This is a genomic window from Deltaproteobacteria bacterium (assembly GCA_019912665.1).
GTDB lineage: Bacteria > Desulfobacterota > GWC2-55-46 > GWC2-55-46 > GWC2-55-46 > UBA5799.
This window is the reverse complement of the sequence record JAIOIE010000022.1, coordinates 57,672-115,012: the sequence shown is the minus strand read 5'-3', so window position 1 is coordinate 115,012 and position 57,341 is coordinate 57,672. Positions and strand designations below refer to the sequence as shown.

Here is a 57,341-nt window from a genome sequence, read left to right as displayed (position 1 = left end):
TTAAGGGCCACGGAAGCACCTCGGTTATAGCCCGGAGCTGACCGGCAAGAAAAAAACTCGTAAGTCTTAATTTATTTCATAATCAGGCATTTGTCAAGGATACAGACGGGCTGAAAACCGCTCTCAGGTGCGCCAGGCAGCCCTCCGTTCCACTGGCTCGGCTCCGGTTGCGCTGCCGTCCTTTTTAAGGACGAGCCTGTTGTCCCGGTAGTCTATTAGGACCCTGTCGCCCTCGCCGAACTCGCCTTCGAGGAACTTAAGGGCAAGCGCGTCCTGGACCTCCTTCTGGAGGAGCCTCTTAAGGGAACGGGCCCCGTAGACCGGGTCGTAGCCCTTGTCCGCAAAATACTCCCTGGCCGCCGGGGTAAGCTCAAGCTCTATGTTCTTGTCCCGGAGTATCCTCTGAAGGCCCAGTATCTGTATCTCCACAATGGACTTCATGTGCTCCCTGGTAAGGGGGTGGAATATGATGATGTCGTCAATCCTGTTCAGGAACTCGGGCTTGAAGGTCACCCGGAGCACCTCCATGACCCTCTTCCTTATCTCCTCGTACTCGGATTCCCCGAGCTCGGTTATGTACTGGCTCCCGATGTTCGAGGTCATTATTATGACCGTGTTCTTGAAGTCCACGGTCCTGCCGTGGCCGTCAGTAAGCCTGCCGTCGTCGAGTATCTGGAGGAGGAGGTTGAAGACCTCGGGGTGCGCCTTCTCTATCTCGTCGAAGAGTATGACCGAATAAGGCCTTCTCCTTACGGCCTCGGTAAGGTATCCGCCTTCCTCGTAGCCGACGTATCCCGGGGGCGCGCCTATGAGACGTGCTATGGAGTGCTTTTCCATGAACTCGCTCATGTCAATCCGTATCATGGCCCGCTCGTCATCAAAGAGGAACTCAGCCAGGGCCCTTGCCGTCTCGGTCTTGCCGACGCCCGTGGGCCCGAGGAATATGAACGAGCCGATCGGCCTCATTACGTCCTGGAGGCCCGCCCTGGCCCTCCTTACCGCGTCGGATACGGACTTCAAGGCCGCGTCCTGGCCGACGACCCTCCTTCTAAGCCCCTCCTCCATCTTGAGGAGCTTCTCCTTTTCGGCCTCCATCATCCGGGCGACCGGTATCCCCGTCCACCTGGAGACGACCTCGGCTATGTCCTCGGCGCCGACCTCCTCCTTAAGCATCTTCTGGCCGTCCTGGAGTTTCGAGAGCTCGGCCTGGTCGGCCTCGAGCTGCTTCTGGAGCTCGGAGAGCCTGCCGTATTTAAGCTCCGCCGCCTTCCCGAGCTCGCCTGTTCTCTCGGCCTGGGCTGCCTGGATCTTCACTTCCTCTACCTTCTTCCTCGTCTCGCGGATCCGGCCTATGATTTCCTTCTCTCGCTGCCAGTGTGCCTTGAGGAAAATACTCTCCTCCTTGAGCCCCGAAAGCTCCTTCTCTATCTTCTCAAGCCTTTCAAGGGAAGCCCTGTCGGTCTCCTTGGAAAGGGCCTGCTTCTCTATCTCGAGCTGGATGATCTTTCTCTGGATGGCGTCTATCTCCGTGGGCATGGAGTCTATCTCTATCCGGAGGCGCGAGGCGGCCTCGTCCACGAGGTCAATGGCCTTGTCCGGCAGGAACCTGTCAGTTATGTACCTGTTCGAGAGGACGGCGGCGGCTATTATGGCGGGGTCGGCTATCCTTACGCCGTGATGTATCTCATAGCGCTCCTTTAGCCCCCTCAAGATGGCTATGGTGTCCTCGACGCTTGGCTCCTTTACCTGCACGGGCTGGAACCGCCTCTCTAAAGCCGCGTCCTTCTCTATGTACTTCCTGTACTCGTCAAGGGTGGTCGCGCCCACGCACCGTAGCTCGCCCCTGGCAAGCGCCGGCTTCAGCATGTTGGATGCGTCCATCGCCCCCTCTGCCGCGCCCGCGCCGACGAGCGTGTGGAGCTCGTCGATAAAGAGTATTATCTCGCCCTGCGACTCGGTTATCTCGCGAAGAAGCGCCTTCAATCTATCCTCGAACTCGCCCCTGTACTTTGTCCCGGCTATAAGGGAGCCGAGGTCAAGGGCGAGTAGCCTCTTGTTCTTCAAGGTCTCTGGCACATCCCCTGCGACTATCCTCTGGGCGAGCCCTTCGACTATCGCGGTCTTCCCTACCCCGGCCTCTCCTATAAGGACCGGGTTGTTCTTGGTCCTTCTCGAGAGGACCTGGATGACGCGCCGTATCTCCTCGTCCCTGCCTATCACGGGGTCGAGCTTATTGGAGCGCGCAAGCTCGACAAGGTCCCGGGTGTATTTGGAGACGGCCTGGTACTTCTCCTCGGGCATCTGGTCGGTTACGCGCTGGGTCCCCCTTATGGAGCTGAGGGCCTTTGTTATGGAGTCCCTTGTCGCCCCGTGGGAGGCGAGTATCCGGGAAGCCTCGCCCGTCCTCTCTCCGGCTATGGCCAGAAATATATGCTCGACGGAGACGAACTCGTCCTTCATCTCCCTCGCCTCTTTCATGGCGCCGTCGAGGACGGCCTTGAGCCTCTGCGAAAGATAGACCTCGCCGCCTGCGCCGTAGACCTTAGGGAAGCGCTTCATGGCGTCCTCGAGCTGGCCCTTCAAAAGCCTCGTGTTTACGCCTATCCTCTGGAGGAGAGGAGGCACTATTCCGCCCTCCTGCGAAAGGAGCGAGAGGAGAAGGTGCTCGGGGGCCACCTCCTGCTGCTCCATAGATTCAGCAACGCGCTGCGCATCCTGCAGGGCTTCCTGCGATTTTATCGTGAACCTGTCGAGCCTCATGGCCTCCGCTCCTTTTTACCTCCCCATCGGGGAAAGGTATTCTACTCCGGGCCTCTCCGGTCAATTCCATTATAATGTAGGCACGCCCCTCTGATTTGTCAAGAAAGAGGCGGGTTTACAGGACGACCGCCTCCGGGAGGGCTATTGCCTTTTTAACCGCGATGTCTTATCATCCCATCTCATGATAGGCGAAATACTCAGCAAGACTGAATCAGAGGCCTCTCTTACGCTCGCCTCTCTCGGCTATGCCGACGGCAGCGGCGCGCTCAGGAACCTTAAGATCCTTTCAGGAAGCCCGCTCTCGGCCCGCCTGGATGCGGTCGTTAAACTATCCCTTGAGGCGCCCTCGCCTGACGCGGCCCTCAATAACCTCGAAGGCGTAGTCTCGGGCTCCGGAGAAAGCGTAAGCTCGCTCTCGGATAAGGAGATTGGGGAGCTCCTCTTCATCTGCGGCTCGTCTTCCTTCCTCTCGGGCATCCTGGCCCGGAACCCCGATTATGCCGGATGGCTCTTCAGGGAAGCCCTCGGGCTTCCTCGCGATGCGGAATCGCTCAGGATGGAAATAGAAAAGAGGACCCGCGGGCTTGAATCCGTCGAGGAGGCCTCAAGGGAGATACGCCTTTTTAAGCAGAAGGAATATCTCCGGATAGGCTCAAGGGACCTTTTAAGGGTAGCGGATTTGAAGGAGACGACAAGGGAGCTTTCCGACCTCGCTTCCGCGTGCCTCGAAGCGGCCGTGGCCTTCTCCATTAAGCTCCACAAAAGGACTTACGGCGCCCCGTTATACGAGGACGCTGAGGGCGTAAAGAAGGAGGCCGGGTTCGTTGTCATAGGCATGGGGAAGCTCGGGGGCCGGGAGCTCAACTTCTCATCTGATATAGACATACTCTACATATACTCATCCGACAAGGGCGAGACCGCCGGGGTCGAGGGCAAGCCCGGCTCCGTCATAAGCCTCCATGCCTTCTTCGTCAAGGTCTCGATGCTCGTCACCAAGCTCATATCCAATGTGACCGACGAGGGGTTCGCCTTCAGGGTTGACCTCGACCTCCGGCCCGAGGGCCGTAGCGGCGATATCGCGAATTCCCTAAGGAGCGCCGAGGTCTACTACGAGTCCTGGGGCCAGCCCTGGGAGCGCGCGGCCATGATAAAAGCAAGGCCGGTAGCGGGCTTTATCGAGCTCGGGGAGGAGTTCCTCTCCATGATAAGGCCGTTTGTCTACAGGAAGTACCTGGACTTCACGGCCATCGATGAAATCAAGACCATGAAGGAGAAGATAGACTTAAGCCTCCTTCGGCGGAACCCTGACGCGGTTGACGTGAAGCTCGGAGCGGGCGGAATACGCGAGATAGAGTTCTTCTGCCAGGCACTTCAGCTCATACACGCCGGAAAGGACCCGCTCATAAGGGAGAGGAATACGCTAAACGCGCTTCTGAAGCTCAAGGAGCATAATTACGTCCGGGGCGATGAGGCGGAGCGCCTCTCGGCCGGGTACTCGTTTCTTCGGGACCTCGAGCACAGGATCCAGATAATCGAGGGGAGGCAGAGCCAGGCCATACCGGCAAGTGAGGCCGCCCTCGAAAGGCTCGCCCGGATGATGGGTTTCCGCGGCTCGCAAAATGAAAAGGCCGCAAGCCACTTCTGGGACGAATACAGGAGAGTGACCTCGGGCGTGCACGAGGTCTTCAGGTCTCTATTCTACAGGTCCGGCGAGGCCCCGGAGGTCCCGGAGGAGGTGAAGATCCTCTTTACTGCCGACCTCCCGGAGGAAGAAGCGCAATCAAGGCTACGCGCCCTCGGTTTCTGCGACCCTGCGGCCGCTTACGCGAATCTGAAGCTTCTCCGGGACGGCCCGCCCTTTGCCCGCCTGTCTTCCAGGGCGCGCCTCATGCTGCAGAGGCTCGCCCCCATGTTCCTCCAGAGGGCAGCCGGCTCGCCCGACCCGGACAAGAGCCTCGCCCACCTTGAAAGGTTCATATCGTCCGTGGGCGCCCGGACCACTTTCTATTCGCTCCTCTACGAAAACCCCCGCGTGCTCGAGGAGCTCATGAGACTTTTCGGCACGAGCGTCTTCCTTTCGCGGGACCTTATAGAGCACCCTGAAAGCCTCGACATACTCCTCTCAAACGAGCTCTCCATACCCTACAAGAGGCGCGAGGAGATAGCGGGCGCTTTCCTCTCCGAGGCGGCGTCTGGCAAGGAGTACGAGGATGTGCTCGACGGACTCCGGAGGCTGAAGAGCCAGGAGCTTTTCAGGATAGGCCTTAACGACGTCGGCGGAGCTCTAACGCCCAGGCAGGTCTCCAGCCAGATATCGTTCATAGCCGAGGCGGCGCTCGATGCGGCGCTAAAGATAGCGGCGGGAAGCTTAAGGGAGCGCTACGGGGACCCCCCCGAGTCCGGCAGGTTCGCGGTCATCGGCATGGGGAAGCTCGGCGGCCGGGAGCTCATCTACGGCTCCGACCTGGATATCGTCTTCGTCTACTCGGGAAATTCCCAGGACAGGACCAGCGGGCCGAAGGATATATCCCTTCATGAATACTACGTTAAGCTTGGGCAGAGGATGATAAGCGCTTTGACGCTTCGCACGCGGGAGGGCTTCGTCTTCAACGTGGACGCCAGGCTCAGGCCCTCCGGGAGCGCGGGTCCCCTGGTAGTATCAGAAGAGGCGCTCTACAAATACCACTCCGGCCCGACGCTCGTATGGGAGAGGCAGGCGCTTACCAGGGCCCGCGCCGTTGCCGGGGACCTCGAATTCGGCCGCGGCATCGTCTCCGGCCTCTGGGAGGTCCTCTATTCCAAGCCTCTCACCGGGGCCGATATCGAAGAGATGCTCCGGATAAGGAAAAGGATGGAGGTTGAAATTGCCAAGGAGGACGCGGGACGGTATAATCTCAAGACCGGGGCAGGCGGCATAGTGGACGTAGAATTCCTGGTGCAGGCGCTTCAGTTGAGATACGGCTCTGAAAAAAACGCCCTCAGGACCCCTTATACTCAAAAGGCGCTCCTCAGGCTTAAACGGGGAGGATTCATCCCGGAAGACGACTTCCGTTTCCTCTCGGGCGCCTGGTCTTTCATGCGGCTCATAGAGACAAGGCAGCGGATAGTCCACGACAGGCCCGAGGGCTACCTCGTTAGGGGCTCGGAGGAGCTTACGACGCTTGCAAGAAGGACTGGCTATTCCGGCTCGGATGCCGCGGAAAGGCTCCTAAAGGATTACGCCCGCATTGCCGAAAGGGTAAGGGATTCCTATTCAAAGAGCCTTGAAGGGCTTAAGACGGCCCCTCCCCCTCGACGGGACGGGAAGGACGGTTGACGGATGAAAAGCGAACTGGGCAGTATCGGGCTTCCACGGCTCCTGCACCTCATATATCTTAAACAGGACGAGACCGCGGTCCTAGACATCATGAAAGAGCCCGTAAAGAAGCGCTTCTTCTTCAGGCGGGGCCTTCCTGTGGCGGCGAGCTCGAACGTGCTTGGAGAGGTTCTGGGAAGGCTCCTCATGCATGAGGGGATAATATCCGAGAAGGAGTACGAGGGGTCGCTCGAAGCTGTCCTCCGGGAGCGGAAGCGCCACGGCGAGGTGCTTATCTCCATGGGGCTCCTTACGAAGGAAAAGCTTGAAGAGTTCCTGCGTCTTCAGCTCAAGAGGAGGCTCCTTAAGGTATTCGACTGGGAGGAGGGCTCCTACAGGTATGTGAAGGCGCCTATCCCGGAAGGGCTTCCCGATAATCCGCTCCATCCTGCGGAACTCATACTGGAGGGCATAAGCCTCGGCTTCTACCCGGTATCGAACATAAAAAAAGAGCTCGGGTCTTACATGGACAAGCGGCTCTCCCTCCATGAGGGCGAGGGCCCGTACAAGCTTGAAGACTTCCGTTTCAACCTGCAGGAGATGCGGTTCATAGAGACGCTCTACGGGGGCGGCACGCTCGAGGAAGCGCTCGGCTCATCTGACCTCCTTCGCCACCGCGCCCTGTCCATCGCCCTCGCGCTTGTAATGACCGGGCTCCTCAAAGAGAGCGGCGGGTCAACTGACGGGACTTACGAGCTCAAGGAATCGGCCCCGGAGGCCCGAGCGCCCGAGGCGCAGGTAGATTCCCAGCTCAATGCCGAGCTCCTTTTCATGCGCGCCAAGGCCGCCCTCCAGAAAAAGGACTTCCGCTCCGCCATCAACATGCTGAAGGACATAACCACCATCTCGCCAGGCGAGGGCGAATACTGGGCCGCGCTCGGCTGGGCCATTTATAACGACGACCCCGGAAGGATTGCCGAGGCCGAGAGGCTTCTCAAGGACTCCATAGACCTCAATAACGACCTGGACGGCGCATGGCTCTACCTCGGAAAGGTCTTTCTCGCCCAGGGGCGTACCGAAGAGGCCGGAAAGGCGTTCTCAACCGCCATCTCAAAGAACCCCTGGAACACCGAGGCGCTCTCCGGGCTTAAAAGGCTAACGCTAAACAGCCGGGCGCCCCAGGGGGCCGGGCCATTCGCGGGCTTCCCGCCAGAGCCGCCCCTTTCAGGGGCAGAGGCCAGTTCACTCGAATCCCTCGTCAAGGCCGTAAGAAAGCACTCGGGCCCCGTGCTCCTTACCGGAGAGCCGGGAGCCGGGAAGACCACCGTGCTCCTTGAACTCCTTAAAAGGGTTTCACAGGACAAGGTCCTTGCCGCGCTCGTACTGAGGCCGTCGGCAAAGGAGCTCGATTTTGTTAAGGAGCTTAACTCCGAGCTGGGCTCGAATAGCGATGCCCGGACCGTAAAGGACCAGCTCCTCAATCTCGGGATGCGGGTTTCCCAGAATAAGATCCAGGGCGGGCAGAGCCTCGTTATAATAGACGGCGCGGACTCTCTTTCACCCGGCTGCCTTAAGCTCGTCCAGTATCTTACAAGGCTCAAGACCCTGCAGATTATCCTTTCTGCCGGGCCTGGCCTGGCAGAAAGGCTCAAGGACCCCGCCTTCAAGGAGCTCGACGAGAGGCTCTCTACCCGGATCATGACAGGCGGGATGACCTCCGAGGAGACCGCCCTCCTTATAGAATCGCGGGCGAAATCAGCAAAGGGCGAGGCAGCTGTCCGCGTCGCCCTCTCAGCACCTGACCCGGGCGAGATATTCGAGAAGACCGGCGGCATTCCCGGAGCCGCACTGAGAGAGGCGGCGGCCGTTTTCGAGAGGACTGTCCCCAGGGCCGCTGGACAGACCGGGACCGCGCTCCGCGAGGCCGTTCCAGTTGAACCGGGCCCCGAGGCAACCGCGGGGGTATTGCCGGAAGCTGTTGAGAGGGGGCCTCAGAAGCCTGAGCTAATAGAGCTCATGGAATACGAGCACGTCCTTGAGCCGGCGGCCCCGGAACCCTTTAATGAGGCCTCGTCTAAAGCCGCTCCTCCTGAAAAGGCAGCGGAGGTCCCGGCGCCCACCGTATCCTCCTCGCCGGGGAATAAGTCCGCTCAACTATCGGCTCCAGAGAAACCCCTTCCCAGGGAAGAGGCAACGGGCCAAAAGGAGACCACTGTAAAGAGCGTGCCCTCCAAAAAAGGCGCATCGAGCGCTATACTCTGGATAATACTCCTCCTCGTTGCCGCAATTGCCGCCGGCTATTTCATATGGACCCTCTGGTCAAAAGACGCGGTGGAAAAAGAGGAGCCGATTGCCTTACCGGCCCCGATCGAGAAAAAGTTCCCTGGGCCGCAGGGCGGGCCTGTTCAGGCCGGTTTTGAAAAAGACCTTCACGGGGATGCCACCCAGACAAGTCCCATTCATGCGGAAACCCCGGACCAGTCCCTTGACACGGCGCCTCAGGATGGTGAATAGTTGAATAGGTGCGCGTTTCGCCTTTTTTGCCGCATTTAAAATCAATCGGTTTCGCGGATATAGGGGTAATATGGCTGAAAAAGGCGTTTTCGAGGAGGTGCTTCTGGCCCTTGAGAAGGCGAACAGGCATCTCAATCTCCCCAGGTCTATATACGAAAGGCTCCGGAATCCGAAGCGTTCCCTTATCGTCTCGGTCCCTGTAGAGATGGACGACGGCTCGGTAGCGAACTTCACGGGCTACAGGGTGCAGTACGATTTCGCGAGGGGGCCCGCAAAGGGCGGGGTCCGCTACCACCCGAAGGTCAATCTTGACGAGATTACCGCGCTCGCGGCGCTCATGACCTGGAAATGCGCGCTGGTTGACATCCCCTTTGGCGGCGCAAAAGGCGGAGTTGCCTGCGACCCGACGGGCATGAGCAGGCGCGAGCTCGAAAGGCTCACGAGGAGATACACCTATGAGATCGGCCTCCTCATAGGCCCGGAATCCGACATACCCGCGCCGGACGTCTATACGGACGAGCAGGTCATGGCGTGGATGATGGACACCTATTCCATGATGAAGGGGTACTCGGTCCCCGGGGTCGTGACAGGTAAGCCCGTTAGCCTCGGCGGCTCGCTCGGAAGGAGCAAGGCTACGTCCTCCGGTCTCGTGACCACGGTCTTCGAGGCCCTTAAGCACCTGGGCATGCAGACCGAGGGCCTGACCGCGATCGTGCTCGGCTTCGGGAAGGTCGGCTTTAACGCTGCCGCCATACTCGAGGAGGCCGGCGCGAGGATAATCGGGGTAGCCGACTCAAAGGGGGCGGTCTACAACCCGCAGGGGCTCGATATAAAGGAGCTCGTCCGGCATAAACGCGCTTCCGACACGGTGCAGGGCTTCAGGGGCTCTGAGGACCTTGCTGTCGACGAGCTTATATCGTTAGAGACGGACCTCCTCGTACCCGCCGCGCTTGAAGGCCAGATAAACGCCTCTAACGCGCACCTCGTCAAAACGAAGATACTCGCCGAGGGCGCGAATACCCCCCTTACGGCAGAAGCTGACGAGCTCCTCAATTCAAAGGGAGTATTCATCATCCCCGACATCCTCGCTAACGCAGGAGGCGTGGTGGTCTCTTATTTCGAATGGGTACAGGGCCTGCAGAGGTTCTTCTGGGACGAAGCAGAGGTTGATTCGCGCCTTTCCGCCGTAATGAAAAAGGCATTCCACGAGGTGCTTTCCCTTTCAAGGGACAAGGGGATGGACATGAGGACCGCCGCCATGGTCCTGGGGGTCAAAAGGGTGGCGGACGCGGTCCAGATAAGGGGTCTATTTCCCTGACCATAGGGGCTTCAGAAGGCCTTTATTGGGCGGATCCGATGGCTGGACACCCTCTTTCCACACTTAACTACCTGATAAATTTTTGTTTTTTGAGGTATATAAATTTCTTTTCACCTGCCCTTCAAAACCCTTGAAATCACCCTTCCACTCTGATAAATTGGCTCCCTACGAAAAGGCCCCAGTTATCAACATCTGTGAATAACCCTGTGAATATCTTCCGGCGGTAGAGCAATCGTTCTGGCCTCGTTTGCCCCTCTTTCTTACAGAGCTGCCGGAACCCGTGGTGCAAATGGATTCCGAAGCTATCTGGAAAAACTGCCTCAAATCGATTGAGACCCATGTAAGCCCTCAGCACATTGCCACATGGTTCAAGCCCATAAGGGTGCTGGGCGGAAGCTCTTCCCACATCGAGCTCGAGGTGCCGAACCGTTTCTTTCTCGAGTGGATAAAGGAGCACTATCTCGTCCTCCTGGAAGATGTACTCCGGAAGGTGTCGAAGAAAGGCCTTGAGCTTGCCTGGTCTGTAAGTGACGAGCCCCAGGCCGTTGCCACCAGGAAAAAGGAAAAGGAAAGCGGCAAGGCCCCCAGGCAGACAGGTTCGACCCTCAACGGCAAGTACACCTTCGAGAACTTCGTAGTGGGCAAGGCCAACGAGTTCGCGCACGCGGCCTGCTCTGCCGCCGCCGGGAACCTCGGGAGCAAGTACAATCCCCTTTTCATTTACGGCTGCGTGGGTCTCGGAAAGACCCACCTCCTCCAGGCAATAGGCCACAAGGTCCTCGCCCTGAACCCCAGCGCAAAAGTCTGCTATTACACCTCCGAGCGCTTCGTAAACGACTTCATAAACTATGTAAGCCGCCAAAAGATGAGCGAGTTCAGGAGCAGGTTCAGGAACGTCGACGTCCTCCTTATCGACGACATCCAGTTCTGGGCCGGTAAGGAAGGCACGCAGGAGGAGTTCTTCCACACATTCAACACCCTTTACGAAAACCACAAGCAGATAGTCGTGACGAGCGACAAGTTCCCGAAGGACCTGAACGGCCTCGAGGAGCGGCTCCGGTCGCGTTTCGAGTGGGGGCTTGTCGCGGATATCCAGCCGCCTGATACGGAAACCAAGATCGCGATACTCAGGAAAAAGGCGAAGGCCGAGGGCGTGCGCCTCCCGGACGACGTGGCAGGATGGCTCTCCGAGGTATGCGGCTCAAACGTAAGGGAGCTCGAGGGTTTCCTTAACAGGATAATCGCGGTATCGAGCCTTACGAACCGTGATATAGACCTCTCTATGGCCAGGGAGGCTCTTAAGAACCTCATAAAGGAGATGGAGGAGAAGGTCTTCACCATAGACGAAATCCAGAAGGCCGTCGCTTCGTTTTATGATATAAAGCCCTCGGAGCTTAAGAGCAAGAGAAGGCACCAGAATATCGCGCTACCGAGGCAGATAGCCATGTTCCTCGCGAGGGAGTACGGCGGCTTCTCTTACCCTGAAATAGGATCTTCTTTCGGAGGGAAGGACCACTCGACGGCCATACACGCTTGTAAGAAGATTGAAAAGGCGATAAAAGAGAACGGCGAGGTAAAGCAGGCCTTGCGTTCTTTAAAGCAGAACCTCGGCATAAGGTAGCTCGTTCAAGCTCTTGGGCGTTGTCCCAACAGCTTTATCAACACCCCGGGGGTTTTTTGTTGGTATGCCACCGCGTGGTGTTGGTAAGTAGGGGCCTTCTGTTGATGCATTTGCCGGGGCGGCAGAAGGTTAGCGGTGGCGTCTCTTTTACGAACAGTTGAGCGCCAGAGCTTAGTCTTTCCTTTCAAGGGCTTGGGCGTTTATCAACACATTAACAGGGCCTACTACTATCTACTACTCTCTAAGAGATTATAAAGAGATAGAATACAAATCCAAATACAGGAGAACAGGATGAAGTTCACTATCGGTAAGCCAGACTTCATAAAGGTGCTCCAGAGGATACAGGGCATCGTGGAAAAAAGGAACACCATGCCCATACTCGCGAACGTGCTCCTGGACGCCTCAAAGGGCAAGGTGACCATCATGGCTACCGACCTGGAGGTCTTCATCAGGGACGCGGCCCAGGCAGGCGTCTCAGAGGAAGGCTCCGTAACGGTGAACGCGAGGAAGGTCTTCGAGATAGCCAAGGAGCTCCCTGGCGACCAGATAGACGTATCGACCGGCAAGGACGACAAGCTTACGCTTAAGGCCGGAAAGGCAAGGTTCAACATCATGGGTCTTCCGGCAAAGGAGTTCCCCTCGTTCCCGGACCCGGAAGAGGGGTCGCTACAGCCGATAGACGGCGAGACCATGAGGAACATGATAGACAAGACCTCATTCGCGGTATCGACCGATGAGACGAGGTACAATATAAACGGCTTCCTTCTCGAAAGGGAGGACGGCAGGATAAAGATGGTCGCAACAGACGGGCACAGGCTTGCCCTCATTGTAAGCGAAGGCGACAATATAGCAAAAGGCCAGAAGGAAGGGGTGCTCCTTCCGCGAAAAGGCGTAATGGAGATGAAGAAGGTCCTCGATGAGAGGGAAGGGGACTTCTTCCTAGGCATAACCCAGAAGAACGCGGTCATGAAGAGGGACAATACCGTAATCACGGTACGCCTTCTTGAAGGCGAGTTCCCGGACTACAGGAGGGTCATCCCCAAGGACAATGACAAGGTGGTGAGAGCGAAAAGGGAAGACCTTCTTTCATCCCTCAAGAGGGTCTCCATACTCTCGACCGACAAGATAAAAGGGGTCAAGTTCAACTTCTCGAACTCGAAGCTGGTATTGTCGTCCTCAAGCCCAGAGATAGGGGAAGCCACCGAAGAGGTCGACATAAACTATTCGGAAGGCGATATAGATATAGCCTTCAACGCCCGCTATTTCATAGACGTGCTCGAGGCGCTTAAGGAAGAAGAGGTAAGGATAAACCTGAAGGACTCTCTTTCGCCGGGAATCATAAGGCCGGCCGGGGGCGAGGACTATACCTACATAATCATGCCCATGAGGCTCTGATGCGTACGTCCGCCCGGGAAGGAAGGCTTTTTTCCCGGAACGCCATACCGCAGACGACCAGGTTTTCCGGCTAGCTCCTTAACCGAAACCGCTTGACATTCAAGGACTCCCTGTGTCTAAATAGAGGTTTGACCAGGGCCATGCCCCGCTATTTACAGCACACAGCAGAACTAAAAAGAAAAGGGACACGCCATGCCGAAAAGGACATTTCAGCCGAGCAATAAAAGGAGACTCAGGACCCACGGGTTCCTTACGAGGATGGCCACAAAGGCCGGAAGGGCCGTAATAAAGAGGAGAAGGGCAAAGGGAAGGAAGCGCCTTTCAGTGACCGTAAGCTCCAGTAAGTAAGCCCGGCGTTCCATACTTAAGTTTGGGGTATCCGGATAACCGAGATAAAAAGGCGACCCGCCGCCGCTCGCTAAAAAAAACCGGCAGGTGAAGGGCGGTCGTTCATTCCTGGATTGAAAGCCATTGGTTTTCCGACCGGAATTAAAAAAGGGAGCCGGCCGGATGAAAGGAAAAGAAGGGTTTTCCTTTTCGAAGGAAGAACGGCTGCTCAGGCCCGAAGATTTTAAAAGGGTCCGGAAGAGCGGAAAAAGGCTCTCCACCAGGAGCTTTACCGTGTACCTTCTCCCGAACGGGCTCGGCACAAGAAGGCTCGGGATCGCGGTCAGCACCAAAACCGGAGGCGCTGTCAAAAGGAACAGGATAAAGAGGCTCCTCCGTGAGTTCTTCAGGCAGAACAAGGCGCTTTTCCCCGCCTCTACCGACATATTTATCTCGGTAAAAACCCTCGAGCACGCGGGCCGGCTCAAAGGCGTGGAGGAGGAACTTAAAAAGGCGCTCGGCCAGCCTGGGCCGGCTTCCGGATAGAAATGCTCAAGCAACCCCTCATATTCATTATTTCCCTTTACAAGACCCTTATTTCGCCGGTCCTTCCGCCCTCCTGCAGGTTCTACCCGAGCTGCTCGGAATACGCCAGAGCCTCAATAGAGGCCCACGGAGCCCTGAAGGGGTCGTACCTCGGCGCCAGAAGGCTTTTAAAGTGCCACCCATGGCACGAGGGCGGATATGACCCGGTGCCGCCCGCAAGGGAAAAACAACTGAACAGGACGCCACAGCATGGATAAGAAAGTCTGGATCGCCTTGATACTCTCGATGGCGGTGCTATTCTTCTACCCTTATTTCATACAGCAGTTCTACCCTGCCCAGGACGCTCAAAAGACAGCGGAGGAGGCAGCGGCTCCAACGGAGCAGCAGGCCCGGGAAGCGGCCCCGGCCCTGCCAGCGCCCCCGCCGGTTAAAGAGGTGCGGACGACAGTCGAGACCCCGCTCTTCAGTTCCGTCCTTTCAAGCAACGGCGGCAGCATAATTAGTTTCGAGCTCAAGAAATACAGCGAGGGGCTTCAAGACGGCCGCACCGTAAACGCCTCTGAGAAGGTCGGAAAGCGGAACTCGTTCGCTACGCGCCTTGAGATAAACGGGACTGTCGAGAATATAAGCTTCTTCCCCTCAACGGAGGCGGTCACAATAAATGAATCCCAGCAAGCTGAGCTCGTCTATAAAGGGACCTCCTCCACGGGCCTTATTATAGAGAAGAGTTATCTCTTCTCAAGCGACGCTTACCTCATAGATACCGGGCTCAAGGTCACGAACCCGACCGGCAGTACGATTTCCGTGAGGGCCGAGACGGTCCTCTTCGCGGACGTCTCGGGCAAGGACGACACGGGCTACCACCAGGGCCCCATAATAAGGACCGCGGACAAGCTCACAAGGCAGGACGAGGGCGACCCTGCCTCAACCGGGACCGGGCAGCTAAAGTGGCTAGGCCTGGAGGACAAGTATTTTCTCTCCGCGTTCATACCTCAGGCCGAGAAGCAGGTCTCGTGGTCTGCTGAGGCGCCCGCGCCCGGCCAGTCCAGGGCAGCGCTTCAGCTCCCCCTGACTCTCGCCCCGGGCGAGACGGCTTCATTCAGTTACGGCTCCTTCATCGGCCCCAAGGAGTACGACAGGCTCGTAAAGCAGGGCCTCGGCCTCGAGGAGTCGATAGAGTTCGGCTGGTTCGACTGGCTTGCGAAGCCTTCCCTGGTGATATTGAACTTCTTCAACAGGTTCCTCGGCAACTACGGGATCGCGATAATAGCGCTCACGTTCATAATAAAGATACTATTCTACCCGCTTACGAAAAAGAGCCTCAACTCCATGCGCGAGATGCAGAAGATGCAGCCCCAGCTCGCGGCGCTGAAGGAAAAGTACAAGAACGACAAGGAGAAGATGAACAAGGAGCTCATGGAGCTCTACAAGCGGAACAAGATAAACCCGCTCGGCGGCTGCCTGCCGATGATGCTCCAGATACCCGTGTTCATCGCGCTCTACGAGGTGCTCTATGTGGCGATAGAGCTCCGCCATGCCCCGTTCTTTTTCTGGATACAGGACCTTTCTGCCAAGGACCCGTATTACATAACCCCCATACTCATGGGCGCGACCATGTTCGTGCAGCAGAAGATGACGCCCACGGCAATGGACCCGGCGCAGCAGAAGATTATGATGTTCCTGCCGCTCATATTCACGTTCATGTTCCTGACTTTCCCGTCGGGGCTCGTGCTCTACTGGCTCGTAAACAACGTCCTTACCATAGGGCAGCAGTATTTCATATACAAGACCCCGGTCAAGGCCAGGGCCTGAGGGAAAGAGGAATAAGGAGTTCCGGGGAGGTCCGGACAAAGCCGAAGAGAAACCCCGGCCCCCAAGGGCCGGGGTTTTTTATTGAGCACGAAACCGATTCGATTCACCGCGGCGTTCCCCCCTGGAATCAAAGTGTTTGCATTTTTTCGGAAAAGGCCATGAAAGAAGGCATATCTGACACCATAGCAGCTGTAGCGACAGCCCCGGGGCCGGGCGGCATAGGGATTATAAGGATAAGCGGGCCGGATGCCCTTGCCGTGAGCCTTAAGCTTTTTAAGCCCGGAATTGACGGCTTGAAAGAGAGATATCTTCATTTCGGCCTCATAACCTCAGCCGAGGGCGAGCTCCTGGACAGGGGCTTCCTGGTCTTTATGAAGGGGCCCAGGTCCTATACCGGCGAAGACGTTGTGGAGCTACACTGCCACGGCGGGCCGATTCTTTTAAGGCAGGTACTATCTGCCGCGCTTTCAGCCGGCGCGCGGGCCGCGCTCCCCGGCGAGTTCACGAAGAGGGCTTTTCTCAACGGGAAGATGGACCTTGCCGAGGCAGAGGCGGTCTCAGACATAATAATGGCCGAAACAGGGCTGTCGCTTGCGGCCGCGCGCGGCAGGCTCGAGGGCGGGCTTTCAAGGAAGGTCGCGTCGATAAAAGGGCCGCTTGTTTCTCTTCTTGCGCGGCTGGAGGCTGAGCTGGATTTCCCGGGCGAGGAGGTGGATATCCTTTCTGATGGAGGGATGAGCGCTTCAATTTCAGCCGCAATGGAGGCGCTTCTGAAGATGCTCAAGACCTTTGACGAGGGCGCGGCGCTCCGCGAGGGCGTGAAGGCGATCATCCTCGGCAGGCCCAATGCTGGGAAATCGAGCCTCCTGAACGTGCTCCTTCAGGAGGACCGGGCCATAGTGACCGAGCTGCCCGGCACGACAAGGGACGTAATAGAAGTGGTCCTCAACATAAGGGGCATCCCCGTGATGCTCATGGACACGGCCGGACTCAGGGAGTCATGCGACCGCGCAGAGGAGATCGGCATAAGGCTCGCAAGGGAGAAGACCGCAGAGGCAGGGCTCGTCATTTATGTAGCCGACATGTCCGGCGCATTTGATGAAGACCTCGCCATACTCGAAGGGCTCTCCGGTAAAAAGGTCATTATCGCCGCGAACAAGAAAGACCTCCCGGCCGTAAAGGCAGAGGATGCGGAGAGGGCCTTTGCAGGAAGGCCCCTTGCCTTCATATCCGCGCTCAAGGAGGAAGGGATCGAGGAGCTTAGGGAACTCATCTTCAGGGAGGTGGCCGGGCACCCTGCGGGCGCACATTCCTCCCCGCCGGGCGAGCTGGTTGCCTCTGTCCGGCACAGGGACTGCCTTGAAAGGTCTTCCCGTGCGCTCAGGAGAGCCCGGGAGGCCGTTGGTTCGGGGCTCCCTAGGGAGTTCGTCGCGGCCGACATACGGGAGGCTATCGATTCGCTCGGGGCCATAACCGGCGAGACCACGCCGGATGACGTGCTCGAGATGATATTCAGCTCCTTCTGCATAGGAAAGTGAATTTTAAATACAAATAGAGACTCTGTCCTGCCGCAAGAGACTTGAATTGGCTTCCATCAGGGCTTTCACCGCAGCTGAAAGGAAATATGTCCATAGAATACATCTTAATAGGAGTAACTCTCCTTCTCATACTTTGTATATTCGCGAGCAAGGCTTCGAGCCTCCTCGGAGTGCCGTCGCTTCTGATATTCCTTTTGGTAGGGATGCTCGTAGGCTCGGACGGCCTTGGCATCCACTTCGACGACCCCGTGCTCACGCAGGCCATCGGGGTCGTGGCGCTCTCGTTCATACTTTTCTCGGGCGGTCTTGACACGAACTGGGAGAGCATTCGTCCGGTCCTCTGGAAAGGCATCGCCCTTTCAAGCGCCGGGGTGCTCGGAACCGCGCTCCTTGTGGGCTGGTTCGTCTCCGTGATCACGGATTTCAGTTTCCTTGAGGGACTCCTCCTTGGCGCGATCGTCTCCTCTACCGACGCCGCCGCGGTCTTCTCCATACTACGCTCAAGGAACGTGAGCCTTAGAAAACCCCTTAAGCCGCTCCTTGAGCTCGAGTCAGGCTCCAACGACCCCATGGCGGTATTCCTCACGATCGGAGTCATCGGGCTCATAATGACCCCCGGATTCAGGCTCGTGGACATGGTCCCGCTTTTTCTCCTGCAGGCGTCCATCGGCGCTGCCACCGGATACTTGATGGGCAGGGCCATGACCTATACCGTGAACAGGCTGCAGCTCGAATATGACGGGCTCTATCCGGTCCTCACCCTCTCCTTCGTGCTCCTCATCTACGGGGCATCGGCCGCCCTCGGAGGAAACGGCTTCCTTTCGGTCTACATAGCCGGTCTCGTAATGGGAAAGAGCGACTTCCTTAAGAGAAGGAGCATTTTGAGCTTCCACGACGGCCTTGCGTGGCTTATGCAGATAGGCATGTTCCTTACGCTCGGGCTCCTGGTCTTCCCATCGCGGCTCGTCCCCATAATCGGGGTGGGGCTCCTCATATCTGCCTTCCTCATAATCGTTGCCAGGCCCGTGAGCGTCTTTCTCACCCTCTATTTCTTCAGGGTGCCGTTCAGGGACAAGGCCCTGGTTTCATGGGTGGGGTTACGGGGCGCTGTGCCGATCATACTCGCGACCTTCCCATTCGTGGCCGGGATGGAAGGGGCGGACCTTATATTCAATATCGTCTTCTTCATAGTCCTTACCTCGGCGCTCGTTCAGGGCACGACCATACCGATTATCGCGAAGCTTCTCAAGGTGACCGAGCCCTTCGCGCCCGAGACCTTCCAGAAGATGGCGGAGCAGCTTAAGAGCGAGCTTACGCCAGTCGAGGTGCCGGAGAGCTCGGCTGTGATCGGAAAGAAGGTCGTTGACGCGGGCTTCCCCAAGGGCGTGCTCATAGTCTTCATATGGAGGGACGACAAGTTCATCGTGCCCGACGGAAGGACCGTGCTGGAGAAGAAAGACAAGCTTTTCGTGCTGACCGACAGGAGCTCTTTCGACAGGATAAAGGCAGTGCTTTCGGAGAAGAGGTAAGGCCGGAAAGAGGGCCCTTGTTATTTCAAGGCTGGACCGGCGAGACGAAACCGTCGGGCTTTATCGCCAGGACAGACGAGGTTATCTTTCCGAGTATCCTTTCGGCGGTATTGCCGATGAGGAGGCCCGGGAGGCCCGCCCTTCCTACCGTCCCCATCACGACGAGCCCGGCCTTTTTCTCCTTCTGCATCGCCGGGATGATGTCCCAGGGACTTCCCTTTACGAGATGCGTCTCATGCCGTAAGCCGCTCAAGGCCGCCTTTTCTACTATCTCCTTTAGCCATCTCGCGTGCAGGGCATGGGTCTCATTGAGGTATGCCTCGAGGTCCTGGCTCGAGAGGAGGCTCCTTACCCTGTAGAGGCTTTCGGAAAGGAGCTCCCAGGCGTGCACGACGTGTATAACGCCGCCCCAGGCCTTTGCAATTGTCGCGGCCGCTTCCAGTATTTTTACGTTGAGCGCGTTCCTTTCCGGATGGTACGGGTCAGGGTCCACTGCCGCCAGTATCCTCTCGAAATGGCAGCCCTTCGACGGCTTTGTAATGAGCACCGGGCAGGGGCATTTACGGAGGAGGTGCATGTCATTGCTGCCCAGGAAGGCGCCCCTCAAGCGCCCGGTCCTCTCAGAGCCCTTGACGACCAGGTCGTGCCCGCCCCTTAATACCTCGCGTATTATCTCGATGAAGGGGGTCCCGATAAGGAGCCTCGCCTCGGCGCTTACCCCTTTCGACGAGAGCGAATCGAGGGAGGACTCAAGCTCGTCGCCTTCCTCCCTTGCGACCCTGTTCCAGAGGTCCATGAAGGAATTATCGCCTTTGAGGTTTGCCGGCAGGTCCTCGAGCGCGTCGGCGAGCACAAGAGAGGCCTTCGCGTGCCTTGCGAGCCTGGCGGCGCATTCGAGGGCGGCCTCCTGCCTCTCCCCTCCCCCTATTGCCAGTATGCTTTCGAGTTTCATGATGATGAAGTATATCATCGCCCTCGAAAAGAGGCAACAGGGACCGGAAAAGCGGATTTCCAAAAACAAGGCTGAAATGATATTATCGGGTCGGATTATAGGCAGAGGAGAATAGCGTTGTTTACGAGGATTTTAGCCGTAGTCATTATAGCCGCTTCGCTAATAGCGGCCGCCGTTTACTTCAATTCGCATGCTGGAAAAACGGCAGGCCACGAAAAGACTGCGCTTCGGCAGGTCGAGCGCTCAAAGGTCTGCATGGTGCAGGACCGGGTCTCATTCATGGGGAACATCCCTGTAGAGATAGACGGGAATACATATTACGGCTGCTGCCCGAACTGCGTGGGAAGGCTCTTGTCTACCGGCGCGCTCCGCTACGCGATCGACCCGGTCACGGGGAACGTGGTGGACAAGGCCGAAGCCATTATCGTTTCAAGGGAGGACGGCACTGTAATCTATTTTGAATCGGAAAAGACGGCATGCGATTATCATAAGGCCGGGGAAAGCATCTGATATGACCACCCGGATTGAATTCCGGTATACGGAGAGCTGAGATTCAAAGGCGATATATCCTCTCCGCTCGCCGAAATGAAAAACTCAAGCACCTGCGCCTTGCTCAAGGCCCGTGCGCCGGCTCAGGCAATGTGTGCCTTCCAGAACGACTCAGCCTCTTCAACGTCCGCCCTGCTCCCGATTATAAGGGGCGTCCTCTGGTGTAGCTCCCCAGGCTTTATCTCCATAATCCTTTCGATGCCGTTCGATGAGCGGCCACCTGCCTGCTCGACTATGAACGAAAGCGGGTTGGCCTCGTAGAGGAGGCGGAGCTTGCCGTTACGGGACTTCCTGTCCGCCGGATAAAGGAAGATGCCGCCCTTCAAGAGGTTACGGTGGAAGTCCGATACGAGGGAGCCCACGTACCTGGCGCTATAGTCCTTCCCGTCCGACTTGAGCTTCTCTATATAAGCCCCTGTCCCCGGGAGCCAGTGTTTGCTGTTCCCCTCGTTAATGCTGAATATCTTCCCTTTCTCTGGAATTTTGATATCCGGGTGCGAAAGGAGGAACTCGCCGACGCTAGGGTCGAGCGTGAAGCCGTGTACGCCGTGGCCTGTCGTGTATACCATCATGGTGCTCGAACCGTAGAGGATGTAGCCTGCCGAGACCTGCTCGACCCCGGGCTTGAGGAAGTCTTCAGCCGTGACCTTGCCGTCCCGGCACCTGAGTATTGAGAAGATCGTGCCCACGCTTACGTTCACGTCTATGTTGGATGAGCCGTCGAGAGGGTCGAAAAGAAGGAGGTAGCACCCTTTTGGGTACTTGCCGTCCACGTGAATGATGTCGTCCATCTCCTCCGAGGCCATTGCGGAGAGGTGTCCCCCGTGTTCCATGGCCCTGATGATGGTCTCGTTTGCGAGCTCGTCGAGCTTCTGGACCTCCTCGCCGTGAATGTTGCTGTTGCCTGATGCCCCGAGTATGTCTATGAGGCCCGCGCGCCGCACTTCCCTTGATATGACCTTTGCGGCGGTTACGAGGTCCGAGAAAAGCGCCGTGAAATTTCCGGTCGAGCCCGGGTGCCGCCTCTGCTCTTCAAGAAGGAACTTGGTAAGGGTCATCCCGATGGACATGAAGGGCCCTCCTCTGGAGAATTTTCTAACAGGCTGCAGAAAACACAATCTGCTGCGTCGTCTTCAAAATTGGACACTCCGGCGTACAATAAAAGTACGCTCATTCCTCATTTTTCGACTCCTTGCATCTTGAGTTTTTTGAGCAGCCTGTAAGCTGCGACCCTTGATTATATACTGAAATCAGGGGATGTGAAGCCCTTTTTCGTCCTTTTTAAAGCGCGCGGAGGGATGCGGTTTTTCAGTACGCGCCTGCCCTGAGATCGGGGAAACGGAAGCCCTCTAACCTGGTAAGCTCGAAGAGGCCGGGGTACTTCTCGTCCTCAAGGAGGATCTTCCTTACGTTACCCTGCCAGAGGCTGTAGAAGAGTTCCTTCTCCTCTTTCGTCGCCATGCCTCTCATGACCCTGGGCATGAGGTCGTTCATCCTCGGGTCTCCTGAGAGGGCCTGGGGATTGTAGGATATTTGAACGGCCTTTCCGTTATCCTCCCTCTGGAAGACGAAGGTATTGAACTGGGGGTCCTCGGCGTCGAAGAAAAGCTTATTGTTCCTGCCGAACCTCCCGCCTAGCCCCTTGAAACCGGTTGCGCCGGCAGCTCCGGTTATGAGTGAAATTACATGGGCCTGGGGACCATAGGCCAGGTCGCCGGGACCGCCTTTTACTAGAATCTTTATCTCTCCCCTTACCGGGACCTCTTCGCCGTAAAGGGCCTTGAGTGCTTTCTGCGTAAGCCTGTATGCGCCTGAAACGGCCGGGCATGAATGACCGGCCACCAGCACGGCATCCGTGTAGTTGATGACGAAAAGCTCGTTCTCGTCCTGGGCGCCCAGGAGGTGCGCAAGCGGCTCCTTAAGCCGTATGGGCTCGACCTCGTTAAAGAAATCCTGGCGCCATTTCGTGGTTTTCTTCATGAAGACTCCTCTCTTCAGGGCGAATGCCCCGGATAAAAATTTTAGCAAAAAAGGGCCTTAATTTCAAGTTTAGGGGAGCGCCCCCGGCCCACATGCGCATTTTTACACATGAACCACACTAACGCACTGATATTTGTCTTAAAAATTCATGCTGCTTTTTTAAATGGGATGATTGATCCCTTTTTGCTCTCCAAAAGCTTCGAGAGGCCTACAAAGCGATTTTTAAAAACGTTTTCAAACCGCAATTTCTCTTGACAAGTTTGAGTTTGATTTATAAAATAAGTTTAATTTTATATCGCAGATTATTTTTGAACTTAATTATGTTCCCTTCATTCAAATACAGGAGCAATTATAGGGGTGGGCATAAGAACTCCGGAACTTCTTTCAAAAATCGATATTCCCAGGCAAAAGCTCTATTACCTTGAGCAGAAGGGGTTTATAAAACCCCGGAAGATCCTCATCGGGGATAAGGAGTTCAGGGAATATTCTGAAGAGGACGCAAAGAAGGTCGAATTCATCTGGAAATACCTTAAAAAGGGTTTCAAATACAAGATAGCCTACGAAAAGGCTATGGAAGAGCTCCAGAATCCGCAGTTGAACCTGGTCAAAACCGAAAAACCCGCTTAGACGGTAGGAGGAGCCGAATGGAAGGGCTTTCAATAAGCTCTGAACCGCCCAGTAGCAAAGCGGCTAAAGTCGCGGTAAGGTCCGATTTAGCCGAGTATATCGAGTGCCCCGCTTCAAGGCCTGAGAGCTGGAACGACTGGAAATGGCAGCTCAAAAACCGCATTACCTCCCTTGAGGCGTTGAAAGACCTCATTCCCCTTACCCGGCGGGAAGAGGAAGGAATCAAGCGCGCCACCGGCCGCCTGGCCATGGCCATCACCCCTTATTTTCTCACGCTCATCGACAGACAGGACCCCAAATGCCCCATAAGGAAGCAGGCAATACCGAGGCTCGAGGAATTCAGCGTTTCTTCCTGCGAGATGGTAGACCCGTGCGGAGAGGACTCCCATACCCCTGTTCCGGGGCTCGTCCACAGGTATCCTGACAGGGCCCTCCTTATAGTGACCGATTCCTGCGCCATGTATTGCAGGTATTGCACGAGGAAACGGATGGTCGGGGAAGAGCACCCGCCCATGCCCGTAGAGCGCTTCGATGACGCGATAAAATACATCAAGTCGAAAAAATCCATAAGGGATATCCTCATCTCGGGCGGCGACCCGCTCATGATGAAGACCGAGGTCCTCGAGGACTATATAAAAAGGCTCAGGGCCATACCGCACCTTGAAGTGATAAGGATAGGAACCAGAGTCCCTGTGACGCTGCCCATGAGGGTGACCGGGGAGCTCGTCGCGATGCTCAGGAAATACCACCCGCTCTATATAAGCATCCACTTCTCGCACCCGAAGGAGATTTCTCCCGAGGTCGAGAAGGCCTGCTCCATGCTCGCTGACGCGGGGATCCCGCTAGGCAGCCAGACCGTACTCCTGAAGGGCGTAAACGACAGGCCCGCTGTGATGAAAAAGCTCATGCAGGAGCTCCTCAAGATACGGGTCAGGCCATATTACATCTATCAGTGCGACATGGCAGTGGGCACGGGCCACTTCAGGACGCCTGTCTCGGTGGGCATCAATATAATGGAGGAGCTCCGGGGGCATACTACAGGCTATGCGGTGCCGACCTTTGTGGTCGACGCGCCGGGGGGAGGGGGGAAGATCCCGGTTGCGCCCACTTACCTCATATCCCAGGCCAAGGGCAAACTGACGCTCAGGAATTACGAGAACAAGATTTATACATATTCGGAGCCGGAGTAGTAATGAAGAGCGACGACCTCCTGGACGGACTGGAAGGCGGCGGAGCGGCTGTTCAGCCCGGTCTTGCTGAAAAGGAGCCGGCCGGGATCGAGGACCGGGAGAACTATTTTCTCAACTGGCTTACGGCCACGCCCGCCCAGATGAGGACGCTCAAGAGCCTCGAGCTCGATCCTGAAAGGAGGCACGAGACCGTTCTTGCGGCCCTCCTCAAGGACCGGAGCCGGAACGTGATCCCTTTCAAGTCAGCCTTGAAAAAGACCCGCGTGGACAAGGACTGAACTCCTCTCCCGCCTCAAACCTTGATTCCTTTGATCTCTCTGGGTTGAATTCCCGCCGCTTGCGGCGGGATAGTTCATTCCCCTGCGTCCCCCGCCTTGATTTCCGGCCCTGTTAATACTATATTATACGGGAAGCACATAACTGTAAAGGAGCAGGGCATGGAAGACTTTTCGCACCAGATAATGGATGAGGACTATAAGAAGGAACTCCTCGACATCCTCTATAACAAGTCCTTCAAATATGACGAGGCCGGGTTCACGCTTTCAAGCGGCAAGAAAAGCAACGTCTACATAGATGTAAAAAAGACGGCCCTCTCTTCGGTCGCGATGGAGCTTATCGGCTACGCGTACTTCCAGAAATTGAAGCTCGCGCCCATCGACGCGGTGGGCGGCATGACCTTCGGGGCAGACCCAATAGCCTACGCGGCGGCCCTCACATGTACTGTCAGGGGCAAGTACCTTGACGTATTCGTCGTGAGGAAGGAACCAAAGGGGCACGGCACACAGGCCTGGGTAGAGGGCGACGTGAAGCCCGGCGCCAACGTGGTGGTCGTCGAGGACGTGGTCACGACCGGGGCCTCCACCATCAAAGCCGTGCAGAAGGCCAAGGAGGCGGGCTATAATGTGCTCCGCGTAATACCTCTTCTGGACAGGGAAGAGGGCGGCGCCGAGAACATCCAGAAGGAGACCGGCGTTAAGGTCGACCCCATCTTCACGTTGTCGGACCTCATGGAGGTCCACAATAAGAAGATGGAGGAAGAGGAGAAGGAAAGGAAGAAGAAGGAGAGGGAAAAAGAGAGGCCGGTATTCTGAGGGACTCCTTTGCGAACGGCCTTTTTTAGTAAAAACAAGAAGAGGCTTGGCCCTTTCGGGCCCGGCCTCTTCTTGTTTCAGTCCGATCTAACCCAAGAGGTAGCAAAATGAGCCTTTCTCCGAAGGACAGGATAATATTCGCGCTTGATGTGCCTGACCTCGAAGGCGCGCGGAAGTATATAGGCCTCCTCAAAGACCATGTGGGCGTATTCAAGATAGGGCTTGAGCTCTTCGTATCCTCTGGCCCGGAGGTGGTGAGGACGGTCCGGGAAATCGGGGGGAGGGGCGTATTCCTGGACCTCAAATTCCACGACATACCCGAGACCGTAAAGGGGGCCATGAGGTCGGCCGTTGCTCTTGGCGCGGACTTCATTACCGTCCACACATCGGACGGCAGTTCCATGCTCAAGGCCGCGGCAGAGGCAGCCGGGAATACAAAGGTGCTCGGAGTCACGGTCCTTACCAGCCTTTCGAGGGAGTCGTTTCCCGATGCGGGGATTGACGCGAACTTCACGCCCGAATCCCTTGTCCTCCACCGTGCCGGGGTCGCGAAAGCCGCCGGGTGCGCCGGGGTAGTCTGCTCCGGCCTCGAAGCAAAGGCCGTTCGAGAAGCGCTCGGCCCGGATTTCCTCATCGTCACGCCGGGCGTGCGCACGGCCGAAGACGCCAAGGGCGACCAGAAGCGGATAGTTACGCCGTTTGAGGCGATATCGAACGGAGCAGACTACATCGTCGCGGGCCGCCCCATAAGGGATGCGAAAGACCCGGCCGGCGCGGCGGAAAGGATCGCTTCCGAAATAGAAAATGCGATACAGGACAGAATTTGATCAAATAGAGGGACGTCCGTTAAATTAAGAAAGTCCAATTTGTTTTTACTTTTTCTTTTTGGAAATCGTTTACAAAAGGAAGGACCTTATGGCAGATTCAATTTCGGGAACAACGAGCAAAGATAAAGAGTCGTCGAAGCAGTCACTTGACGATAAGCAATTTCGAAATGAAGGAGATACGGAGCGTCTTCTAAAAAACAAGATCGGACACAGAAGTCCTCGCTCCAAGCAAGACATTATGCAAATCGATTATCTAACCGAAGTAGTAGAAAATGAAAAAAATGATAAAAAAGATTGGAACAGTTCAGATTCTAGTGAAATAGATGCCTTATTAAAGGAGTACGAAAGTTTAAGAACAGAAAGTTTGAATACTATTACCATTCGTGCACAATCAATAATTTTCGGCTTAACTGTAATTGGAGCGATTTACGCTGGAGCAATGCAGATCGATAACCCGGAAAAAAATTGGAAATTAATAACTCTATTATTCAGTGGAGTCATTCCTATGATTACATTAATTCTTCTTATATTATGGGTAGGTGAAGCTATGAGAATGAGAAGGGCTAGTGATTTTATAGCCGGAGATATTGAGGCAAAAATAAACAAAAAATTCGGAAAACTTGTGCTAACATATGAACAATGTCTTAAGACAGAAATCCTTCCGCGAGATAAATTTTTTGGTCCTTCTGCAATTATTATGTTTTTACTCATAATGAATTCAATCGTTTCACCTATTATAGGAGTATTACTTTCCGGGAGAGATTTTATTGTGTTTAGCGCATCTCCAATATGGATACCATTGATACCATGGTTTTTTATTTTGCTAATTATTCTTTTCTTTTTGGTTCAGCGTAAAAGAATAATCGCTGACAAGGTCGCCTTTACGGCGATTAATTTTGATAAATAATACGTCAATTTTTTGGGCTGGGAATCTGGAAAATTGAGGAATGACAAAAATCTCGCCTTGCAATCTTGAGATAGGAGCCCTCTATTAAGAGGGCTCCTATCTCTCATAATTTTATCCTATTACCGATTCGTCCTCGAACCGCGTGTCTTCAACGCTCGCCACATCGAACTCAAAGCCCTGGGTATAGGGGTGCTCCTCCCCCTCCATGAGGCCCTGTATTATCTCTGCGTACTGCTCCCTGGCCTCCTCGACCGTTATCTTTTCATTAACTATGTCGTTGGCCAGGTTCAGGGCCAGGAAGTTCGCCTCCTCGCGGTCGCACATGGCAGAGGCGGTCCCCAGCGTGCGCTCCACTATGACGCTCCCGTCAAACTCCGCGAGCTCGTCGAACTTGTCAGGAGGCACCTGGAAGGGAATAGTCTGGCGAAGGGTGTCGTCATGCTCCTTGGGGAAGTTGTGGTTCACGACATCCTTATGCAGGACGGTCTCCATCCAGGGCCCGTTATCGCGCCAGATGAGCCTTGTCGGCGTAATCTCGTCGGGCTCGCCGTATTTGTCCACCATCTGGTTCGCGGCGTTCCGCGCGGCCTCAGGCCAGTCAGTGACGAATTCCTTTGCCGACCTGCCTTCTATCGCGGTAACGGCGCTCGCGAGGCTCGAGAGCGCGACAAAAAAGATCAATAAGATTGGCAGATGCAGTTTCCTGTGCATGCGGCACCTCCTTTTTTCGTGCATTGAACATATTCAGAGTATGAAGGAAAAGGTTTGCTGCCTCAAGTTGCCGGATGAAAAATGGATTAGGGGAGGGAAAGGTTCAGTTCCTGAACGACCGGTTCATCGCAAGGAATCTTTCATTAAAGGTGAGGGGGAGGGCTTTTTCCGGCTCGTCCTTAAGTGTTGCGCTTATGTGGAGGTGAGGCTCGAATGAGTTGCCCGAATTGCCCACCCGGGCTATTACCTGGTTTTCTTTCACCGATTGCTTCTCTTTCACGGTGATGCTCCCTTGCAGGAGGTGCGCCATGAGCACCAGGGCATCCCCGCACTCGATGACTATATGGTTTCCGGCCGGGTTTTCCGTGTCTGGCGAGCGCGGCGGGTTGTCGGGCAGGCCGTCCTTCACCTTGGCCACACTGCCTGAACAGGGGCTGTAGACGACCTCCCCGTATATCTTATGAAGGTAAAGCTCCGAAGGGAAAAAGCCCGATGCCCTGTTCCCGAGCATGTTGAGCTTGACTATGTCGAGGGCGTAGCGGTCCGCGGCCGAGGAATGGAAGGGGTTCGCAATACGGCCTGCCCCGCCCTGCAGGACGTAATACCTCCCTTCCTTGAGCGGAAAAGAAAGATCGAGCGGCTCGTCCTTGATGAACCTGCCTTTGATGGCAAGGAAATCAAGGGTAAGAAAGATTACGAGCAGTATGATTCTCGGCCTGTAGCTTGCGCGCCCCCTGCTGTCCCTCCTTCCGAATATGGTCCGGTCCTCGAGCCTGGGAAACGTCTTCACTACAGCGATTGCGAAGAGGAGCGCTATCGCGTATTTGAGCCACACGCTCGCGAAAGCCCATGTCCCGGCTACCAGGAAGAAGACCACGACAGCGGCGGAAAGGAGCGCACGGGTAGCCCAGTCGGTTCTGCTCGTGAACTTGCCTTTCCAGAGCCATGCTGAGCAGAGGAGCGGGAACGCGATCGAGATTAGCGTGATTACGGAGATTACGACCGGGAGCATCAGCTACTTTACCTATCTCTTCCTGGCATAGCCGAGATAATTTACCGAGGTGTCCCTGGAAATCCTGAACTCGAAACGGAGCGGGTCATAGCTCATGCCTACAAGCTCCGAAAGCTCGACGCCGTTCTCCTCGAGAATCTCTTTAAGTAAAGAGGGGCGTATAAACCGGGCATAGTCGTGCGTGCCCCTGGGGACCATGCCCAAGAGGTCCTCGGCCACGAAAAGGGCGAGGAAGCGCGCCCGGACGGTTTTATTGATTGTGCCGAAAAAGAAAAGGCCGCCGGGCTTGAGCATGGAGAGAGAGTCTTTTAGAAAGGCCCGGAGGTCGTCCACGTGCTCGAGGACCTCGGCGCAGACGACGATATCGAACGAGGGGCCTTCCTTTGCGAGCGCGGCGGGCGAGGCGACCCTGTAGTCTATATCGAGGCCCGATTTAGAGGCGTGCTCTTTCGCGGCTTCGATTGCGACGGGCGATAGGTCAATGCCCGTTACCACAGCGCCCTTTTTCGCGAACTCTTCCGAAAGGAGCCCGCCGCCGCAGCCTATATCGAGGACGGACTTTCCTTTAAGCCCGCCCGCGCGCGACTCGAAGTAGCCGAAGCGGAGCGGGTTTATCCTGTGTAGCGAAAAGAGCCTGCCAGCAGGGTTCCACCAGTCAGCGCCGAATTTTTCGAATTTCCGGGATTCGGAGGTCATAATTAAAACCCGTACTCCTTCCACCTCTTATCCACAAGCTCTTCTATCTTCTTATCCATCTCCATCTTCTCGCCCCATTTGCGGGTGACCTCGGGCGGCCGCTTGCTTGTGGCGTCAATGCCCATCTTGCTCCCGAGGTTGTCGAGCGGCGAGGAGAAGTCCAGGTAGTCTATGGGAGTGTTCTCTATGATGAGGGTGTCCCTCTTGGGGTCCACCCTTGTTGAAATCGCCCATATCACGTCAGCCCAGTTGTGCACGTCTATGTCGTCGTCAACGACGATTATGTACTTAACATACATGAACTGCTTAAGCACGCCCCAGAGGCCCATCATTATCCTCCGTGCGTGGCCGGGGTATTCCTTTCTGATGGAGACGACCGCTATCCTGTACGATACCGCCTCCATAGGCAGGCTGAAATCCACGACCTCCGGGAACTGTAGCTTCAAGGAGGGCAGGTAAAGTTTGTTGAGTACCGTGCCTATGACCGCGTCTTCCTTGGGCGGCCTTCCGGTAATGGTCGTAAGATATAGCGGGTCTTTCCTGTGCGTTACGGCCTTCAAGTGAAATACCGGGAAAGGCTCGGGCGCGTTGTAGTAGCCCGTGTGGTCGCCGAAGGGGCCCTCCATCTCAAGCTCGCCGTGGCGTATCTCGCCTTCGAGAATTATCTCGGCAGATGCAGGCACCTTCAAAGGCACGGTCTTGCACTCCACGAGTTCAATCGCTTTTTTACGCAGCACCCCCGCGAAATGGAACTCGCCCACATCCTCGGGCACTGGCGTAACACCCGCTATGATGGTCGCGGGGTCGCAGCCTAGTGCAACGGCCACGGGCATGGGCCGTCCTTCTTTTTCCCACTCCCTCTGGTGGGTCGCGCCCCCGCGGTGCTTGAGCCACCGCATTATTGCGCGCTTACGATCGATATATTGCATCCTGTAGACGCCCACATTGAAGGGCCCGCCTTTCGGCGACTGCGTCACCACGAGCGGCCAGGTGATGAGGGGAGCCGCGTCCCCGGGCCAGCATTTGATTATCGGTATCTTCGAGAGGTCTGCGTCGTCAGTAAGGACGACCTCCTGGCAGGGGCCGTGCTTCACGGTCTTTGGCCCGAGGGTAAGGACTTTGCCGAAATAGGGTATCTTCTTTACCGCGTCCCAGAGGCCTTCGGGCGGCTGGGGCCTCTGGAGGGCGGCTATGAAGCTTCCTATTTCCGAAAGCTCCTCTTCAGTAACGCCGAGCCCCAGGGCGACCCTCTCGGCAGTGCCGAAGAGGTTCCCGACAATGGGCATGGCATGGCCCTTGACCTTTTCGAATACGACCGCGAGGCCGCCCGCTCTTACGAGCTTCTCCATTATGGCCGATGCTTCGAGATGCGGGTCCACTTCCGCCTTTACGCGCTTAAGGAGCCCTTTTTTCTCAAGCTCGCTCAGGAATTCCCTTATACCGTAATAATGCATCTTCCCTCTCAGATGTTCAGGTCGATAACTATGAAAAAGAGGATGAGCCCGCCGATGAACGCGTTTGCCTGGAAGCCCCTGAACGCGCCCTCTCGCGTAGCAGTCTTCCTTACAGAAGCCGCTACAGCCAAAAAGAGCGCGAGGCATACGGCGAGGCCTGAGAAGAATACGGCCCCCAGTCCTGCCAATGCCGCTCCTGCACCGAGCGCCAGCGCGAAAAGGATATACATGATAAAGAGCGCCTTGTGGACGGATTCGCCGAAGAAGATGGCCGTGGATTTTACGCCCACCCGCAGGTCGTCCTCCCTGTCCATGAGCGCGTAGATCGTGTCATACGCGGTAGACCAGAATATGTTGGCGAGAAATATAAATAGGGCCGCGGCCCCGACCTCGCCCTTTGCCGCGCTCCAGGCCATGACAGCGCCCCAGCCGAAGGCCATGCCGAGGACGACCTGGGGGAAGTGGCTTATGCGCTTAACAAAGGGGTAGGCCCCCGCAAGGGCCAGCCCAGCGAATGAAAGGAGTATGGTGAGCCTGTTGAGCTGCAAAACCAGCGCGAAGGCGATTAGCGAGAGAGCTGCGGAGACCAGGGCCGCCTCCTTAACCTTGAGCCTGCCGTTCGCAAGCGGCCTGCTTCTCGTCCTTTCGACGAACGGGTCGAAGTTTCTGTCCGCGATGTCGTTTATTGCGCAGCCCGCGCTCCTCATGAGAAATGTCCCGGCTATGAAGATCAAAAGGAGCTTAAGCCCCGGCTTTCCGCCCGAGGCGATAAAGAGGGACCACATCGTGGGCCAGAGGAGAAGGAGAGTGCCCTGCTGCCTGGGGAGCCTGATGAGGTCCGAGATCGCATGTAGTTTTTCGGCGGCGGCAACAGCGCCCAGACCCATGCTCAGCTCCTTACGCTCAGGGCCGCAAGCTCGGGGCTGAATATCTCCGCGACCGCGGCCTTGATTATCCAGCGTTCAGCGCTGCCGTTGAAAAGGACGTACCTTCTGGCAAAGAGAGGGGTCTCGGCAGGTGCGCCAAGCTCAAGGGAAACCGACGGGCTTCTCACGATCCCGATATCGAGCCGTTCCTTTCCAAAGAGTATGCCGTTTTCGGCAAGTACCCTGCCCAGCGGCTCCGAGTAGTTTTGGCCCGCCCCCTTGCCGCTCCCGTAAAGGGCCTCGAATAATTTCGGGTCTATCATGTTCGAAGGGATGAGCGTGCGGGCGTAGATGAGCTTTCTGCCGCCCGCCTTTAGCCAGACCTCCCTTTCAGTCGCTTTGCTGCCCGGTGCTGCCTGGAGACAGGAGGCCTCTTCAGGGGTGAGGAGGGTATCGCCCGTGAGCCTCACCTCAGCCTCGACCCGGGCCCGGGTAAGGAGCTCGAGCTCGACCGTCATCGAGCCCTCTGAAAAAAGGAGGAGCTTTTGATGTGGCAAAAGCCCCTCGATGAAAGGCGAGTTCCGGGCCTCCTCGGCCCCGAGCCATTCCTTGAGGAGCGAATATGAGTACCCCTTGGCCATAAGGTGAGAAATTATCACATAGGAGGCCTTTGGTCAACAAGGCCCCTTAAGGGCCGACCGGGCATCAAAGGCAAAAAAAAGCCGCATCCCCACGCGGATGCGGCTTCGGTTCAGGCATGTTTGTTTCAGTGGTTTTTGGGGCCTTCTTTTTCCGGCTCAGGCTCGATGGGGAGCTCCGAGGCCTTGAGGAACGCGTCCACGCTGTATTTGATCGCGGTCGCGGTGCTTTTATTCTGGCTCCGCAGGATCTTCAAAAGCTTTCCCACATAGATTATCTCGTCCGGGCTCAGGGCGGAGAGGTCAGGCGCCCTTGTGAACTCCTTCCCGTACATCATAGTCTCCTCGGCGGCGCTCATGAACCCTTTCCTCTCGAACTCGCCGCCTTTCCCCGGCCTGTACATCTCGCCCTCGCCGGATATGAGCCAGTCCACGGAAAGGCCGTAGATGTTGGCGAACCTGAGCACGAGGTCGGTCGGCATCTCGCCCCTTTTCTTGTAATTGGAAAGCGCCTGGGGCGTTACTCCGAGCACGCGGGCCACGGCCGAATCGTTCTTGAGCTTCCCGGCCCAGCGCATCCTTTCTATAATTTCAGAATAGCTTACACCCATTAGAATTCTCCTTTGGTTTGCTTTTGTGCTTTGACGGATAAACCGGAACCGAGCCTTTCAAGGGAGTGAGCGGGCATTCACGCTGTGCTTAGCGGTGTGTATAGAGGCAGAATTTTTACGCCGCGGGACTTACTCACCCAGTGTTACCTGTCTTTGCGACGAGGCAGATATTTCAACAAATTATAGACCTTTTGAAAGGCGCTGTCAATACCCGTCCTATAGCCGTTATTTGGCTGAAATCGTTCCAAGCTGCTCTCTATAAGGGAGCGGTTTTGAACGGAACCTGGATGGAAGGGCCGGGGATTCATGGTGGGCGGTACAGGATTTGAACCTGTGACTTCCACCGTGTGAAGGTGGCACTCTGCCGCTGAGTTAACCGCCCGTATCGAAATGAACATATATTTTACAGGCATTACAGGGCGGCAGTCAAGAATTACCTTGAAGAGACCAGTCTTCAGGGGGTATATTTCTCGTGTACAATGGATTATGAGGATAATGGGGCTCGACATAGGCAAAAAGACCATCGGGATTGCGCTCAGTGACCCCGCGGGCCTTACCGCGCAGCCGGTAACCACGATAAAGAGGACCACTTTAACGAAGGACCTCGAAGAGGTGCTGGGCCTCTCAGCCGAGCACTCGGTAACCACCATCGTTGCGGGCCTGCCCCTAAACATGGATGGCAGCCACAGCGCCCAGACCGGATTCGTCCTGAAATTCCTTGAGAAGCTAAAGGAACGGACCGATATACCCGTAAAGACCTGGGACGAGAGGCTATCTACGGTTGCGGTAGAGAGGCTATTAATCGAGAGCGACGTGCGGAGGGAGAAAAGGAAAGAGGTGGTCGATAAGCTCGCGGCCGCCTACATCCTTCAAGGATACCTGGACAGCTTAAAAAAAGCTGGGTAAGGCCATAGCTTTTGTCCAAATAGAAAATCATGCGGAAAAAGATAGAAAAAATTTCAATAATCCTGGCGGCAGGCGTCCTTCTGGCCGTCACGCATTTTTATGTGACCTTCCTGACCCCGCCCTCGAGTGAGCGGGTCGTCAAAACGGTGCATATCGGGAGAGGCATGAGCTTCAGGCTCATTGCCGAAACGCTCGAGCGCGAGGGGGTCGTCCGCGACGCGGATACCCTGGGGTTCGCCGCGCGCATCCTCGGCGCGTACAAGAAGGTAAAGGCAGGGGAGTACGAGTTCACCACCGACATGACCCCCTTTGAGGTGCTCGATGCGCTCGTCAAGGGGCGCATAAAGAGATACTCAGTGACTCTCCCGGAAGGCTACAACATCAAGGAGATGGCGGCGGCGCTCGATGCCGCCGGCCTTGTCGAGGCCGAGCTCTTCATTGCAAGGGCGACTGACCCGGAGCTTGCGGCCTCACTCGGCGTCGAGGGCCCGACCCTCGAAGGCTACCTTTTCCCGGACACCTATGAGTTCACAAAAGGACTGAGCGCCGAAGAGATAATTTCAAGGATGGTCTCGAAATTCAAGAAGGTCTACTCCGAGTTCGAGGACGAGGCCAGAATGCAGGGCATGTCCATGAGGAAGGCAGTGACCCTCGCATCGATAATCGAGAAGGAGACCGGCGCGCCGTTCGAGCGGGACCTCATAGCGGGCGTATTCCATAACAGGCTCAGGCAGGGGATAAAGCTGCAGAGCGACCCTACGGTCATCTATTCCATACCCGGCTTTGACGGCAGGATCAGGAAAAGCCATCTCTCGATGAAGTCGCCATACAACACCTACGTGAACTACGGCCTCCCCCCCGGCCCAATTGCGAGTCCTGGCAGGGAATCGATAGCCGCCGCGCTCAGGCCCGCCAAAACCGACTACCTCTACTTCGTCTCGAAAAACGACGGCACGCATCAGTTTTCAAGGACACTTGTTGAGCACAACAGGGCAGTGGACGAGTTCCAGAGACGGGTAAAGGTCTCAGCGAGGGCCGGAGAGAAAGAGAAAACTGTCGCTCAGGATTGAGGCAAATGAATGCCTCAGTAAATCCTCCCCTTGAAGCCGCTCGAGGTCGTTACAGTCCCTTCCTCGTCTACTATAAGGCCCTCGACGCCTTCTAGACTCTCGATGAGCTCCATGCCCTTTTTCGGCCCCATGACGAAGACCCCGGTCGCGAGCGCGTCGGCTGTGGTCGGGTTCTTGGCCGCGAGCGTAACTGCCTGCGTGCCCCTTGCCGGGAAGCCGGTCCTGGGGTCGAGTATGTGATGGTACCTCACGCCGTCCTTCTCGAAGAACCGCTCATAGTCTCCTGACGTGGGCGCGGTACCGTTCTCTATATATAACTCCCCGAGGAGGCCCTCTTTTCTCGGGTGCTTTATACCTATAGTAAAGGGTTTGCCGTTGTCCTGGAAGACGACCATGTCGCCGCCAGAGCGCACAATCCCCCTTGTGACACCCCTTGCCTTAAGTGCTTCCGCCGCCTTTCCTGTTATATACCCCTTCGCCACCCCGCCGAGGTTAAGGGACATGCCTTCACGTGCAAGGGCTATGCTCGGCCCTTTTTCATCGAGAATCACGCCCCTGTAGTCCACAAGCTTAAGGAGCCTTTCGACCTCCTCTTTCGAAGGAAGAACACCTTTTTCGCCTGAAGGGCCCCAGACCTCCGCAAGTGAGCCGACAGTGGGGTCGAATGCGCCTTTCGTAAGTTCCGCTACCCTCAGGGCCTCTTTCGTGACCTCGAATGTATCGGGCGACACATTAAGAGCGCCTTTCCCGGCATTCCGGTTTATTCTCGATATATCGCTATCCGGCCTGTAGGAGCTTAAAAGGGCTTCGAGCCTTTCTATGTCCCGGAAGGCGGCATCGGCAGCCTCGTCGAAATGCTCCCGTTCGCCTTCCATGAGAGTTATTTCGACGATCGTGCCCATCGCGGGCCTCGCGTAGTTGGCGGTCTCAGGCCTTTGCCTCCATATGAGGAGGTTCGATAACGCAAGGAGCAGGAATACCGAAAGAGCGACAATAGCGTACTTCCAAAGACCCCTTCTATCCATAACCCAAATCCTTCAAGGTTCTTATCCTTAAAATAAAAAGCCGGGCCTTAAGGCCCGGCTTTAGAGTGACAGCTTGAGGCAGGTAGAACGGGCTGGGCGAGCCATCTAGCCCCGCCGTACTTTCCCGATCAGGAGGACTAAAACTCCTCTTCCTCGGTCTCGGTCCTTTCGAGTATACCGAGGCCGGTCTCCTCCTCGAACCTCCCCCGAATCTTCTGCTCCTTTTCCATCTTGGACATGCACTCGACGCACACCCTTGTTGCAGGAAGGGCACGGAGCCTCTCCTCGGCCACAGGCTCGCCGCACTCCTCGCAGACTCCGTAGCTGTTGTCGCGGAGGCGCTCAAGGGCGTCCTCAATTTCCGAGAGCTTCTCCCTGTCGCGGTCGCCGAGCATGAGGGCGAGCTCCCGTTCACGCTCATTGCTGGCTATGTCGTATATGTCCCCTATCTCATACTTGAGGACGTTACTCTCGCTCCTGACCTTCTGGGAGACCTCCTGAAGAATTTTATTCTTTGCATCCAGGAGCTTCTGGGATATCTCCTTCTTGAACGGCACCTTGCCTGCCTTCGGCTTAGTTTCTTTTTTTGCTGTGTTGCTGCTGGTCCTTTTTGCCATTTGTTTCTCTTCCTTTGGTGATTTCGAGGAAGCCTTACCGGAAGCTTTAGGAGCCCCGGCCAGCGGCGCCCCTTTTTTCACTGGTTTCACGGCTTTTTTGGTTTTTTCGGCTGTTTTTGGCATAAGTTGGAAGTATACAGTTTTTTAAAATGTTGTCAATGGAATTTGGGCTCGCTCCATTGTAGCTGAATCACGCGTGGAAACTCAAAAGCCCCCGTTTAGCGCGGCTACTGAATCAGGCTGGCCGAAGCTTATGGGGGAATAAATAATTATACCAAAAACGAGGGCCCCATCAAAGCCCGTTTGGGCTAATAGGGATTGACACCCATTTCATCGCTAATATAGAATGATAGCAACCTCTAAAAAATGATCTTTTCCCCGGACTCTGCGTAGTTACGGGAATAAAAATGCTCACATATTATCCATATATGCTCCGCTTTTTATTCCCAGCCTTCCGGGAAAGTGTGAAAAATCTCTATTTTCTGATGTTGCCTGATAAAATCCAGAATGTTATCAAATCACTGAAATGGTCTTCGATGTCATAGTAATCGGGGCAGGGCACGCCGGGTGCGAGGCCGCGCTTGCGGCTGCAAGGACAGGGCTTTCTACGCTCGTCCTTACGATTAACCTGGATACCATAGGCCAGATGTCCTGCAACCCGGCCATAGGCGGCATTGCCAAAGGGCACCTGGTCAAGGAAATAGACGCGCTCGGCGGCGAGATGGCCAGGGCCATCGACGATACCGCCATTCAGATGAGGACCCTTAACGACAGCAAGGGGCCGGCCGTACGGGCCACCAGGGCGCAGGCTGACAGGGCCCTTTACCGGCAGCGGATGAAAAAGGCCCTGGAGGGAACTCCCAACCTCCACCTGAGGGAAGGCGTGGCAGACGCCGTTCTCACCGGACCCGGCCCTGGCGGCTCGCTTTCAATCAAAGGAGTGCGCCTCTCTACCGGGGAAGAGCTCAATGCGGGCGCGGTCATAGTCACAACCGGCACGTTCCTTAATGGTCTCATACATATTGGCATGAATAGTTTTCCCGGCGGCAGGGCAGGCGACCCGGCCAGCAACTCCATTTCCGGATCTCTTGCGGCCCTGGGCCTCAGGCTCGGACGGTTGAAGACCGGCACCTGCCCGAGGCTCGATAAGAGGAGCATCGATTATTCAAAAACCATACAGCAGGAGCTTCAGGCTCCGGCTGAATTCAAGCCTTTTTCCTTTTCATCGCCGCTTTTCTCAAGAGGGCAGGTCCCATGCCATATAACCTATACAAATGAGGAGACCCACAGGGTAATAAGAGAAAATCTGGGGCGCTCACCATTATATAGTGGGGTTATTGAGGGCGTAGGCCCAAGATATTGCCCATCGATAGAGGACAAGGTAGTAAAGTTCCCTGAACGGATAAGGCATCAGGTCTTCCTTGAGCCAGAGGGGTATGATACCGTTGAGGTCTACCCGAATGGCCTGTCCACGTCCCTTCCGATAGACGCACAGAAAGCCTTTCTCAAGACCATTCCCGGCCTTGAAAAGGCCGAGATACTGAGGCCCGGCTACGCGATAGAGTACGACTACGTTGAGCCGACCCAGCTTAAGCTATCGCTTGAGGCGAAGTCGATAGAGGGGCTCTTTTTTGCCGGCCAGATAAACGGGACCTCGGGTTATGAGGAGGCGGCAGCGCAGGGGCTTATGGCCGGGATAAACGCCTCGCTGAAGCTTAGGGGCAAGCCCGCGCTCATACTCGACAGGGCAGATGCTTACATAGGGGTCATGTTAGACGACCTCGTTACAAGAGGCACGAAAGAACCTTACCGGATGTTCACCTCCAGGGCAGAATACCGCCTCCTTCTCCGTGAGGATAACGCTGACCTCCGCCTTCGGGAAAAGGGGTTTCAAGCCGGGCTCGTTACTACTGAGGCATATGGTGGCCTTCTCGAAAAGAAGAGGAAAATCAAGGAGTTAAGCGCATTTTTGGACTCATCCCGGTTTAATCCGACCAAAGAGGCCAGGGAGGCGCTTAAGGCACTCGGAGGCGGCGAGCTCCAGAAATCCGTTACCCTTAGAGAACTCCTTCGGAGACCCGGCATGAGCCTAAGGCATGTCCTCAAGCTTTTCGGGAGCGAATTCCCGGTATCTGATGAGGTTGCCGAAGCCGTGGAGATCGAGACCAAGTACGAGGGCTATATAAAAAGGCAGGTAGAGGAGGCAGGGAGGTTCAGGAAGATGGAGGGGATAAGGATACCGGAGCTTTCATATGAGGGCGTCCCCGGCCTCTCTGCCGAGATACGGGAGAAGCTCGAGAAGACCAGGCCCTCTTCAATAGGGCAGGCGAGCAGGATATCAGGCGTGACCCCGGCCGCCATATCCATGCTGATGGTGCATCTAAAAAAAATAGGTGCATACAAATGATGTTCCACGTGGAACATCTTCGGGACCTTTAACCATGGACGACAGGGAAAAGCTCGAATTCATTAAAAAGGGGGCGCTAGAGCTGGGTATTGACCTTAGCGAGGCGCAAGGAGGGGCATTCCTTGCCTATCTCCGTGAGCTCAAGTCCTGGAACCGGAGAATAAACCTCACCTCCATAGAAGAGGATAGGGATATACTTGTAAAACACTTCCTCGATTCCCTCACGCCCGCGCGCTTTCTCGCGGGAGTGAATTCTGTGCTCGATATGGGCGCAGGTGCGGGCTTTCCCGGTATCCCACTTAAAATAGCCAAACCGGACCTTCAGGTGACCCTCCTCGATTCAGTCCTTAAAAAAGTGAGCTTCATGCGCCACATGATAAGGACTTTGGGGCTAAAGGGCATAGAAGCCATCCATGGCAGGGCTGAAGCAAATGAGCTGAAAACAAGGTTCGCGGGCTCATTCGACTGCGTCATATCGCGTGCGTTCGCGGAGCTGGCGGCCTTTTCAGCCCTGGCCTTCCCTTATTTAAAGCCCGGCGGTATGCTCCTGGCAATGAAGGGGCCTGCTGTCCAGGACGAGCTCGGGGCTATTATTAAGATGAGCTGGAAGATAAGCGGGTTTACCCGGCCCGAGGTCTTTGAGGCGGCAGTCCCGTTCTCAAATCGAATTACAAACCTGGTCGTTTTACGAAAGCTTTAAATGTTCCACGTGGAACAATCGCCCTTAATGCCGCGAAAGATGTTCCACGTGGAACATCAGAGCTCTTTTCCCTTGAAATCACCCGGCCCGATGTTTTAAACTCATCTCTGAATCTCGAAGGGGTCCATTTGGGAAAAGTTATAGCCATAGCGAACCAGAAGGGAGGGGTAGGGAAGACCACTACTTCCGTAAATCTTTCCGCGACCCTTGCCGTTGCCGAAAAAAAGGTGCTGCTCATAGATTTCGACCCGCAGGGGAACGCGACGAGCGGCCTGGGGCTCGACAAAAGGGGCTCCAAGGGCATCTATAACGCCATGATAGGTGAGGCGGATCTCAAGTCCCTCATCAAGGATACCGAGCTCAGGTATCTCAAGATAGTGCCTTCCTCCATAGACCTTACCGGCGCAGAGATAGAGCTTATAGACGACCAGGCTCGCGAGTACAGGCTGAGGGACACGATAAAGACCGTAAAAGACCTCTTCGATTACATAATAATAGACTGTCCGCCGTCCCTGAGCCTTCTTACGGTCAACGCGCTCGTGGCGGCTGATTCGGTCCTCATACCCCTCCAATGCGAATATTACGCCCTTGAGGGCATAAGCGATATATCCCGCACCATAGACCTCATAAAGGCCAAGCTCAATCCCGGCCTCCAGATAGAGGGCGTACTCCTTACCATGTTCGACGCGCGGAACAACCTTACGCACCAGGTGGAGGAGGAGATAAGGACCCACTTCGGAGCCAAGGCCTTCAAGACCGTCATACCCAGGAACGTGAGGCTCTCTGAGAGTCCCTCTTTCGGAAAGCCAGTGATACTCTATGACATCCAGTCCAAGGGCGCGGTCAGCTATATGGAGCTCGTAAAGGAGCTGGTCCTTGGCGCTGGCGTAGATTCACCAATAAAATCAAGCACTTAGCTTAATAAGAGGCCCGTATGCTGAATAAGAAAAAGGTCCTTGGAAGAGGGCTTGGCGCCCTCATAGGCGAGGCTTCCTCATCGGAGAGGCCCGCGCCCGCCATAACCGGTAACGAGAGGTTCCGGATATGTCTCTCAACTGACATAAGCCCGAACAAATCCCAGCCGAGAAAGCACTTTGATGAGGCGGCGCTCAATGAGCTGGCCGACTCCATAAGGGAGAAGGGGATAATAGAGCCCCTTGTAGTAAGGAGGGCCCTTGAGGGCTACGAGCTCATAGCCGGTGAGAGGAGGTGGCGGGCCGCGCGGATCGCGGGCCTTAACGAGCTGCCGGTGGTCATTGTCGAGGCCGGGGACGAGGAGAGCCTTGAGCTCGCGATAATAGAGAACATACAGAGGGAGGGGCTTAACCCCGTAGAGGAGGCCGAGTCGTACAGGAGCCTCATGGGCTTCGGCCTTTCGCAGGAGGAGGTCGCAAAGAAAGTCGGCAAGGACAGGGCGACAGTCGCAAACTACCTCCGGCTACTTAAGCTACCGCACGAGGTGAGGGAAGAGATAGTAAAGGGCAATATCACCATGGGGCACGCGAGGGCGCTCCTTTCGCTTGAAAGCCACGCGGCGCAGGCCGAGCTCTGCAGACAGATAATCACGAAGGGGCTTTCCGTCCGCGAGGCTGAGGCGCTTTCATCAGCACCGAAAAAGGAGAGGGCCGGAAGGCCCGTAAAGAACGGCGGGAGCGGGAATACGGAGCTCGAAGACGAGCTCCGGGGGATATTCGGCACCAGGGTGGCGCTCAAGGACACGAAGGGTAAGGGGAAGATAGAGATAAGCTATTTCTCCGCCGACGAAAGGGAGAGAATACTTGACCTTCTCCGCTCGGTCGGCGGCTGATGTGACTCGGGTCCTTGCCTTCCTTTCCGGCACCCCTTATAACAAACCCCGAAAGAGCCCGTTTGCCAGGACTGCGGCAAACCGGCCCAGCATGTAATAAGGAGGTCCCTCATGTTCCGAAAGGAAAAGGACAGGAACGAGAAGAATAAGACCGCTGTCGCGGGCGATATCACCGGCTTCATCGGCAAAGGCGTTGCCATGGAAGGGAGGCTCTCCTTTGAGGAGACGATGAGGGTCGACGGGAGCTTCAAGGGCGATATCTCGGCCCCCTCGGGCGCGCTCGTGGTGGGAGAGGGCGCCCATATCGAAGGGGATATAAGGGTCGGCACCGCAGTCATCTCCGGGACGGTCAAGGGCAGAATAGAGGCGGCCCAGAGGGTGGAGCTCAAGTCCCCGGGCAATATGACCGGAGAGATAAAGACCCCGACCCTCATCATAGAGGAAGGCGTTGTCTTTGACGGCACCTGCACCATGTTAAAAAAAGACGGCACTGCGCGGGAGACGGTCGAGTACGGCGAGGTACCTCAGGAGGCGACCATAGTAGGAGGCTGGGCCGGGCCGTCCTCGTAAGGAGTTCTGATGAAAACTGAATGCCAGGCAGGGTCCGGCGCTATCGATAAAAAGGACTTGTGGGCCCTGCTTGCTATCGCGGCCATCGTTTTTGCCGCGAAATTCAACACCATCGACCTCCCGTTCCACTGGGACGAGCTCGGGGCCTATATCTCTCCTGCCCACTGGCTCTCTCAGGCTGGTCTCATTCGCGCCCTTCCGGGCTTACACCCCCCGGAGACCTTCTTCGGCCACCCTTTCGCGCTCTATCTCTCTCTCGCCGCACTTTTCAAGACCTTCGGAGCATATCAGATAACTGCGCATGTTTTCATCCTGGCGATAGCCGCCCTCGGGCTCTGGTATACTTTTCTACTTGGGAAGCTCCTTCACGGCCGGGCTGTCGGGGCAATCGCGGCCATCTTCCTTTTTCTTTTTCCGATGTATTTTGCCCAAGCCGGGATAGTGACCGGAGACATCGTCGTCACTTCACTGGGTGTTGCCACGGTCTATTACGCTCTCCGGAAGAACTATCTTCCCTATATAGTCTTCGCGACCATCCTCCTCCTTACCAAAGAGAGCGCGATGGCGATAGTCGCGAGCATAATCGCGTACCTCCTTATATCCGATTCGTCCACCAGGAATATCAAGGCGATGGTAAGATACTGTGCACCTGTCGTCCCATTTGCCATATTCTTTGCGGCACAGAAGGCCGCAACAGGGTACTTCCTCCCGAACCCGTATTTCACCCACAACAGCTTCGCCGAGTTCGGCATCAACGAGGCGGTGAGGAATTTCAAGAACGTCGTCTACTTCGCATTTTACATGCAATACAGGGTAGTCCTCTTCGCCATCATACTCCTTAATTTCGCGGTGAACAGGTCTCGCGCGTTCCGAAGGGAGCATCTCCTGTTCGCGTTTCTTTTTGCGTCCTTTATCGGCGCGTATACTTTCGTATATTATATAGGCAGGTACATATTGCCGGTCCTCCCATATTTCGCGATAATGGCGGCAGCCTCAATCGTGATGCTCGCAAGGACAAGGGCCGTGGCAGCTTTAGCGACGGCGCTTATAATCGTGCTCTTCATAACGAGGATACACGGGCGCGATGAAGGGTGCCTTAGCTGCGAGGTAGACCTGCAATACACTGATATAGTCAGGGTCCACAAGGAGGCGAGCACTTTTCTTGAAGAGAACTACCCCGGAAAGAGGGTCCTTACGAACTGGCCCCTCTATCACGCGCTGACGAGGCCGTACCTGGGGTATGTCGGTAATCCCCTTCAGGTCGTCCTATTCGAGTCGGTTGACAGAACTGGCCCGGATGATTATGACGTAATCGCCTATACTCCCCAGAGCATCGATTCGAGGACCGGACTCAAGGAGATTGCAGAGCGCGAAGGGCTGGTGTCCGCCGGGGCCTTTGCCAGGAACGGAAAGACGGTTGAAATCTATATCAGGCCTGAATAGGGTGCGATGCAGAGAAAGCTTAAGGAAGAGACCGTAATATTCATAAGCGTCCTCAAGTGGATATTGCTCGCCACGGTCGTGGGGGCGCTTGTGGGCCTCTCTACCACCCTTTTCGTCAAGTCTCTCAACTTCGGGGCCGGGCTCGTGGCCCGCTACGATTACTTTTTCGTCATAATGCCTTTGGGCCTCCTCGCGAGCGTCCTCATAATAAAATACCTCTTCCCCAAGGCTGCCGGGCACGGCGCGAATATGGTCATATCGAGCATCCACAAGAACGACGGCAAGATAAAACCGCTCGTCATACCCGTGGAGTTCATCCGTACCTTCATAACGCTATCTACCGGCGGCTCTGCCGGAAAAGAGGGGCCGAGCGCGCAGATAGGCGCGGGGCTCGCATCGCTCGTAGCCGACCTCCTCCGGTTCGACGGTCCGGACAGGAGAAAGCTCGTCATCTGCGGCATAAGCGGCGGCTTCTCCTCCGTCTTCGGCACTCCGCTTGCCGGCGCTATATTCGGCATGGAGGTGCTTTTTGTGGGCAGCATCCGCTACGAGGTGCTGCTGCCTTCATTCGTCGCAGGGATAATAAGCTACCAGGTCTCCTCGTGGATGGGCCTCACCTACTTTTATAACCCAATAACTTTCATACCTGTCTTCAGCGAGGCCTTTTTCATAAAGGTCATCATCGCAGGGGCTCTCTTCGGGCTCTGCTCCTTCCTGCTCGTCGAGACGCTACGGCTCGGGAAGAAGGCCTCGAACGCCATGAGGCTCAGGGAAGAGTACAAGGCGCTCCTTGCGGGGAGCGTCCTCGTGGTCCTGAGCTTCATCTTCTCGGGCAAGTACTTGGGCCTGGGCCTTGACGTGATACAGTCGGCCCTCGAGGGCGGGGAGGTCCCGTGGTACGCCTTCATCATGAAGTCGTTCTTCACATCCGTGACCTTGAGCTTCGGCGGTAGCGGCGGCATAGGCACGCCCATATTCTTCGTAGGCGCGACAGCCGGATCCGCCTTCTCTAGGCTCCTCGACATGGACCCGGCCATGCTCTCGGCCATAGGGTTCGTGGCGCTCCTTGCCGGGGCGGCTAATACGCCCATAGCGGCAAGCATAATGGCGGTCGAGCTCTTCGGGGCCGAGGTCGCGCCATACGCGGCCGTCGCATGCGTCATAAGCTATATCATCACCGGGCACAGGTCAGCCTACCCGTCACAGGTGCTGGCGGTAAAGAAATCCGGCTCGATCGCAATAGAGGTCGGGGCCGAGGTCGCCGGAACGAAACCGGATGTCGAGTACAGGGACAGAAGCGTAATAGGAGTCATCCGGCAGGTCCTTAAAAAAAGCCACCGGAACGGCGGCAATGGACCCTGAGACGATAAGGGACCTCAGGTGGCCCGCTGACAAAGAGCGTATCAGGGATATACAGGCCGAAATAGGCAAGAGGCGGAGGATAACGTCCTTGAAGAGGCGTCCATGCCTGGTAGCTGGCATTGACGCCTCTTTTTTGGCTGATAAGATTATAAGTGTGGCCTCGATCTATAGCTTTCCGGGACTTGAACCGCTCGAAGACAGCGTCGTTGTGGGAAGGGCGCAGTTCCCGTACATCACGGGGCTCCTGTCTTTCAGAGAGGGGCCTGCCGTAATGGACGCGATTAAGGGCCTGAAAAGAACGCCGGACCTGCTCATCTTCGACGGACAGGGCATAGCACACCCGCTGGGATTGGGGATAGCCGCGTTCATGGGCGCGCTGCTGGATCTGCCCTCGATCGGCTCGGCAAAGACGAGACTCGTGGGAGAGTACGGGGAGCCGGGGCCAAGGAGAGGCGATTTTTCCGACCTGGTATATAAGGGGGCGGTCGTGGGCGCGGTATTACGCACACGCGATAATGTAAAGCCCCTCTTCGTGTCACCGGGGCACAGGATAGACGTCAAAGGCTCGGTGGAGATGGTACTCGAGTGCGCCCCGCGCTTTAGGCTCACAGAGCCGGTCAGGAGTGCGCACCTCCTTTCGCGAAAAACGAAGAGGGAGCTAATGGATAAGAGTAGGGCCTGAGGAGAAAGGCCCGGCTCTTCGTAAAAAGACCTTTTCCGCGCTTTCGCGCGGCCGAGAGTAAGACTCGCTTGCTATCATCCTCCCCGTCCCCGTTAGCGGGCCCCTAAAGTCGCTTCGCTCCTGCTGCCTCGGCCCGTTCACGCTCTTCCTCCCTTATGCTGCGCTCGCCTTACTCTCCTGGGTGTTTTTAAAAACAAGACCATTTTGTTACTTTTTTCAAACAACCCCGGCATAAGGCGAAGCGAACATAGGGTTGGAGGGAGGGCGGGCGAGGCGGGGTAGCAGGAGCGAGGCCCCGTAGCGGGCCGAGCGACATAAGGGCCGAGCCCGGAGGAAGGAGGCGGAAAGAGAGCGGAGCCTTATGCCAAAAAGCGCGGAAGCGCGTTGATAGGCCTTTTGCAAAGAATTTTTACGACCGGGCAGTCAACTTAAAAAACGAGCCTCCAGGAGCCATCATGGCAAACGTAATCATGCTTATCGAGAACGGGTTCGAGGACGTTGAGGCCCTGTATCCCTTTTACAGGGTGCAGGAGGCGGGCCACAAGGTCACGGTCGTGGGCCCGAAGCCGGGCATATACAAGAGCAAGCACGGCTATCCCATTGAGGCCGCGAAAGGGGCAGGGGAGGTGCGGGCCGCGGATTTCAAGGGCCTGATAATACCCGGCGGGCAGGCGCCGGACAGGATGAGGATACACGAGAACATGGTAATGCTTGCAAGGGAGGCGGTCGAGAAGGGGCTCGTGGTGGGGGCCATATGCCACGGCGCGCAGCTCCTTATTGAAGCGGACGTGCTCCGCGGCAAAAGAGCGACCTGCTATATTTCAGTCAAGACGGACGTGATAAACGCGGGCGCCGTGTACATGGACGCGCCGGTCGTCGTGGACGGCAGGCTCGTCACCTCCAGGAACCCCGGCGACCTGCCCGTTTTCGGCAGGACCCTCACGGAGATGCTGGGTTAGCCGGAAACCCCGGCGGCGACGGGCTTATTTTTGTCGGGCTTCCCGCCCGGCACTAAATCGGGCGAGGGCTTTCCTATAAGGTATCCCTGCGCATAGTCGACTCCGAACGACCTGAGGATCGCGAGCGTCTTCTCGTTCTCCACGAACTCGGCGATGGTCTTTATCCTTAAGCCCCTGGCCATTTCGGTCATGGCTCTCACAAGGACCTGGTCCTCGGGGTTCTCCTCGAGCTTCCTTATGAACGAGCCGTCTATCTTTATGTAGTCGACCGGCATCTCCTTAAGATAGGTGAAGGACGTGAAGCCCACGCCGAAATCGTCGAGAGAGAACCGGCAGCCGGTCTCTTTCAACGACTTTACGAACCTGATGGCCTTCTCGAGGTCGCCTATCGCGGCGGTCTCGGTTATTTCGAAGATGAGCATTTCAGGTTCAGCCCCGGTCTCCCGTATTTTCCGTTTTATGAAATCAAGGAGCTCAGCGTCGCCCAGGTCCTTTCCGGAAAGGTTCATGCCGAAGGAGAGGTTCCGCCCCGCCTTCCTCTCTTCCGCCTGCACGCGCATCGTCTTTTCTATGATGACCCTGTCTATAAGGCCCACGATGCCGAACCTCTCGGCGATGTCTATGAACGCGCCCGGCAGGAGCACTTTCCCGTCCTCCGAGGCGAGCCTCGCAAGGGCCTCGTAATGGTGTATCCCGTCGGTCTTAAGGTCAAGGAGGGGCTGGAACCAGGGCACGAACCGGTCTTCCCTTATGCCCTTGAATATCCTCTCTTTCCAGGCGAGCCTCGAATGCATCTTCTCAAGGTCCTGGTCCTCGGGCCGGTAGGCGTGGGTCCTGTTCCTCCCGAGCTCCTTTGCGCGGTACATGGCCGCGTCCGCTTTCGAGAGAAGCTCTTTCATGTGGAATCCGTGGTCGGGGTAGAAGGCGACCCCGGCGCTTACGGTCAGTGTGCTCGACGCCTCCGTGAAATAGAAGCCCTCGACCGCTGCCCTTATCCTTTCGACCAGATACATGGCCTTTTCACCTGTAACGCCCGGGAAAAAGACCGCGTACTCGTCTCCGCTCAGGCGTGAAAGGAGCGGCCGGGAATCGAATGCGGCCGGCTCCTCCCCGTATTCCCTCTCAAGAAGGTCCTTAAGGACTTTACCGAGCCTTCTAAGGTACTCGTCGCCGGCGCCGTGGCCGAAGGTGTCGTTAAGGAGCTTGAACTGGTCCATGTCTATTATTGAGAGCGCGGCGGTAACGCCCTTGGGCCCGGCTTCAAGCATCCAGGCATCCGCCTCCTCGATAAAGCGGGAGCGGTTCATGAGCCCGGTAAGCTCATCATGGACGGAGAGGTAATTGAGCCGCTCCTCGTTCATCATCTTCTCGGTCACGTCCTCCTGGACCGCCAGGAAATGCGTTATCTGGCCCTTTTCGTCCCTTATGGGCGTGATCACGGAATTCGCCCAGTAATAAGTGCCGTTTCTTTTCCTGTTCTTAAGGGTGCTCCGCCAGGTCTTGCCGGAGAGGATGGTATTCCAGAGCTCCTGGTAAAGCGCGTTGGTCGCCTCGCCCGATGACAGCACCCTGGGAGTCTGGCCGATTACTTCCTCCTTTGTGAACCCGGTCACCTGCTCGAATGTTGGGTTCACGTACTGGATGGCGCCGTTCCGGTCGGTGATGAAGAGTAGGTTCACGCTGTGCTCGAGCACGGCGGAAAGCTTTCTCTGCTCGAATTCGGCCGTCTTCTGCTCGGTCAGGTCCTGGACCGTTCCTATCATCCTATGCGGCCTTCCCTGCAGGTCGGTCAGTAGCTCAGCTTCCTCGTGCACTATCCGCACAGTCCCGTCCGGGCGCACTATCCTGTGGTCTATGGAATAGGGCTTGTTGTGATGGAACGCCTGCTCAACCGAGCGCTTGACGAACTCCCGGTCGTCAGGGTGCACGGATTTAAGAAAGGCCTCATAGGTCGCGCCGAACTCCCCGGGCTTCAAGCCGAATAACCGGTATATCTCGTCAGACCACCAGAGTGTGTTCTCGGGGATCTCCCATTCCCAGCTTCCCATGCGCGCGAGCTCCTGGGCTCTCCTCAGGCGCTCTTCGCTCCTCCTGAGGGCCTTTTCCACGCGCTTCCTTTCGGTTATGTCGGTCGAAATACAGCAGATGGCGTACGGCATCCCCTCCTCGCTCAAAAGAGGGAACTTCATCGATATATAGGTACGGACCCCGTCGGGGAGGGGCAGGCTCTCCTCGAATTCGAGGTCCGTGCGGCGATCGAGGACCAGGGTGTCGTTCTCCATTAGCACATCTGCCGCCTCCCTCGGCAGGAGATCATGGTCTGTCCGTCCTGAAATCTCCTCGAGAGAGGTCCCGAAAAGAAGCTCGAATTCTTTGTTAACCAGAATGTATCTGCCCTCAAGGTCCTTCATGTATACCAGGGCGGAAGAGTTGTCCAGTATGGATTTCAGGCGTTTTTCGCTCTCCGCAAGGGAACGGCTCCGTTCCTTTATCTGCCAGGCCATCTCGTTGAACGCCCGCGCGATCTCGCCAATTTCGTCGCTTCCCCCGGCCTTTAGACCCGTGTCATAGTTGCCTTTTGCGATCTCGGCGGCCGCACGGGTCACGGCCTGGAGCTTAAGGACCACCCGGCGATGGAATACGATGAAGAGCAAGGCCGTAAAAAGGGCCACCATGAGTGCGGTAAAGGCCGCAGACCGCCCGATCCGCGATACAGGGAAAAGGGCCTCGCTCGAATCGATCTCGACAAGGAGGGTCCATCCGAGCTCAGGCAGGCACATGGAGGCGCCCGCTACCTCTATGCCCCTGTAGTCCGCATATAGACCCGTCATCTCGCCGCTCCTCTCCAGGCAGGCCGAGACCGGCAACGTGTCCACGCGCTGGATGAATGCGGCCCCGTCCCTGAATATCGAGTCCGTAATCATGAGCCTGTCGCCGTTTACGAGGTATGCCTCGAAGGTCTCGCGGCGGTCGAGGCGGGAGCTCAGTGCGCCGAGGTTTCGCGCCAGCTCGCCCGAGAGGAGCCCCCCTAGCTCGGAGACGCTCACGAAATTGACCAGCACCCCTATGAGCTCGCCCCGAACGTTCTTTATGGGGGCCGAAAAAGCGAGGTCCGGGGTCCCCCGTAAGCCTTGCTGCCGCTCGGAAACCGCGACACCTGACCGCCCTTTCTTAAAAAGGTCCTCTTTCGAAAGGTCCGAATCCAGGAGAGATTTTTCTGTAGATGAGAGCACCTTTCCGAGCGGCGAGAGGACCGCTATCGCGCTTATCTGCCCGTTCAGCGGCAGCTTGTGCGAGATTACATGGCGCTCAATGCCGGTGGCTGACCAGCCGTCCACCGACGCCCTTTCGAGCTCGGATATTATGAGCCCGTCGCTTGCGAAATCCTGGGCTCTGCGTTTCCCGGCCTCGAGAAACTGGTAGACCTGGACCTCGATAGCCTCTGCCATGAGCGTCAGGTCGTCAAGGAGGTACTTCTTGAGCATCTCCTTATTGTCCCTGAACCCGGCCGCAAAGGCGAACAGGATGGGCAGGAGTATTATGACGACCGCCAGGAAGGCCTTGGCCGACAGGGAAAATTTCAGTTTTTTAGTCATTTTTCTCAGGTTTTGCCGGGTCTTTGGGAGAGGGTCGTCAAAGGTGGCTAAGCCGGCCGTTTGGGGAAACGGCGCTGAATCCGACTCTGCCCGGCCCTGCGCAAATCATATAATCAAAGCTCAAAAAAAGCAATCGGACCCCCTGCCCCCTGTGACCTTATCGGCCGTTTTCCCTGTTTATTGAGCTCTTAACTCCTTGACAATGGCACCCGCAAAATGTCATATTGCCGTGAACCAGAGCGGACTGACGCGCCCGAAAGGGAGAGTGGGCTTGGAGGGGGGGTGCCCTCATTCAGGCTTTTTTTTTGCATTTTTCCATAAATTAATATTTTTTGGAGGGCAGGATGCAGTCACTGACAGTCTCATGGATAGGGTACGTGAGCCTCGCGGCATTCGTGCTGGCATACGCGCTCGTGATACTCGAGGAGAAGCTTCACCTCAGGAAGTCTAAACCGGTCATACTCATAGGCTGCCTCATGTGGGCGTTCATCGCCGGGTACGAGGCGATGAACGGCGGCGGCCATGCTGAAGAGCACGTGAAGCACATGCTCGTCGAGATAGCCGAACTCTTCTTTTTCGTCCTCGTCGCCATGACCTACATAAACACCCTGCAGGAGAGGATGGTCTTCGACGCGCTGAAATCGTGGCTCATAAGGAAGGGCTTCGCATACAGGAGCCTTTTCTATATAACGGGCGTAATCACCTTTTTCCTATCTGCCGTCGCGGACAACCTGACGAGCGCGCTTCTTATGGCCACGGTCGTGAGCGCCGTTAGCTCGAACAGGAAGTTCATAGTCATGGGCTTCGTGAACATAATAGTGGCCGCGAACGCGGGCGGCGCATGGAGCCCGTTCGGCGACATCACTACCCTCATGGTCTGGACGGCCGGGAGGGTAAATACACTCGAGTTCTCCGGGATAGTCATCCCCTCGATAGTGAACTGGCTTGTCCCGGCCGCGATAATGTTCCCGTTCCTCCCCAAGGGCAGACCCGAGGGCTCTACCGAGGTCATAAAGATGAGGTACGGGGCCAAGCGCGTCATATTCCTCGGCTTCGCCACAATTGCCACGGCGGTGAGCTTCCACCAGTTCCTTCATCTCCCGCCGTTCCTGGGCATGATGACCGGCCTCGGGTTCCTCATGTTCCTGGGCTTTTATCTTAAGAAAAAGGAACACGCCTTTGCCAGCCATGCCCTTGAGCAGAACTTCGACATATTCAGGAAAGTCGAGAGGGCCGAGTTCGATACCCTGTTCTTTTTCTTCGGCATCATAACTGCGGTCGGCGCGCTCCAGTACATCGGCTATCTGGCGCTCTTAAGCACAAACCTCTACGGCGGGCTCGGGCCGACCTACGCGAACACCGCAGTCGGTGTCATATCGGCCATAATAGATAACATCCCGGTCATGTACGCGGTCCTCCAGATGAGCCCCGAGATGGGCCTTGACCAGTGGCTCCTCATAACCCTTACGGCAGGCACAGGCGGAAGCCTTCTCTCGATAGGCTCCGCCGCGGGTGTCGCCGTGATGGGCGTAAGGAGGGACGTCTACACCTTCATGTCCCACCTCAAGTGGGCCCCGGCAATCGCCCTCGGCTACGTCGCGAGCATCCTGGTCTGGTGGGCCCTGGTAAAGGTATAAGGAAAGTTTGGTTCAGTAAAAAAGCCGCAGACTGAAGGTCTGCGGCTTTTTTGTTGGTGTTATTTTTGAGGGGGCTCACTCCCTGCGCTTGGGTCTCTTCCCGGCCTCAAGGACCCTCTTCCGTATCCTTATTGAAGCTGGCGTGACCTCCACAAGCTCGTCATCCCGGATGAACTCCAATGCCTGCTCGAGCGTGTGGGACTTCGGCGGAAAGAGGAACATCGAATCATCCGAGCCGGAAGCCCTCATGTTCGTGAGCTTCTTCTCCTTTACGGCGTTCACGTCCATATCGTTTTCGCGTGAGTTCTCGCCTATTATCATGCCCTCATAAACGGGAACGCCTTCCTTTATGAAGAGGGTCCCCCTGGGCTGGAGGTTATAGAGTGCGTAGATTGTCGACGTCCCGGCCCTGTCGGCCACGAGCGCGCCCGTCGCCCTCGTCGACATGGGGCCGTGCCACGGCTCGTAACCGTCGAAGAGGTGGTTAAGGAGGCCCGTGCCCTTAGTGTCGGTCAGGAACTGGGAGCGGAAGCCTATGAGCCCCCTTGAGGGTATCCTGAACTCCATCCTCACCCTGCCGTGTCCGTTGTTCTGCATCTTCTGCATACGGCCCTTCCGGGCTCCCACCTGCTGGGTCACAACTCCTATGAACTCCTCGGGCACGTCTATCACAAGGTGCTCCATGGGCTCATGTAGCTTCCCGTCTATCTCCCTGGTGATGGTCTCGGGCATGGAGACTGAGAGCTCGTAGCCCTCCCTCCTCATCATCTCGATGAGGATTGCGAGCTGCAGCTCCCCCCTGCCCATTACCCTGAAGGCGTCTGCCTTCTCGAATTCCACCCTTATTGAAACGTTATAAAGGAGCTCCTTTTCGAGCCTCTCGCGCAGGTTCCTTGAAGTGACGAACTTCCCCTCCTTCCCCGCGAACGGAGAGGTGTTGGGGGAAAAGATCATCGAAATGGTCGGCTCGTCGACCTTAATCCTCGGGAGGGCCATCGGGGCTTCGGCGGACGTGATGGTGTCGCCTATGCAGACGCCCTCCATTCCGGCGAGCGCGACTATCTCGCCGACACCCGCCAGGGCTGCGTCCTTTCTTTCGAGCCCCTGGAAAACGTACAGGGCCGAGGCCTTTGCCCTTACGGTCCTTCCGTCCGCGTGCACCATGGCGACGGTGTCCGCCGCCTTTATGGTCCCGCCGAATACGCGGCCCACCGCGAGCCTACCGACATAGTCGCTGTAGTCGATATTCGTCACAAGGACCTGGAGCGTTGCCTGGCAGTCGCCCTTGGGCGGCGGCACGGTCTTAAGTATCAGCTCGAAGAGCGGCCTCAGGTCGGCCGAGTCCACGTTGAGGTCGATGGTCGCGGTGCCCTTTTTCGCGTTGGTGTAGACGATGGGGAAATCGAGCTGCTCCTCCTTGGCGTCCAGGTCTATGAAGAGGTCGTAGACCTCGTTTATGACCTCCTTTATCCTGGCGTCCGGCCTGTCTATCTTGTTTATGACTATGATGGGCACGAGCTCCAGCTCAAGGGCCTTCTTGAGGACGAACCTCGTCTGCGGGAGAGGCCCCTCGGAAGCGTCGACAAGCAGCAATACCCCGTCGACCATCTTGAGGGTCCTCTCGACCTCGCCGCCGAAGTCCGCGTGCCCGGGCGTGTCTACGATGTTTATCTTGACCCCGTCGTACTCTATGGCCGTGTTCTTGGCCATTATTGTTATGCCCCGCTCGCGTTCAAGGTCTATGTTATCCATGACGCGTTCCTGGACCTTTTCGTTTGCGCGGAAGGTCCCGGCCTGCTTGAGCATCGCGTCAACGAGGGTTGTCTTCCCGTGGTCGACGTGCGCGATTATAGCTATGTTCCTCAAATGAGTCTGTTCCATGTTCACCGGCTCTTTCTTAAGTTTTTAGGGCCTTGAAAAGAATCAGACATTTTACCCTAAAAGGGCCATGCGGTAAAGAGAAAACAGGTACACGCAAAAGAAAAGGCCCCTTTAGGAAAGGGGCCTTTTGGTGCCGCTCAAAGTGAATCCGGAGATTTTCAGGGCCTGAAAACATTATGGCAGCTTATGCAGCCGTCAAGGAGCTTTTTCGTAATGGAACCCATCCTCTGCATGTCGCTTGAATGCGCGGCCTTTGCCAGGGCCTCGAGGTCGGCGTGGAACTCATGGTCCATGCGCTCGAATTCCTTTACCTTCGATGCGTTCTTCCTGAGCTTGACCTTTCCGTGGTGGAGCGCCTCCTGAGTCTTCTCCATGGTCCCGTGCAGGGTTTCGATTGCCTGATGCACCCTGTGCCCGTCCCCGAGGGCGGCTGCCGATACTATTTCCCTGAAGGCGGCGTCGAGCGTTCTCATCTCCTCGATAAGCGCGTTTGCTGTGTTGGGTTTAGGTGCCGAATGGTGCTTGTGGCGGTCGTCAGCGGCGGACGCTATGCCAGTGGCCGCAAAAAGCAGGGCAGCCGTTATAAAGGCCGATACGGTTTTCATCCTTTCACCTCCTGTAAAATGGACACACAGCTTATCACCTCTTCCGTGATGAAAATATGATTTGGGTCATGTTCAGGAGGAGGCGGGAGAACGCTTAAGTGGCCAGGTTCAAGGGCGCCCTTCCAAGCCCTATCCGTATTTTATCTATCGTCTCGATATCCGGCTTGAACGGGAGGTCGATTGGAGGCGCGGGCACCTTTTCTATCCGGTAGTCGCCTGCGAAGGGGGTTGATGAGACCTTGAGGTTATGTGCGGTGACCATCAGCGGCTCGAGGTTCACGACATCCTGTATGTTATAAGCCAGGAGCGTTTCGAGCGCCTTTGGGTTCTTATTTCTTCTCCAGTCTTTCCAGAGGAGGACCGCGAAGTAGCCGTCCACACCATCGAGCCCGCCACGGTCGATGCCTATGAGTTTTTCGCAGCCCTTAAGGCCTCCCTTGAAGCCCAGGTCGCGGAGCACGAATCTCAGGTCGATGTGCGCATGGGGGAGGCGTATGTCCATGCTGCTCTCGATAAAAGGTATGTCAAAGCACCTGCCGTTATAGGTTACGAGGAGCTTGTAGCCGAATATGTCGTCCTTGAATTCGTCGAGGTTCTCGCCCCGGATGTAATAGCGCACCCTCTTCCCGTCGTAGAGGGAGATGGCGGTTATGTAGCCGTGGCTGCCCACATAGCCGTTAGTCTCGATATCTATATAGGCTGCGTCGTCCCTGAAATCGGAAAATATCCGCCAGGACTCCTTTGGAGGAAGGAGCTTTCCGAAAAAGGCAGGGTCGCCGTCCGCAAGCCTCAGGCGTGATTCGTCCAGGACGGACTGGAAGGTGCCTTCAGCGGTCCTTCTGAGCTTGAAATGACCGAGAGGGGAATCCCAGTTCACGATCCCGTTTTCCCAAAGCCTCCGCTCGGTCTTAAGCCCCACGCCCTGGATATGGCAGAAGGTGTTCTTGAGCATCAGGCGTATTCTATCATGGAAGGAATTCGGGTAAAAACGAAAAGGACGTATATACTTAAAAAACCGGCAGCACAGGTTTGAAAGGGGAAAGGGCGCTGCCGGTTTCAAGGGGGCGTGAAATGGTCATACTCGTCCACGGCGGGGCAGGCGCAAAAAAGCCGCTTAAGAGGGGCCTGGGGAAGATAGGCGAGGCGCTCAAAACCGGATATGCGATGCTTGAGAGCGGGGAAGCAGCGCTCGACGCGGTCACCGGGGCCATCGCGTTATTGGAGGACTCCGGGTTCTTTAACGCGGGAGAGGGCTCGAATATCCAGCTCGATGGGGTTAGGCGGCTCGACGCCGCGCTCATGGAAGGAGAGAGCCTCAGGGCTGGCTCCGTAATCGGCCTTGAAGGCTTCAGGAACCCGATAAGGGCCGCAAGGGAGGCTATGGGGCTTCCGAATAATGTATTCACGAATACAGGGGCGGCGAGGATAGCCGAAAAGGCGGTCCTTCCACGCATCGGGCCGCCTTCCGTGAAAGTCCTTGAAAGGCTTGAGATGGCGCGGAAAACGCCTGCAGGCAAACTATACGAAACGTACTTCTCGACGGTCGGCGCAATCGCTATGGACAGGGAGGGGAACCTCGCGGCAGGCTCATCCACAGGCGGGGTCTTCGCGATGCTCCCCGGAAGGGTAGGCGATACGCCCCTTATAGGCTCCGGCGTATACGCGGACAACCATCTTGGAGCGGTCTCGTGCACCGGGAGGGGCGAGGACATATTGAGGCTATGTCTCGCAAAGGAGGTCTCGATGCTAATGGGTCGAAGGGCCGCGTCTCAAACCGCAAGGGCAGCGCTTAAGCGACTTGCCGGGTTGGGCTTCCAGGCTGGATTCCTGGCCCTGGATAGAATCGGGAGGTACGCGATTGCGCATACGACCGCTTATATGGCTGCGGGCGTTGCAGGCCCGGAAGGGGTCTTTATCGGAAAGAGCTTCGAAACGGCCGGCTAGCGAGGCTCGTCTACCATCATATAGACCATTTCGGATTCGGCGCTTACCTCCACTATGGCGTGCTCCTCGCCTGGCTCGACCACAAGGAGGTGGCCACTTTTCAAAAGGATAGGCTCGCCCATGACGCTAAAGGTAATTGCGCCCCTTACGCAATAAAAGACCTCGGATGAGTTGTCGTGCGTGTGGGCCGACGCGGTCGCCCCCTGCTCGAGCACGATGTGGCTTATCCTTTTAACGCAGGAGACCGGTCCCTCGAGGAGGATTTTCTTTTTAAGCTCCGGGTCGTGTGATACGGGCCTTTCAGGCGCGCCTTCGAGGGAATAATGCCTCATGTGGAAAGGATATACGATATCGGGGTTATTTCAAGGCAAGCGGCGCTTCACTCAATGACCAGGACCGGGACCGGCGAGGAGAAGTCTGTCCCATCCCCGAGCTGGCCGGAGGTATTCCTTCCCCAGCAGGCGACCCTCCCGTCATCCAGGCCGGCGCAGGAATGGAAAAAGCCTGCGGTTACGGAAGTGGCCGTTGTCAGGCCCGCTGTCTGAACCGGGTTTGTGGTGGTGGTCGGCGAAGCGCCGTCCCCAGGGGGTACGAACCCGGCAAAGCTCCCGTTTCCAAGCTGCCCGTCGGCGTTTTCACCCCAGCAGAAGACCCTCTTATTCGAGAGCGCGGCGCAGGAATGCGATAGTCCCGCGGCGATGGAGACCGCCTCAGAGACGCCCGGCACTATGAGCGTGCTGGATGAAGTGAGGTTTGGGGCGGGCCAGAACGAGCCGAGCTGCCCGGAGGAATTATCCCCCCAGCACCGGATTGACGAGTCGTCGAGAAGGGCGCATGTGTGGTTCTCCCCGGCGCTCAATGAGACCGCGTTCGAAAGGCCCGTGACCTCGACGGCGGTCGTCGAGCCGAAGCCGGTCGGGATGCCCGCATTCCCGAGCTGGTCGAAAAGGCTTGATCCCCAGCACCGGGCCCCGCCGCCCGAGACGAGGGCGCAGGTATGAGTGCCGCCTGCGGAAACGGCAGTGGCACCGGTGAGGCCTGTAACCGCGACCGGGGAGGCCGAGTGCGCGAAGGAGCCGTTTCCGAGCTGCCCGAATTCGTTATTTCCCCAGCACGCGACCGTGCCGCCGGAGAGTACCGCGCAGGTATGCGAGTTCCCGGCGGAGATTGAACCAACACCGGTCAGGCCGGATACCTCTATCGGGGTGGTCGAGCTCGCCTCTAGGGCGTTTCCGAGCTGGCCGAAGGCGTTCCTGCCCCAGCAACGGACAGTGCCGTCCGGGAGAAGGGCGCAAGCGTGCGTCCTTCCCGCAGAGATCTCGACCGGGCCGGCAAGGCCCTCTACCCTGACAGGGAAAGGAGAA

Annotated in this window: 51 protein-coding genes and 1 tRNA gene (2 of these 52 cut by a window edge); 31 read left to right on the top strand and 21 right to left on the bottom strand. The window is 56.6% G+C overall.

What is annotated here, in order from left to right; all coding sequences use genetic code 11:
• Positions 1-11, bottom strand: partial view of an Hsp20/alpha crystallin family protein gene (locus K8I01_12080; protein ID MBZ0221156.1) — the 5' portion only. Its footprint begins 427 nt before the window's first position; the window shows 11 of its 438 coding nt (coding positions 1-11); its start codon is at positions 9-11; its stop codon lies beyond the left edge, outside the window.
• Positions 12-123: 112 nt separating this feature from the next.
• Positions 124-2,760: an ATP-dependent chaperone ClpB gene (gene clpB / locus K8I01_12075; GenBank protein MBZ0221155.1), complete on the bottom strand. Its 2,637-nt coding sequence runs from the start codon at positions 2,758-2,760 to the stop codon at positions 124-126.
• Positions 2,761-2,941: 181 nt separating this feature from the next.
• Here clpB and glnE point away from each other — a divergent pair, with 181 nt between their 5' ends.
• The 11 genes from glnE (at position 2,942) to K8I01_12020 (ending at position 18,655) form a co-directional block, all read left to right on the top strand.
• Complete coding sequence (glnE, locus tag K8I01_12070; GenBank protein ID MBZ0221154.1) at positions 2,942-6,076, top strand: bifunctional [glutamate--ammonia ligase]-adenylyl-L-tyrosine phosphorylase/[glutamate--ammonia-ligase] adenylyltransferase; 3,135 nt, start codon at positions 2,942-2,944, stop codon at positions 6,074-6,076.
• Between the two features lie 3 nt (positions 6,077-6,079).
• Positions 6,080-8,569: an AAA family ATPase gene (locus K8I01_12065; GenBank protein ID MBZ0221153.1), complete on the top strand. Its 2,490-nt coding sequence runs from the start codon at positions 6,080-6,082 to the stop codon at positions 8,567-8,569.
• Between the two features lie 70 nt (positions 8,570-8,639).
• Positions 8,640-9,887 (top strand): Glu/Leu/Phe/Val dehydrogenase, encoded by a 1,248-nt coding sequence (locus K8I01_12060; GenBank protein ID MBZ0221152.1) that lies wholly within the window; start codon positions 8,640-8,642, stop codon positions 9,885-9,887.
• A gap of 289 nt (positions 9,888-10,176) precedes the next feature.
• On the top strand, positions 10,177-11,508 hold the full coding sequence (gene dnaA / locus K8I01_12055; GenBank protein MBZ0221151.1) for a chromosomal replication initiator protein DnaA: 1,332 nt from the start codon (positions 10,177-10,179) through the stop codon (positions 11,506-11,508).
• A 291-nt stretch (positions 11,509-11,799) separates the two neighbouring features.
• Positions 11,800-12,903 (top strand): DNA polymerase III subunit beta, encoded by a 1,104-nt coding sequence (dnaN, locus tag K8I01_12050; GenBank protein MBZ0221150.1) that lies wholly within the window; start codon positions 11,800-11,802, stop codon positions 12,901-12,903.
• Positions 12,904-13,095: 192 nt separating this feature from the next.
• Entirely contained in the window at positions 13,096-13,251 is a 156-nt protein-coding gene (gene rpmH / locus K8I01_12045; protein MBZ0221149.1) for a 50S ribosomal protein L34, read from the top strand.
• Between the two features lie 162 nt (positions 13,252-13,413).
• A complete protein-coding gene (rnpA, locus tag K8I01_12040; GenBank protein MBZ0221148.1) occupies positions 13,414-13,776 on the top strand; it encodes a ribonuclease P protein component in 363 nt (120 codons plus the stop codon).
• Positions 13,777-13,778: 2 nt separating this feature from the next.
• Positions 13,779-14,033, top strand: coding sequence for a membrane protein insertion efficiency factor YidD (gene yidD, locus K8I01_12035; GenBank protein MBZ0221147.1), 255 nt, complete (start codon positions 13,779-13,781; stop codon positions 14,031-14,033).
• On the top strand, positions 14,026-15,588 hold the full coding sequence (gene yidC / locus K8I01_12030; GenBank protein ID MBZ0221146.1) for a membrane protein insertase YidC: 1,563 nt from the start codon (positions 14,026-14,028) through the stop codon (positions 15,586-15,588). The genes yidD and yidC overlap by 8 nt, the downstream gene beginning before the upstream one ends.
• Before the next feature lie 158 nt (positions 15,589-15,746).
• A complete protein-coding gene (mnmE, locus tag K8I01_12025; protein ID MBZ0221145.1) occupies positions 15,747-17,126 on the top strand; it encodes a tRNA uridine-5-carboxymethylaminomethyl(34) synthesis GTPase MnmE in 1,380 nt (459 codons plus the stop codon).
• Between the two features lie 86 nt (positions 17,127-17,212).
• The gene (locus tag K8I01_12020; protein ID MBZ0221144.1) at positions 17,213-18,655 is read left to right on the top strand and encodes a potassium/proton antiporter; all 1,443 of its coding nucleotides are present in this window, start codon (positions 17,213-17,215) and stop codon (positions 18,653-18,655) included.
• 25 nt (positions 18,656-18,680) lie between these two features.
• Here the strand turns inward: K8I01_12020 and K8I01_12015 are convergent, their stop codons facing one another.
• Positions 18,681-19,625: a universal stress protein gene (locus K8I01_12015; protein ID MBZ0221143.1), complete on the bottom strand. Its 945-nt coding sequence runs from the start codon at positions 19,623-19,625 to the stop codon at positions 18,681-18,683.
• A gap of 99 nt (positions 19,626-19,724) precedes the next feature.
• Between K8I01_12015 and K8I01_12010 the strand changes: the two genes are divergently transcribed.
• Positions 19,725-20,117 (top strand): hypothetical protein, encoded by a 393-nt coding sequence (locus tag K8I01_12010; GenBank protein ID MBZ0221142.1) that lies wholly within the window; start codon positions 19,725-19,727, stop codon positions 20,115-20,117.
• A 122-nt stretch (positions 20,118-20,239) separates the two neighbouring features.
• On the opposite strand, the gene fbp is transcribed toward K8I01_12010, so the two are convergent.
• Positions 20,240-21,226 carry a class 1 fructose-bisphosphatase gene (gene fbp / locus K8I01_12005; GenBank protein ID MBZ0221141.1) on the bottom strand — a complete coding sequence of 329 codons (987 nt, stop codon included), beginning with the start codon at positions 21,224-21,226 and terminating at the stop codon, positions 20,240-20,242.
• A 238-nt stretch (positions 21,227-21,464) separates the two neighbouring features.
• Positions 21,465-22,136: a hypothetical protein gene (locus K8I01_12000; GenBank protein MBZ0221140.1), complete on the bottom strand. Its 672-nt coding sequence runs from the start codon at positions 22,134-22,136 to the stop codon at positions 21,465-21,467.
• Positions 22,137-22,493: 357 nt separating this feature from the next.
• Here K8I01_12000 and K8I01_11995 point away from each other — a divergent pair, with 357 nt between their 5' ends.
• The 6 genes from K8I01_11995 (at position 22,494) to K8I01_11970 (ending at position 26,778) form a co-directional block, all read left to right on the top strand.
• The gene (locus tag K8I01_11995) at positions 22,494-22,763 is read left to right on the top strand and encodes a hypothetical protein (protein ID MBZ0221139.1); all 270 of its coding nucleotides are present in this window, start codon (positions 22,494-22,496) and stop codon (positions 22,761-22,763) included.
• Between the two features lie 17 nt (positions 22,764-22,780).
• Positions 22,781-23,953: a KamA family radical SAM protein gene (locus K8I01_11990; GenBank protein ID MBZ0221138.1), complete on the top strand. Its 1,173-nt coding sequence runs from the start codon at positions 22,781-22,783 to the stop codon at positions 23,951-23,953.
• A gap of 2 nt (positions 23,954-23,955) precedes the next feature.
• Complete coding sequence (locus K8I01_11985) at positions 23,956-24,231, top strand: hypothetical protein (GenBank protein MBZ0221137.1); 276 nt, start codon at positions 23,956-23,958, stop codon at positions 24,229-24,231.
• Positions 24,232-24,390: 159 nt separating this feature from the next.
• Positions 24,391-25,044: an orotate phosphoribosyltransferase gene (pyrE, locus tag K8I01_11980; protein MBZ0221136.1), complete on the top strand. Its 654-nt coding sequence runs from the start codon at positions 24,391-24,393 to the stop codon at positions 25,042-25,044.
• 107 nt (positions 25,045-25,151) lie between these two features.
• A complete protein-coding gene (gene pyrF / locus K8I01_11975; GenBank protein ID MBZ0221135.1) occupies positions 25,152-25,871 on the top strand; it encodes an orotidine-5'-phosphate decarboxylase in 720 nt (239 codons plus the stop codon).
• Positions 25,872-25,959: 88 nt separating this feature from the next.
• Positions 25,960-26,778, top strand: coding sequence for a hypothetical protein (locus K8I01_11970; GenBank protein MBZ0221134.1), 819 nt, complete (start codon positions 25,960-25,962; stop codon positions 26,776-26,778).
• A gap of 111 nt (positions 26,779-26,889) precedes the next feature.
• Here the strand turns inward: K8I01_11970 and K8I01_11965 are convergent, their stop codons facing one another.
• From K8I01_11965 to K8I01_11930, 8 genes are all read right to left on the bottom strand, one after another.
• A complete protein-coding gene (locus K8I01_11965) occupies positions 26,890-27,489 on the bottom strand; it encodes a hypothetical protein (GenBank protein ID MBZ0221133.1) in 600 nt (199 codons plus the stop codon).
• A gap of 103 nt (positions 27,490-27,592) precedes the next feature.
• Positions 27,593-28,501, bottom strand: a complete 909-nt coding sequence (locus tag K8I01_11960; GenBank protein ID MBZ0221132.1) for a M23 family metallopeptidase — start codon at positions 28,499-28,501, stop codon at positions 27,593-27,595.
• Between the two features lie 12 nt (positions 28,502-28,513).
• Positions 28,514-29,197, bottom strand: coding sequence for a bifunctional 2-polyprenyl-6-hydroxyphenol methylase/3-demethylubiquinol 3-O-methyltransferase UbiG (gene ubiG, locus K8I01_11955; GenBank protein ID MBZ0221131.1), 684 nt, complete (start codon positions 29,195-29,197; stop codon positions 28,514-28,516).
• Between the two features lie 2 nt (positions 29,198-29,199).
• On the bottom strand, positions 29,200-30,651 hold the full coding sequence (locus K8I01_11950) for a UbiD family decarboxylase (GenBank protein MBZ0221130.1): 1,452 nt from the start codon (positions 30,649-30,651) through the stop codon (positions 29,200-29,202).
• A gap of 8 nt (positions 30,652-30,659) precedes the next feature.
• Positions 30,660-31,538, bottom strand: a complete 879-nt coding sequence (gene ubiA, locus K8I01_11945; protein MBZ0221129.1) for a 4-hydroxybenzoate octaprenyltransferase — start codon at positions 31,536-31,538, stop codon at positions 30,660-30,662.
• A 2-nt stretch (positions 31,539-31,540) separates the two neighbouring features.
• Complete coding sequence (locus K8I01_11940) at positions 31,541-32,158, bottom strand: chorismate pyruvate-lyase family protein (GenBank protein ID MBZ0221128.1); 618 nt, start codon at positions 32,156-32,158, stop codon at positions 31,541-31,543.
• A 125-nt stretch (positions 32,159-32,283) separates the two neighbouring features.
• The gene (locus K8I01_11935) at positions 32,284-32,766 is read right to left on the bottom strand and encodes a helix-turn-helix domain containing protein (GenBank protein ID MBZ0221127.1); all 483 of its coding nucleotides are present in this window, start codon (positions 32,764-32,766) and stop codon (positions 32,284-32,286) included.
• Between the two features lie 307 nt (positions 32,767-33,073).
• Positions 33,074-33,148: transfer RNA gene (locus K8I01_11930), tRNA-Val, on the bottom strand.
• 104 nt (positions 33,149-33,252) lie between these two features.
• Between K8I01_11930 and ruvX the strand changes: the two genes are divergently transcribed.
• Positions 33,253-33,672, top strand: coding sequence for a Holliday junction resolvase RuvX (gene ruvX, locus K8I01_11925; GenBank protein MBZ0221126.1), 420 nt, complete (start codon positions 33,253-33,255; stop codon positions 33,670-33,672).
• A 29-nt stretch (positions 33,673-33,701) separates the two neighbouring features.
• The gene (gene mltG, locus K8I01_11920; protein ID MBZ0221125.1) at positions 33,702-34,742 is read left to right on the top strand and encodes an endolytic transglycosylase MltG; all 1,041 of its coding nucleotides are present in this window, start codon (positions 33,702-33,704) and stop codon (positions 34,740-34,742) included.
• Positions 34,743-34,756: 14 nt separating this feature from the next.
• Here mltG and K8I01_11915 read toward each other — a convergent pair whose 3' ends face one another.
• A complete protein-coding gene (locus K8I01_11915; protein ID MBZ0221124.1) occupies positions 34,757-35,767 on the bottom strand; it encodes an FAD:protein FMN transferase in 1,011 nt (336 codons plus the stop codon).
• A 137-nt stretch (positions 35,768-35,904) separates the two neighbouring features.
• Positions 35,905-36,384: a TraR/DksA family transcriptional regulator gene (locus K8I01_11910; protein ID MBZ0221123.1), complete on the bottom strand. Its 480-nt coding sequence runs from the start codon at positions 36,382-36,384 to the stop codon at positions 35,905-35,907.
• A gap of 526 nt (positions 36,385-36,910) precedes the next feature.
• On the opposite strand from K8I01_11910, the gene mnmG reads away from it, so the two are divergent.
• From mnmG to K8I01_11865, 9 genes are all read left to right on the top strand, one after another.
• Entirely contained in the window at positions 36,911-38,791 is a 1,881-nt protein-coding gene (gene mnmG / locus K8I01_11905) for a tRNA uridine-5-carboxymethylaminomethyl(34) synthesis enzyme MnmG (protein ID MBZ0221122.1), read from the top strand.
• 34 nt (positions 38,792-38,825) lie between these two features.
• Positions 38,826-39,491: a 16S rRNA (guanine(527)-N(7))-methyltransferase RsmG gene (rsmG, locus tag K8I01_11900; GenBank protein ID MBZ0221121.1), complete on the top strand. Its 666-nt coding sequence runs from the start codon at positions 38,826-38,828 to the stop codon at positions 39,489-39,491.
• 128 nt (positions 39,492-39,619) lie between these two features.
• Positions 39,620-40,408, top strand: coding sequence for an AAA family ATPase (locus tag K8I01_11895; protein ID MBZ0221120.1), 789 nt, complete (start codon positions 39,620-39,622; stop codon positions 40,406-40,408).
• Positions 40,409-40,428: 20 nt separating this feature from the next.
• A complete protein-coding gene (locus K8I01_11890; protein ID MBZ0221119.1) occupies positions 40,429-41,298 on the top strand; it encodes a ParB/RepB/Spo0J family partition protein in 870 nt (289 codons plus the stop codon).
• 111 nt (positions 41,299-41,409) lie between these two features.
• Positions 41,410-41,868: a polymer-forming cytoskeletal protein gene (locus K8I01_11885; GenBank protein ID MBZ0221118.1), complete on the top strand. Its 459-nt coding sequence runs from the start codon at positions 41,410-41,412 to the stop codon at positions 41,866-41,868.
• 9 nt (positions 41,869-41,877) lie between these two features.
• The gene (locus K8I01_11880) at positions 41,878-43,311 is read left to right on the top strand and encodes a glycosyltransferase family 39 protein (GenBank protein MBZ0221117.1); all 1,434 of its coding nucleotides are present in this window, start codon (positions 41,878-41,880) and stop codon (positions 43,309-43,311) included.
• Positions 43,312-43,317: 6 nt separating this feature from the next.
• Positions 43,318-44,673, top strand: a complete 1,356-nt coding sequence (locus K8I01_11875; GenBank protein ID MBZ0221116.1) for a chloride channel protein — start codon at positions 43,318-43,320, stop codon at positions 44,671-44,673.
• Positions 44,663-45,355 carry an endonuclease V gene (locus tag K8I01_11870; protein ID MBZ0221115.1) on the top strand — a complete coding sequence of 231 codons (693 nt, stop codon included), beginning with the start codon at positions 44,663-44,665 and terminating at the stop codon, positions 45,353-45,355. The genes K8I01_11875 and K8I01_11870 overlap by 11 nt, the downstream gene beginning before the upstream one ends.
• A 455-nt stretch (positions 45,356-45,810) precedes the next feature.
• Entirely contained in the window at positions 45,811-46,314 is a 504-nt protein-coding gene (locus K8I01_11865; GenBank protein MBZ0221114.1) for a type 1 glutamine amidotransferase, read from the top strand.
• Here K8I01_11865 and K8I01_11860 read toward each other — a convergent pair.
• The gene (locus K8I01_11860) at positions 46,311-49,910 is read right to left on the bottom strand and encodes an EAL domain-containing protein (GenBank protein MBZ0221113.1); all 3,600 of its coding nucleotides are present in this window, start codon (positions 49,908-49,910) and stop codon (positions 46,311-46,313) included. The genes K8I01_11865 and K8I01_11860 overlap by 4 nt on opposite strands.
• 344 nt (positions 49,911-50,254) lie before the next feature.
• Between K8I01_11860 and nhaD the strand changes: the two genes are divergently transcribed.
• Complete coding sequence (gene nhaD, locus K8I01_11855; protein ID MBZ0221112.1) at positions 50,255-51,547, top strand: sodium:proton antiporter NhaD; 1,293 nt, start codon at positions 50,255-50,257, stop codon at positions 51,545-51,547.
• Between the two features lie 75 nt (positions 51,548-51,622).
• Here the strand turns inward: nhaD and typA are convergent, their stop codons facing one another.
• From typA to K8I01_11840, 3 genes are all read right to left on the bottom strand, one after another.
• Positions 51,623-53,428 (bottom strand): translational GTPase TypA, encoded by a 1,806-nt coding sequence (typA, locus tag K8I01_11850; protein ID MBZ0221111.1) that lies wholly within the window; start codon positions 53,426-53,428, stop codon positions 51,623-51,625.
• 158 nt (positions 53,429-53,586) lie between these two features.
• On the bottom strand, positions 53,587-54,033 hold the full coding sequence (locus tag K8I01_11845; GenBank protein MBZ0221110.1) for a cytochrome c: 447 nt from the start codon (positions 54,031-54,033) through the stop codon (positions 53,587-53,589).
• Between the two features lie 94 nt (positions 54,034-54,127).
• Positions 54,128-54,985, bottom strand: a complete 858-nt coding sequence (locus tag K8I01_11840; protein MBZ0221109.1) for a ribonuclease H-like domain-containing protein — start codon at positions 54,983-54,985, stop codon at positions 54,128-54,130.
• 119 nt (positions 54,986-55,104) lie between these two features.
• Here K8I01_11840 and K8I01_11835 point away from each other — a divergent pair, with 119 nt between their 5' ends.
• A complete protein-coding gene (locus K8I01_11835) occupies positions 55,105-55,977 on the top strand; it encodes an isoaspartyl peptidase/L-asparaginase (protein ID MBZ0221108.1) in 873 nt (290 codons plus the stop codon).
• On the opposite strand, the gene K8I01_11830 is transcribed toward K8I01_11835, so the two are convergent.
• A complete protein-coding gene (locus K8I01_11830; protein MBZ0221107.1) occupies positions 55,974-56,309 on the bottom strand; it encodes a cupin domain-containing protein in 336 nt (111 codons plus the stop codon). The two genes, K8I01_11835 and K8I01_11830, sit on opposite strands and share 4 nt — an antisense overlap.
• Before the next feature lie 47 nt (positions 56,310-56,356).
• Positions 56,357-57,341 carry the 3' portion of a hypothetical protein gene (locus K8I01_11825; GenBank protein ID MBZ0221106.1) on the bottom strand. 197 nt of this gene lie beyond the right edge of the window, so 985 of the gene's 1,182 nt are visible here — the last part of the coding sequence; its start codon lies off the right edge, out of view — the gene reads right to left on this strand; it ends in the stop codon at positions 56,357-56,359.

Bases quoted from the DNA above. Each gene is read 5' to 3' on its own strand.
- rnpA (MBZ0221148.1), top strand. From the start codon at position 13,414: ATGAAAGGAAAAGAAGGGTTTTCCTTTTCGAAGGAAGAACGGCTGCTC.
- K8I01_11830 (MBZ0221107.1), bottom strand. From the start codon at position 56,309: ATGAGGCATTATTCCCTCGAAGGCGCGCCTGAAAGGCCCGTATCACAC.
- fbp (MBZ0221141.1), bottom strand. From the start codon at position 21,226: ATGTCCATCGGGATGACCCTTACCAAGTTCCTTCTTGAAGAGCAGAGG.
- K8I01_11950 (MBZ0221130.1), bottom strand. From the start codon at position 30,651: ATGCATTATTACGGTATAAGGGAATTCCTGAGCGAGCTTGAGAAAAAA.
- K8I01_11990 (MBZ0221138.1), top strand. From the start codon at position 22,781: ATGGAAGGGCTTTCAATAAGCTCTGAACCGCCCAGTAGCAAAGCGGCT.
- ubiA (MBZ0221129.1), bottom strand. From the start codon at position 31,538: ATGGGTCTGGGCGCTGTTGCCGCCGCCGAAAAACTACATGCGATCTCG.
- mnmG (MBZ0221122.1), top strand. From the start codon at position 36,911: ATGGTCTTCGATGTCATAGTAATCGGGGCAGGGCACGCCGGGTGCGAG.
- pyrF (MBZ0221135.1), top strand. From the start codon at position 25,152: ATGAGCCTTTCTCCGAAGGACAGGATAATATTCGCGCTTGATGTGCCT.
- clpB (MBZ0221155.1), bottom strand. From the start codon at position 2,760: ATGAGGCTCGACAGGTTCACGATAAAATCGCAGGAAGCCCTGCAGGAT.
- K8I01_11935 (MBZ0221127.1), bottom strand. From the start codon at position 32,766: ATGGGTGTAAGCTATTCTGAAATTATAGAAAGGATGCGCTGGGCCGGG.
- K8I01_11910 (MBZ0221123.1), bottom strand. From the start codon at position 36,384: ATGGCAAAAAGGACCAGCAGCAACACAGCAAAAAAAGAAACTAAGCCG.
- K8I01_11885 (MBZ0221118.1), top strand. From the start codon at position 41,410: ATGTTCCGAAAGGAAAAGGACAGGAACGAGAAGAATAAGACCGCTGTC.
- pyrE (MBZ0221136.1), top strand. From the start codon at position 24,391: ATGGAAGACTTTTCGCACCAGATAATGGATGAGGACTATAAGAAGGAA.
- dnaA (MBZ0221151.1), top strand. From the start codon at position 10,177: ATGGATTCCGAAGCTATCTGGAAAAACTGCCTCAAATCGATTGAGACC.
- K8I01_12000 (MBZ0221140.1), bottom strand. From the start codon at position 22,136: ATGAAGAAAACCACGAAATGGCGCCAGGATTTCTTTAACGAGGTCGAG.
- K8I01_11860 (MBZ0221113.1), bottom strand. From the start codon at position 49,910: ATGACTAAAAAACTGAAATTTTCCCTGTCGGCCAAGGCCTTCCTGGCG.
- K8I01_11870 (MBZ0221115.1), top strand. From the start codon at position 44,663: ATGGACCCTGAGACGATAAGGGACCTCAGGTGGCCCGCTGACAAAGAG.
- K8I01_11965 (MBZ0221133.1), bottom strand. From the start codon at position 27,489: ATGCACAGGAAACTGCATCTGCCAATCTTATTGATCTTTTTTGTCGCG.
- K8I01_12060 (MBZ0221152.1), top strand. From the start codon at position 8,640: ATGGCTGAAAAAGGCGTTTTCGAGGAGGTGCTTCTGGCCCTTGAGAAG.
- mnmE (MBZ0221145.1), top strand. From the start codon at position 15,747: ATGAAAGAAGGCATATCTGACACCATAGCAGCTGTAGCGACAGCCCCG.
- ubiG (MBZ0221131.1), bottom strand. From the start codon at position 29,197: ATGACCTCCGAATCCCGGAAATTCGAAAAATTCGGCGCTGACTGGTGG.
- K8I01_11940 (MBZ0221128.1), bottom strand. From the start codon at position 32,158: ATGGCCAAGGGGTACTCATATTCGCTCCTCAAGGAATGGCTCGGGGCC.
- K8I01_12020 (MBZ0221144.1), top strand. From the start codon at position 17,213: ATGTCCATAGAATACATCTTAATAGGAGTAACTCTCCTTCTCATACTT.
- K8I01_12065 (MBZ0221153.1), top strand. From the start codon at position 6,080: ATGAAAAGCGAACTGGGCAGTATCGGGCTTCCACGGCTCCTGCACCTC.
- rsmG (MBZ0221121.1), top strand. From the start codon at position 38,826: ATGGACGACAGGGAAAAGCTCGAATTCATTAAAAAGGGGGCGCTAGAG.
- nhaD (MBZ0221112.1), top strand. From the start codon at position 50,255: ATGCAGTCACTGACAGTCTCATGGATAGGGTACGTGAGCCTCGCGGCA.
- K8I01_11915 (MBZ0221124.1), bottom strand. From the start codon at position 35,767: ATGGATAGAAGGGGTCTTTGGAAGTACGCTATTGTCGCTCTTTCGGTA.
- dnaN (MBZ0221150.1), top strand. From the start codon at position 11,800: ATGAAGTTCACTATCGGTAAGCCAGACTTCATAAAGGTGCTCCAGAGG.
- K8I01_11875 (MBZ0221116.1), top strand. From the start codon at position 43,318: ATGCAGAGAAAGCTTAAGGAAGAGACCGTAATATTCATAAGCGTCCTC.
- K8I01_11845 (MBZ0221110.1), bottom strand. From the start codon at position 54,033: ATGAAAACCGTATCGGCCTTTATAACGGCTGCCCTGCTTTTTGCGGCC.
- K8I01_11970 (MBZ0221134.1), top strand. From the start codon at position 25,960: ATGGCAGATTCAATTTCGGGAACAACGAGCAAAGATAAAGAGTCGTCG.
- yidD (MBZ0221147.1), top strand. From the start codon at position 13,779: ATGCTCAAGCAACCCCTCATATTCATTATTTCCCTTTACAAGACCCTT.
- glnE (MBZ0221154.1), top strand. From the start codon at position 2,942: ATGATAGGCGAAATACTCAGCAAGACTGAATCAGAGGCCTCTCTTACG.
- K8I01_11985 (MBZ0221137.1), top strand. From the start codon at position 23,956: ATGAAGAGCGACGACCTCCTGGACGGACTGGAAGGCGGCGGAGCGGCT.
- mltG (MBZ0221125.1), top strand. From the start codon at position 33,702: ATGCGGAAAAAGATAGAAAAAATTTCAATAATCCTGGCGGCAGGCGTC.
- K8I01_11835 (MBZ0221108.1), top strand. From the start codon at position 55,105: ATGGTCATACTCGTCCACGGCGGGGCAGGCGCAAAAAAGCCGCTTAAG.
- rpmH (MBZ0221149.1), top strand. From the start codon at position 13,096: ATGCCGAAAAGGACATTTCAGCCGAGCAATAAAAGGAGACTCAGGACC.
- ruvX (MBZ0221126.1), top strand. From the start codon at position 33,253: ATGAGGATAATGGGGCTCGACATAGGCAAAAAGACCATCGGGATTGCG.
- K8I01_11880 (MBZ0221117.1), top strand. From the start codon at position 41,878: ATGAAAACTGAATGCCAGGCAGGGTCCGGCGCTATCGATAAAAAGGAC.
- typA (MBZ0221111.1), bottom strand. From the start codon at position 53,428: ATGGAACAGACTCATTTGAGGAACATAGCTATAATCGCGCACGTCGAC.
- K8I01_11840 (MBZ0221109.1), bottom strand. From the start codon at position 54,985: ATGCTCAAGAACACCTTCTGCCATATCCAGGGCGTGGGGCTTAAGACC.
- K8I01_11865 (MBZ0221114.1), top strand. From the start codon at position 45,811: ATGGCAAACGTAATCATGCTTATCGAGAACGGGTTCGAGGACGTTGAG.
- K8I01_12015 (MBZ0221143.1), bottom strand. From the start codon at position 19,625: ATGATATACTTCATCATCATGAAACTCGAAAGCATACTGGCAATAGGG.
- K8I01_11960 (MBZ0221132.1), bottom strand. From the start codon at position 28,501: ATGCTCCCGGTCGTAATCTCCGTAATCACGCTAATCTCGATCGCGTTC.
- yidC (MBZ0221146.1), top strand. From the start codon at position 14,026: ATGGATAAGAAAGTCTGGATCGCCTTGATACTCTCGATGGCGGTGCTA.